Source organism: Chitinophaga niabensis (assembly GCF_039545795.1).
Taxonomy (GTDB): Bacteria; Bacteroidota; Bacteroidia; order Chitinophagales; family Chitinophagaceae; genus Chitinophaga; species Chitinophaga niabensis_B.
The window spans coordinates 6,690,677-6,748,347 of the sequence record NZ_CP154260.1 but is presented as its reverse complement, the minus strand read 5'-3'; the positions used below and the strand labels follow the sequence as shown (position 1 = coordinate 6,748,347).

Here is a 57,671-nt window from a genome sequence, read left to right as displayed (position 1 = left end):
ATCTCATAGAACGCCTGGAGCATAAGAACGACGATTATACACACCGTATTTTTGTTGAATTAGGTCAGAACTTCATTACTCCTTTTGACCGGGAGGATATCCACTACCTTGCTTCTACGCTTGATGACGTGGCAGATTACATCCATGGGTCCGCAAAAAGGATAGATATATACAAAGTAGGTGAGATCAACGACAGTGTAAGAAAACTGGCTGACCTCATTAACCAGGGCGTGCAGGAGCTGGCACGTGCTATCCCCGAACTGCGCAATATGAGCAATATGCGCGTTATCACTGATGCCTGTGTAAAGATCAACAGCCTGGAAAACCATGCAGATGATATCTATGACAGGGCTATTGCCGATCTGTTTGAGCAGGAAAGCAATGCTGTGGAGCTGATCAAGATGCGCGAGATCTATCAGGCTTTGGAAATCGCTACTGACAAGTGCGAAGACTCCGCCAATGTGATAGAAACCATCATCATCAAATACGCATAGTAGCGGTTAATTTTTTACTCCCATGGTCTTTCTGGTTATAATTATTATACTGGCTTTTATTTTCGATTATATCAATGGTTTTCACGATGCTGCCAACTCTATTGCCACTATCGTGTCCACCAAGGTGCTCACTCCTTTCCAGGCGGTATTATGGGCAGCTTTATTCAACTTCGCGGCATTCTTTATTTCCAAGTATGTTTATGGGGAGTTCAAGGTAGGTAACACCATTGCCAAATCCATTTTTGAACAATACATTACGCTCAAAGTGATCTTTTCCGGGCTGGTAGCGGCTATCGCCTGGAACCTGCTGACCTGGTGGTATGGTATCCCATCCAGTTCTTCCCATACGCTGATCGGTGGTTTCATTGGAGCTGCCGTAACAAACGCGGGCGGTTCCTTTGATGTGATCAACTATGCCAAAGTATTGCCCACCGTATATTTCATTGTGCTGGCGCCCTTTATTGGTATGGTGGTGGCCTTTATTATTACGGTGATCATTGTAAATATCTGTAAAAGGGCTAACCCTTACAGGGCGGATAACTGGTTCAAACGGTTGCAATTAGTATCCTCTGCAGCATTCAGCCTTGGCCACGGCGGTAACGATGCCCAGAAAGTGATGGGTATTATTGCTGCAGCCATGGTGGCTCACGGAGGTATTGAAGGTGTGCATACACTGAAGGATATCCCGGCCTGGGTACCATTTGCCTGTTTTACCTGCATAGCCCTGGGAACACTCAGCGGTGGCTGGAAGATCGTTAAAACAATGGGTACCCGCATTACAAAAGTAACGCCGCTTGAGGGTGTGAGTGCTGAAACGGCAGGCGCCCTTACGCTGTTCCTTTCTGAAAGCCTGGCTATTCCTGTAAGTACCACACATACCATCACAGGCTCCATCATTGGGGTAGGCGCTACCAAAAGGCTCTCTGCCGTTCGTTGGGGTGTTACCGTAAACCTGCTCTGGGCGTGGATATTGACTATCCCCATCAGTGCTTTGCTGGCTTCTTTGGTGTATTTTATCGTAAGTATCTTTATTTAAGCCTTATGTGCTTTATATACAGGAAAAGCCCCCGCAACCACGGGGGCTTTTCTTTTTTTACAAATCAAATTATGGCAAGTAAAGAAGACCGCCTATTTTTGTGCCTCCAAAAGATTGATTTTCCATGAAAGGAATTATTCTCGCAGGCGGTTCAGGGACCAGGCTGCACCCCATTACATATGCTATCAGTAAACAGATCATGCCGGTGTACGACAAACCGATGATCTATTACCCCCTTTCCACCCTGATGCTGGCTGGTATCCGGGAAATATTGATCATCAGTACCCCGCACGACCTTCCTTCTTTCCAACGCCTGTTTGGTGATGGCAAGCAGTTTGGCCTGCAATTGTCTTATGCAGAGCAAGCCGTTCCCAATGGACTGGCACAGGCTTTTGTGATAGGAAAGGAATTTATCGGAAAGGATAATGTAGCGCTGGTTTTGGGAGATAATATCTTTTACGGAGCCGGGTTGGGCACCCAACTGGCTAATAATGCCAATCCTGAAGGCGGAATCGTATATGCATACCAGGTATCAGACCCGGAACGTTATGGTGTAGTAGAATTTGATGCCAATATGCAGGCGGTATCCATTGAGGAAAAACCGGCAAAACCCAAGTCAAGCTACGCTGTACCGGGTTTATATTTTTATGATAATGATGTGGTGGACATTGCAGAAAAGCTGCAACCCAGCCCACGTGGGGAATATGAGATCACAGATGTGAACAGGGAATACCTGCGCAGGGGTAAATTAAAAGTATCCGTTCTGCCACGCGGCACCGCCTGGCTGGATACAGGAACTTTTGATTCACTGATGCAGGCCTCCCAGTTTGTACAGGTGATAGAACAAAGGCAGGGTATTAAAGTAGCCTGTATTGAAGAGATCGCTTATCGCAAAGGGTTCATTGATAAAGCACAACTGGAAACGCTCGCAAAACCTCTGGTGAAGAGCGGTTACGGGGAATATTTAATGAACCTGGTAAAATAAATCGGCTGTATTACTTTTATCTCATCTAACATCTAACCAATAAGCAATGCAAAAAGTCCTCGTCACAGGAGGTTGTGGATACATAGGATCCCATACCATCGTAGATCTGATCAATAATGGATTTGACGTTGTTTCCGTAGACAGTAATATCCGCAGTACACCGCAACTGCTGGACGGCGTGGAAAAGATCACCGGTAAAAAGGTACGCAATTATAAAGTGGACCTCTGCAACCTGGAAGATACCAATGCCGTGTTTCATGAAAACAGGGATATTGTAGGCGTTATTCATTTTGCCGCCCTGAAAAGTGTGGGTGAATCTGTTAATGATCCTTTGTTCTATTTTCAGAACAACCTCACTTCCCTTGTAAATGTGCTGAAATGCATCAAGGAATATAAGATCCCTAACTTTGTATTCTCTTCTTCCTGCTCCGTATATGGCAATACCACTGCCTTGCCGGTAGTGGAAGAAACTCCGTTGGGTGAAGCCCAGAGCCCATATGCGCGTACCAAACAAATGGGCGAGCAGATGATTGAGGACTTCAGCCGGGTGAACGATACACAGAACATCCTGCTCCGTTATTTTAATCCGGTAGGCGCACACGCTTCTGCACTGATCGGAGAACTGCCCCTGGGCAAACCGGATAACCTGGTACCCGTTATCACACAAACCGCTATCGGCAAACTGCCCAAGGTAACGGTTTTTGGTACCCAATACCCTACCCGCGATGGTTCCTGCATCCGCGATTACGTACATGTAAGCGATATTGCCAACGCGCACACAAAAGCGCTGCAGTATTTGATTGAAAAACGTAACAGCGAAAAATGCGAGGTGTTCAACCTGGGTACCGGAGATGGTGTAACTGTACTGGAAGCCATCAAGGCATTCGAAAAGATCTCCGGCGTGAAACTGAATTATGAGCTGGGTGCTGAAAGGCCCGGCGATGTAATAGCCATCTATGCTAATAATACAAAAGCAAAGGAAAAACTGGGATGGGCGCCCCAATTTGGTATCGACGACATGATGCGCACAGCCTGGCAGTGGGAGATAGCACTGCGCGACAGGGTTTTAAATAATTAATTCTTTATTTTGCTAGCTTTGCGGCACAAATCTCAGGCATAATGGTAAAAGATATACAAGTATTGAATGAAAAGGAAACCCGTGGAGGATTCGGTGAAGGTATCCTGGAAGCGGGAAAAAGGAACCCTAACGTGATAGCACTCACTGCGGACCTGTTAGGATCCATGAAATTGCAGGCCTTTATCAAAGAATTCCCGGACCGCTTTGTACAATGCGGTATTGCAGAAGCCAATATGATCGGGGTGGCTGCCGGCATGACCATCGGCGGTAAAATTCCCTACACTACCACTTTCGCGAACTTTTCCACTGGCCGTGTGTACGACCAGATCCGTCAGTCTGTTGCCTATTCCGGCAAAAACGTGAAGATCTGTGCTTCCCACGCTGGTTTAACTTTAGGTGAAGATGGTGCTACCCACCAGATCCTGGAAGACATTGGTATGATGAAAATGCTGCCGGGCATGACTGTGATCGTTCCATGTGATTTCAATCAGACCAAAGCAGCCACCATTGCTATTGCTGATTATGAAGGACCGGTTTATCTCCGTTTTGGCCGTCCAAAATGGCCCAATTTTACCCCTGAGAACCAGGAGTTCCAGATCGGAAAAGCCCAGGTGCTCAATGAAGGTACAGATATCACTCTCTTTGCCTGTGGCCACCTGGTATGGAAATGTATTGAAGCCGGCCGCATCCTCGAAGAAAAAGGATACAGCGTGGAACTGATCAATATCCACACCATTAAACCACTGGACGAAGCTGCTATCATCAAATCCATCAAAAAAACAGGTTGTGCTGTAACTGCAGAAGAACATAACGTGCTGGGTGGCCTGGGAGACAGTGTTGCACAGGTGGCAGCCCGTAATTTCCCTATCCCCATTGAATATATCGGCACCAACGATACTTTCGGGGAAAGTGGCAAACCCACAGAACTATTAACAAAGTATGGCCTGGACACACCGCATATTGTTGCGGCAGCTGAAAAGGCACTTGCCCGTAAAAAAGGCTAAAATATTCAGAGGAAGATTAAACTTCCATGTAAAAAAACCATCCTAAGGATGGTTTTTTTCGTTTTAGTGATATTGGTTATATTTATTTTACAGGAATATTTATACTGTTTAACCGCCTATGGCTGTAACGCAAGAAGATAAAGAGTTAATAGCGCTATATGGACAGCCGGATACAAAAGAGAAGGGATTTACCCTTATTGTGCGGAAGTACCAGGAACGATTGTATTGGCATATCCGGCGCCTGGTGATAGACCATGAGGATGCAAACGATGTATTGCAGAATGTGTTCATTAAGGTCTGGAAAAGCCTGGATTCCTTCCGGGAAGATGCCCGCCTGTATACCTGGTTGTACAAAATTGCCACTAACGAAAGCCTTACTTTCCTGGATCAGCAGAAACGTAAATCAGCCATTTCCCTGTCTGACGTAGAAACCGGACTAAGCAATAAACTCCAGGCAGATACTCAATATGATGCTAATAAGGTGGAATGGAAGCTGCAAAAAGCTATTCTCAGCCTGCCGGAAAAGCAGCGGGTGGTATTTAACCTACGGTATTATGAAGAAATGCCATACGAGGAAATGAGCAGGGTATTGGAAACATCTGAGGGAGCGCTGAAGGCATCTTATCATCATGCCGTGAAAAAAGTAGAAGAGTTCCTTAAAAATAACTGATTAAACCATAGCAGATAAATTTTGTCTTATTAATATGCACAAAGGGAAAGACATAGTGGATGAATTAAAGGAGGTAGCCCCTTCTTTGGATATTCCGGGAGATCCCCCGGGTTATTCAGTGCCTGCAGGGTATTTTGAATCATTCCCTGCAAACCTGATGGCGGCCATTCATGCAGCAGAAAATAAGCAGGAAGTAGCGGAGGAACTGAGCGAACTAAGCCCCCTCCTGGCTTCCATGTCAAAACAAACACCTTTTACTGCACCGGATAGTTATTTTGAGGGATTGGGCCATGAGGTGATCCTGCGCAGGAATGAATCACAGCCCGGCAGGATCGTGACCATGGGCCGCAGGGTGAAACTGTTCAAAAGATGCCTTGCCGCAGCAGCTATTGCAGGTGTGATCAGCATAGGCGCCGTGATGTTGTCCAAATCCTATAATGAGCATTCGCTGGACAGGCAGCTGGCACAGATCAGCGACCAGGAAATTATAGATTTCCTCCAGTCAAATACAGACGCATTCGATAATGAAAATATCTTTACAAATGTTTCTTTAGAAGAAGAAGCCCCCTCGGTATTACCGGAAGAACTTTCTGAAGCTGAAATAGAAAGTTACCTGGAGGATAATCTTTTAAAAGAACTACCGCTTAATCAATAATGAGCATGAAGAGAAGAAACCTGATATGGCTGATAATGGGATTTTTAAGCATGGTGATGGCACCTGCCAGGCATGCCATTGCCCAGGATGCTGCACAGGAAGATGCTGCCGCCAAACAGGATAAGATCAAAGCACTTGAACTCTTGTACATTTCCCGCGAGCTGGACCTCACTTCTGAAGAAGCGGAGAAGTTCTGGCCGGTGTATAAGAAATATTCGAAAGAAGTAAATGAGTTGCTGGCAGAACGTAAACATAAAGCCAAAGAACTCAAAGGCCAGCCGCGTACGGATGCCGTAGCGGAAGAAGCCCTGGATAAAGAGCTCGGATATGAACGCAAAATGCTGGAAATAAAAACCCGTTACAAGCAGGAGTTCATGAAAATATTACCTGCCCGTAAAGTGGGAAATATTTACAGGAGCGAAAGGGAGTTCCGCGCCATGATGATCCGCCAGCTGAAAGAAAGGAAAGATAACCGGATGCTGCGGAAGAGGCCGTAACAGGCCATCCCGACTTATAGCCGGGACGCTCTTATATTACCGGCCTTTGCTACTGCTCTTTATAATGCGCCCTTACCTCTAAAATCTTCCCTTCTTCATTCAGCGCCATCATTTCTGCCGCCAGCCTGTTGCCTACACTTTTGTAGTACAGTACCTGGGAATCCACTCCTTCCAATACATGGTATAATTCAAAGTGAAGATCTGTGTAAACAGACAGTGCGCGCTGGAAGTATTCGCGTAAAGCCTTTTTACCGGTGATGCGCCCGGTGACATCGTTATTTACTTTTTTGATAAAGGGAGAGTAGAAAACAATGTTCTCCGAATAATGTTCCATGATCCGGTCCAGATCATGCGAATTCCATGCCTGCAGCCATTCGTTGGCGAAATTACTCATATCAGAATTTTGTAGTGGGTTGCTTTGTATCGTGATAGAAAAGGAAGGTCCAATCCTCTTTCTGCCCTCTTTCCATATACTCCTGCCGCAATTCCATGGTACGTTTGCCATCGTAATCGTACTTGGCAATGAACCGGCTTTTCATTTGTGAGATCTGGGGAGCCACATCTCCGCCGAAGAACACTTTATCTTCTCCATCGTCTATCAGGAACACCTGGTGATAAGGGCAGTGCCCGCCTGTTACTTCATAATGGATATACCCGTCTATAGAGCCATTTCCTTCCGTGAGCACTACATTATCTCTTTTGGTAAGGAGGTCCACTTCTTCTTTTAAATAAGACTTTCCATCATTGGCAAATGCATAATCCAGCTCCTGGCGGTTCACGTAATAAGTGGCATGCGGAAAGCTCAGGCTGCGTTCTCCTGTAATGAGGTCCTGCACACTGATACCGCCGGCATGGTCTTTATGAAGATGGCTCATCAGCACCTTGGTTACTTCCATGGGGTTGATGCCTTCATCTATGAGGTTCTGATGTAATTGTAATACGCCGTTGGCATTGCGGAAACCGAGTCCGGAATCCAGTAAGAGGATGTCCCGGTCCGTGATCACCAGGAAAGGTTGGATCTCTACGAGCAAAGAGCCTGTAGATCTGTCTTTCATGGAATCTTTATGATCATCAAAAGGGAGGAATTTCTTGGTCCCGTCTACTGTAAAACTTCCTTCTGATAAAGGTATGATTCGTGCCATACAACAAAAGTAGGGCTTATCGTAATACCATTTGCCTGTCCGCGTCCAATCTTAACATAATAAATATGAGCATGGTAAAGGTCATCAGGGATGAACCACCATAACTCACAAGTGGCAGCGGAATCCCGATCACAGGGGCCAGGCCGATGGTCATGGAAATATTAATAGCAAGGTGGAAGAAGATAATACTGGCTACCCCATACGCATACACGCGGCTGAAAGTAGAGCGCTGCCGTTCTGCAATAAAGATGATCCGGAAGAGCAGGGCAACATATAATCCTATGAATACAAGGCTTCCTACAAAACCAAAATCTTCCCCGATGGTACAGAAGATAAAGTCAGTACTTTGTTCCGGCACAAAGTCGAAACGGGTTTGTGTGCCTTTCAGGTATCCTTTTCCCCAGAAACCACCGGAACCAATGGCAATCATACTCTGGCGGGTATTGTAAGTAGCTTTGGGATCATTCTCTTTACCCAGCATTACTTCAATACGGCGTACCTGGTAATCTTTCAGCACTTTGGTAAAAGCAAAAGGCACTACAAAGAGTACGAAGGCAGAACAGAAAGCCCAGATGGACAGGATCATGGCCAGCCGTGATTTCTTACGCCTGATCTCTCGCCTTGAAAAATAGATCACCAATGCGGCGATACCGGTAAAGATGTATAAGAGAACGTATTTGTCTACAAGTAAAGCTGATAATACCAGGATGATCCCTGAAAAAGCAATCACCAGCAGTGCAGCCGGTAAACCTTCGCGGAACATCACCAGGAAGAAACAGAAATATACCAGCGCCAGCCCTGTTTCATCCTGCAGGATGATGATGGCACACGGAACCAGTACCATGGCTGCTGCTATCAGGCGGGAACGCATTTTGGAGAAATCCGTTTCCATGGAAGAAAGGTATTTCGCCAGGGCCAGGTTGGTACATAGTTTTGTGAGCTCTGCCGGCTGAAAGCGGAAACCGCCTAGTTCCAGCCATGAATTGGAACCCTTCACCCCGGTACCGATCGCCAATACGATCAGGAGTAACAACATCCCGAATGCATACCAGAGATTAGCTGTGGCAGTGAAGAACTTACTATCCGTTAACCAGATGCCGGTGGCCAGGATCATGGACACACCCAGCCAGAGCACCTGGCGGGCCCAGTTTTTATTCTGGCCAAGCAGGTTGCGGATCACATCATCCCCTTCCCTGTACTCAGCAGCGAAAATAGCCATCAGGCCAATTGCTACCAATGCCAGGTACAGCCCAAAAATGGGCCAGTCAATTCCTGCAGTAAGTTTCGCTTGTGAGCGGTTCATTTTTATCGGTTAATTTGATAGGATCTTTTTGAGCAATTCTTCCCCGGCAGTAGCAGTATAACTTACGCTGTTGAGGGAATCCACTTTTGATTTTGCACGCATCGGGGCGGACATGGTAACGGTTTCCATCATCCTTTGCAGGATAGGCCTGCGTTTTACAGAAATAGTATCCGTCAGGTACTTCTCCATCAAAATGCTGGCAATAGGTACTGCATAAGTAGCACCAAAACCTGCATTCTCTACAATCACCGCTATGGCGATCTTAGGATTGTCCTTCGGCGCAAAACCTACAAAGAGCGAGTGGTTGGGTTGTTTGGTCATTACCCCGTTCACCCTGGCGTAGTTTTCTGCTGTACCTGTTTTTCCGCATACGGCAACCCCTTCTATCTGCGCACCTCTTGCTGTACCACTTGTTACCACATCTTCCATACCTAAAATTACCTGGGAGAAAGCATCTGCGCTGATATGTGTGGCCACATCACGTTTCTCTTTGTATTTTTTGAGCAGGTCAGACTTATCGTTATCTATACTTTCCACGAAATGCGGTACATAATAAGAACCCCTGTTGGCAATGATGCACATCGCATTCGCCAATTGCAGTGGCGTAAGGTCTAACAGCCCCTGCCCCATTCCCACATATACTTCAGAGCAGGAATTCCAGCGGCCGGTATAACGCCTGTTCATTCTTGCCGTATCTGGTATAACGCCTGATTTTTCGTTCGGGATATCAATTCCCAGCCTGTGGCCAAAGCCCATGTTGCTGAGGTATTCCGTCCATTTAACCTGTCCTTTTGTAGTACCGCCCCATTTGTTGTTGTCTACAGACAAACGGTAGAGGTGCATGAAATAAGAGTTACAGGAATTGGCCATGGCCACCCGGAGGTTGGCAGCGTGACCCGGATTTTTGTGGGTACAGGCAATGAACCTTCCGCATTGCACATATCCGCCATGGCAGGGATATCCAAAAGAAGGGGTGATCACACCTTCATCCAAAGCGATCAATCCGGTTACAGGTTTGAATGTGGAGCCCGGTGCATAGGAAGCCTGGATAGCCCTGTTCAGCATCGGGGAGGTGGTATCTACCATGAGCCTTCCGAGGTTGAGGGCTTTATAGGAACCGGATAATAAGTTCGGGTCAAAAGTAGGACCACTAACCATTGCCAGGATACCTCCTGTTGCAGGATCTATCGCTACAATGCTGCCCACCTTGCCTTTCATCATCTGCTCACCCAGGATCTGCAATTCAATATCCAAAGCCAGGCGCAGGTTTTTACCTGCAATGGCCACGGTATCAAACTCTCCATTCTCCAATGGGCCCTGTGGCCTGTTGAGGTTATCTTTCACGAGGTACTGGATACCACGCTGGCCCATAAGTGTACTCTCATATGTGTTCTCCAATCCTGTAAGGCCCAGGTAATCTCCCTGCTGGTAAGCACTGTAATTAGCATTCTTCAGCTGGCTTGGAGAAATTTCACCGATGTATCCAAGGAAGTTGGCGCCTGCACCGTAAGGGTAAGAACGTACGGGGCGAAGTAATAATTCAAAGCCGGGTTGAAAGAGGTACATGCTTTCCTGCAGCTTACCGTAGGTTTCCGGTGGCAGCAAACTGGCAAATACAGACTGGCGTACACGCCCCTCTCTTCTGATAGCATTGGCGATCCGCTTGCGGAACTCTTCCATATCTATCTTCAGTATCTCACATAAATAAGCGGTATCTATTTTTTTAACACTGGCGGGGGTTACCATCAGGTCGTACAAAGCCTCGTTGCGCAGAATACTTCTCCCTTTGCGGTCGTAAATGATCCCCCGGCTGGGATAGATCACTTTTTTCAATACCGCATTGGCATCCGCAAGTTTGGAGTATTTAGTTTCCACTACCTGCAAAAAGAACAACCTTACCACGATGAGTGACACCATGCCAAGGATGATCAACTGAATAACTCTTTTTCTGGGCTGATTATAAACAGACATGCAGGTAACTAAATTAAATAATTATATGCTTATTTCCTGCTAAAGAACAACAGCTCGTATATCAATACCAAAAACAGACTGACCACTGTGGACAACAGGATCTTCAGCAACAGGTATAAGGGATCGGCAAAGCTGAAAACGGACAGGCAGAAATATACGATGTTGTGTAGCAGTACTAAAACGGAAACATAGATAGCGTATTGCGAGGCACCCATACTTGTTACAGAAGGTGTTCGCTGGGTTACTTCAAAACCTCCCTGCGGGGACAGGATGTTGAGAATAAAAGGGCGCAGATACGCAATGAACACACAGGCCGCGGCATGCAGGCCAAAGGTATCTGAAAACATATCGAGGGTAATACCCAGTAAAAAACCCAGGAGCTGTAAGGCAGGCCGGGGAAGGTTAAAGGGCAATAACAAAATGAAGAGCATGTACAGGTAAGGATTTACATGCTGCTCGATCAGGATATGATCTAACACCACTACCTGGAACAGTATCAGTAGTATAAAACGGATAATATTTCTTAACAGTACGCTCATTTTAGCAGGTTGCGTGTAGAATCTTCCAACCGGGTTTGCTCATCGCGCAGCAGGTTTTCGATCACATACACATATTGCAGGTTGTAAAAGTTGGTAGCAAATTTCATCCGGATGCTGTAAGAGGTGCTGGACTTGTCTGACAGCCGGAAGGTATCAATATAGCCTACTGCTATATTTTCAGGGAATACGGCGGAGAATCCGCTGGTGATAATGGTATCGCCTTTATGCAGTTTGGCACTGCGGGGCACATCTTTCATATAACCATAACCACCGCTGGCGCCATCCCAGTAAACCGTTCCAATTTCCCCGGAGCTTTTCAGTTTGGCACTGAAGCCGAAGTTGGAGTTATTGGCGGCCCCGGAAGACTTATATAACAGGGAGATCACCACGGCGTAGTTTTCACTTACACTCCTTACCACGCCTACGGCTCCATCAGGCCCGATCACTCCCATGTTCGGACGGATACCATCTTTACTGCCGCGGCGGATAGTGATGGTATTGATCTCCCGGTTCACGGAGTTGTTGATCACTTTGGCTTCCCGGTAAAGGAACTTCCGCATTTCGGTGCTCAGCAGTTTGCGGGCGGTGTCATTACTGTATTTCCTTAATGTATCGAACTTAACAAAGGATCCGGTATCGCGGGTATCAAAGCTGGAAGCCGCCTCGTTGTGCAAACGGAGGTTTTCCTTTACAAGGCTGTCGTTAGTAGATTGAAGATGGAAGTAGTATTGTACACTATTGTATTTAGTGTACAGCTTGCCGCTGATGCTACTGGCGGAGTTGAGGTATACAGTACGCTGGAAGTTGTTGTTCCTGAATACGAATATAAAACAAATCACCTCCAGCAGCAGAAACAGAAAGAAGTTGAAATACCGCCTTAAGAAAATGATCAGATTTCGCACTTGGTTCCGGATTTTTCAATCCCGGCAGGTTAGGGCTACCGGGATCGTACTAAGTTTATTGCATCAGGAATGGATACTTGCCAATATGTTTCAGGGCAATACCTGTACCTCTTACTACGGCGCGCAGCGGATCGTCTGCAACATGCACAGGCAGTTTGATCTTTTGGCTCAAACGTTTATCCAGGCCACGTAATAACGCACCACCACCGGTGAGGTATAAACCACGGCGGTAGATATCTGATGCCAGCTCCGGCGGCGTTGTTTCCAGCGCTTTCAGGATAGCTTCTTCTATTTTAAAGATTGATTTGTCCAGCGCTTCCGCGATCTCCTGATAAGATACCATGATCTGCTTGGGGATACCGGTTACAAGGTCACGGCCATTTACGGGGATATCATCCGGCGGGTTATCCAGTTCTTTGAGGGCAGAACCGATGCCGATCTTGATCTGCTCGGCGGTTCTTTCACCGATCAGTAAACTATGATAGCGGCGGAGGGCTTCCATGATATCTGCGGTGAACTCATCACCTGCAATACGGATACTCTGGTCGCACACGATACCAGCCAGGGCAATTACAGAAATACCGGTGGTACCACCTCCGATATCAATGATCATGTTACCTACGGGTTCTTCTACGTCTATACCTATACCAAGGGCGGCAGCCATTGGTTCATGGATCAGATATACTTCTTTTGCACCTGCCTGCTCAGCAGAGTCGCGCACCGCACGTTTTTCCACCTCTGTGATGCTGGAAGGGATACATATCACCATCCGCCAGCTTGGCGCAAACAATGGCTTTTTAGGGTATATCATTTTGATAAGCTCACGGATCATGCCCTCGGCCGCATTGAAGTCTGCAATCACACCGTCTTTCAAAGGACGGATCGTACGCAGGTATTCATGCGTTTTCTCGTGCATCATCATCGCTTTTTTGCCTACAGCAACGATCTTGCCACTGGCTCTTTCTATAGCAACAATGGAAGGCTCGTCTACTACAACTGAGTCATTGTGAATGATCAGTGTATTGGCAGTTCCAAGGTCGATTGCAATCTCCTGAGTTAAAAAGTTAAAGAAGCCCATTGTTTGATACGGTCAAAAATATTTGAATGCAAAAATGAATAATTCTAACGAATATACGATGCAATTATTGGATTTTCTTATCTATACAGAATACAACACGAAGATGTTAACTAACAAATTCATATCCAATATCTCTCCTGTAATACTTACCATCGAATTGAATGCGCTCTGCAGTTTGCCTCGAGTGAGTCAACGCTAACTGCAAATCGCTTGCCAAAGATGTTATAGCTATCACACGGCCACCGTTTGTAAGTACCTGATCTCCATCTGCTTTAGTGCCTGCATGGAACACCAGCTGGTCTTTTGCAGGGGCTGGTATCTCTGTGATCACCTTTCCTTTTTCATAGGATTCAGGGTATCCTTTGCTTACCAGCATAACGGTAGCTGCTGCACGGGGATCTTCATACACCGTCATCTGATCCAGGGCCTGCTTTTGTACGGCTGTAAACAGTTCCAGCAGATCATTCTGCAGACGCGGGATCACTACCTCTGTTTCCGGATCGCCCATCCTGCAATTGTATTCAATTACAAAGGGTTCTCCTTCCACATTGATCAAACCAAAGAATATAAAGCCCTGGTAAGTAATGTTCTCTTTAGCCAAACCTTCTACTGTAGGGCGTATGATACGGTCTTCCACCATTTCCATAAAAGCCCCCTGTGCAAACGGAACAGGTGAAACAGCTCCCATGCCGCCGGTATTCAAACCGGTATCTCCTTCTCCGATCCGCTTGTAATCCTTTGCAGTAGGCAGGATCTTATAGTTCTTACCATCCGTAAGTACGAACACGGAAAGTTCTATACCCGTCAGGAACTGCTCTATCACTACTTTTTTACCTGCTTCTCCAAACTTGGCAGAGCGGATCATTTCCTCAAACTCCTGTACCGCTTCATCATGAGAAGAAGTGATCACTACCCCTTTACCGGCTGCCAGGCCATCTGCCTTTAATACAATAGGTACGGCATGCTGGCGGATGTAAGCTACACCTTCTTCAAAATTGGCTTCACTGAACTCCCTGTAAGCAGCGGTAGGGATGTTATGCCTTTGCATGAATAACTTCGCAAAAGCTTTACTGCCCTCCATTTGCGCGCCTTCTTCAGAAGGGCCGATCACCGGAATATGCTGTAATGCTGCATCTGCTTTGAAGAAATCATAAACGCCCTTCACCAGCGGTTCTTCAGAACCGGGCACCAGCATATCTATCTTATTGTTCAGGCAAAAGTCTTTTATCTTCTCAAAATCACTTACGCCTATGTTCACATTGGTGCCATAAGCAGCTGTTCCTGCATTTCCAGGGGCAATGTACAAGTGTGTACATGCAGTGCTTTGTGCTATCTTCCAGGCCAGCGCGTGCTCCCGGCCACCACTTCCTAACAGTAAAATATTCATAATGGATTGAAACGTAATGTTATGAGGGGAATCCCAGTTGTTATACCCGTTGTTTAACCAGCGGAAAATTTTTGCAAAGTACGGTCAAAAAAGCCACTTTTTTCATGCAGATGTCTGATTTTCTTTATCTTTCAGCGCAAAATTTATATTGATACTGCTTATCGTCAACTTATCGTCACAGAAAAACAGCAAAATTTAACTGACCATTTATGAATTCACCAGCTACTCCAAAGGGGCACCCGAAAGGGCTTTACGTGTTATTTGCCACTGAAATGTGGGAGCGTTTTAACTACTATGGAATGAGGGCCATCCTGGTATTATTCCTTACCAAAGCCCTGGCTTTTGACAAAGTATTTGCTTCCAGCCTCTATGGAAGTTACACCAGCCTTAGTTATCTGACACCTCTGATCGGAGGTTTTGTTGCAGACCGTTACTGGGGTAACAGGAGATCTATCATCCTCGGAGGCTTGCTCATGGCCCTGGGAGAGTTCATACTCTTTGGTTGTGCCTCTGTTTACCAAAGCTCGCCAGATCTTTCCACCTTCTTATTCTTTACAGGTTTAGGGTTTATGATCACCGGTAACGGTTTCTTCAAGCCCAATATCTCTTCTATGGTAGGTCAGCTATATCCGGAAGGCGACCGCAGGGTGGATGCTGCTTACACCATTTTCTATATGGGTATTAACGTAGGTGGTGCGCTGGGCCCCGCTGTTTGCGGTTTTGTGGGAGACACAGGAGATCCGACCGACTTTAAATGGTCTTTCCTGGCGGCTGGTATTGCCATGCTGCTGAGTGTGATTGTTTTCCAATGGCTGAAAAATTATTATATCCGCAAGGCCGATGGCTCTCCATTAGGCATTCCGCCGGAAGGTGCAAAATATACTAAAGGCATAGTAACCTATTTGGGGCTCTTCATTATGTCCATTGTTATGATAGGCATGCTGTATGTGGATGCCAAAATATTCGGGTACCTTGTTTACCTGCTGCCACTGTCTATGCTTGCCATCCTGGTAATGATCTTATCTGATAAAAAACTCACGTCTACAGAGAAGAAAAAGATAGGAGTGATCTTTATCGTGGCTTTCTTTGTGATCTTCTTCTGGGCTGCCTTTGAACAGGCAGGCGCATCCCTCACTTTCTTTGCAGATGAGCAAACAAACAGGGAATTGAACTGGAATATTCCTGTTTGGCTGATCAGCCTGATCTCTGCCGGTTTAATATACCTGCTCTTCAAAGCCTTTGTGAATGCAAAACGTGGCCTGCAAAATGATCCACGTGGCGTAAGGGTGATCATTTACATTTTATTAGCTGCAGTGGTAGGCTTCCTGATCTACCTCAACATTGCCCTCTTCATTAGCGGAAAGGGAGCAGTAACTTTAAAAGAACTGCCGGCCAGTACCTTCCAGTCTTTAAACTCCATTTTTGTGGTAGTGTTTGCACCGGCATTTGCATGGTTATGGCTGAAGCTGGGTAAATATGAACCTTCTTCCCCTACCAAAATGGCCATTGGCCTTATGCTGCTGGCTATCGGCTATATTGTGATAGCATTTGGTGTGAAGGATGTGGCGCCTGGTGTCAAAGTGACCATGATGTACCTGATTGGTATGTATGCTTTACATACCTGGGGCGAGCTTTGCCTTTCCCCCATAGGCCTGGCCCTTGTAAACAAGCTGTCTCCTGTGAAGTTTGCCTCTCTGCTTATGGCCGTTTGGTTCCTGGCCAATGCCAATGCCAATAAACTGGCCGGCACGCTCAGCGCACTGTACCCTGAACCAGGCAAAAGCACTCAGTTCCTGGGATACACCATGACTAATATGTATGAGTTCTTTATGCTGTTTGTAGGCATGGCCGGTGTGGCCTCCCTCATCCTGTTTGGCATCACCAAACAACTGCAAAAAATGATGAACGCACAGTAATATCATGATAAATAAAGAATGCGGGGCCCTGGTCCCGCATTCTTTATTTATACACACACCATTAAAAATCACTATATTTAATAATTATCAATCTCTGATCATTAACCACTCTTATGTCAGACAACAAATTCAAACCCTTCGTTGCGCCTGAAGTGAAGATGAAAGAATTGACCCTCAAGTCCATCCTCCTCGGATGCCTTGCCGGTGTGATCTTTGGCGCCGCAACTGTATACCTGGCCCTTAAAGCAGGTTTAACTGTTTCTGCTTCTATCCCTATCGCTGTGATCGCTATCACGCTGGGGCGCAAGTTCTTCAAAACCACCATTCTCGAAAACAACATTATTCAAACAACAGGTTCTGCGGGAGAATCCATCGCCGCAGGTGTGGTATTCACTTTGCCGGGATTCCTCTTCCTTTCCGCCAATGAAATGGGCGTGAGCGGCGGGGAGTCTTATTTCGATTATGTGACCATCCTGATACTGGCCATTTTTGGAGGTATCCTGGGTACCCTCATGATGATACCGCTCCGGCGTTCCCTCATTGTGAAAGAGCATGATACCCTTCCCTATCCTGAAGGAACAGCCTGCGGTTCTGTGTTGAAAGCAGGTGAAAAAGGCGGGGAGTTTGCCAGAACGGCCTTCATGGGCCTGGGGTTTGCACTGGTTTATGCTATCCTGCAAAGAGTACTCCACATCATCGTAGAAACGCCTACATTCCTTACCAAACAAGCTAATAAAGTATTCCCTTCCGCCAGGCTGAGCGGGGATATTACCCCGGAATATTTAGGTGTGGGTTATATCATCGGACCCAGGATTGCAGGGGTATTGGTAGCAGGTGGTGTACTTTCCTGGCTCTGCCTCATTCCCTTACTGGCATCTGTGGTGCCCGGTGAAGTGATTGCTTCACAATTGGTGAAACTAGGGCTCCTGGCCAGTTTGGATACTCCCGGCGGCAGTGGTAACTGGGATCCCCTTACCCGTACTTTCGGTAATTACTCCGGTGCCATTTACCAGGCTTATGTGAAACAGATCGGCGCCGGCGCTGTAGCTGCAGGTGGTATCATTACCCTCATCAAAACCATTCCTACCATTATATCTTCTTTTAAAGACAGCATCGGCTCCCTGAAAGAAAAACAGGAAGGCGGCGCAGAAGTGCCAAGAACGGAAAGGGATATCTCTTTCAAGTTTGTGATCTTCGGCAGTCTTGCCCTTATTGTACTGATGGCATTATTACCACAGATCCCGGGAGAATCCATCTGGAACAAACTCCTGATAGGTCTGCTGGTTGTGATCTTCGGCGCTTTCTTCGTAACTGTGAGCAGCCGCATTGTAGGGTTGATCGGCAGCAGCAATAACCCTATTTCCGGGATGACCATTGCCACCATTATGGGTACCTGCCTGATCTTCATGGCAGTAGGATGGACCGGAAAGGTGTATGAGCCCATGGCCCTGGTGGTAGGAGGTATGATCTGTATCGCTGCAGCTAATGCAGGGGCTACTTCGCAGGATTTAAAATCAGGATATATTGTGGGCGCCACACCAAAGAACCAGCAAATTGCGTTATTTATCGGCGCAATCGTTTCCTCCCTGGTGATCGGCTGGACAGTGCATATATTGGATACCCCCACTACGGAAATGGTGCAAAACGGCATCCACCATGCTATCGGAACAGAAAAGCTGGCGGCCCCACAAGCTACTTTGATGGCCACCCTTATTAAAGGTATCCAGGGTAATAACCTGGATTGGCAGTTTGTGCTGGTGGGTGTGTTCATTGCCATTACACTGGAACTCTGCGGCATAAAATCTTTGTCTTTTGCCGTAGGAGTATATCTTCCACTGGCCACTACTTTACCTATCTTTGTAGGAGGTGCCATCCGTGGACTGGTAGAATGGAAACAGAAACGCTCGGGCATTAAACAAACCGCTGAAGAAGAGGAACTGGGTAAAGGTAATCTCTTTGCCACAGGGCTGGTAGCAGGAGGCGCAGTGGCAGGAGTGCTGGTTGCTGTGTTATCTGTAAATGAAAACGTAGCGGCATCATTGCAATCTATCAGTGCGGAACATGGCCTTTCCCATGTGTTAGGCGATGGCGGTTACCAGGTACTGGGTGTACTCTTTTTTGCCGTAATGGGTTATGTGCTGTACCGGATAGGCAGGCAAAAACAAGCGCCAATAGACAATATTTAAAATATCTTTCCTATGCCAAAGAAATTAACCCTGTTAGCCGTAGCCGCATTTGCTTTACTGCTGGCAGCTTGTAAAGACGACACGGATGTTACGCCACAGCGTAAGTTCATCTCTTTCAAGATGGATAATAAGGTGATGCTCTCCGAACAGATCCACCGGGCGTTTTATTCCCCCGGCGACCTCACGGATGCTGATCCTAACAATGATCATTCAGAAATGCTGATCACGGGTTACAGTTATAACAGAGATGTTATCAATATCCGTATCACTTCTCCCAATCCTCAAATAACGCCCGGCGTTTACACCAATGCTACATTCGGTACGGAAATGATCATGGAAATGAATCCCTCGCTGGAACTGGTTGGCGCAGATTATAACTTTGGCGATCTCTCGATCACGATCCATAACATGAAGGACTCTGTAGTAGTGGGGCAGTTCAATGGTACCCTGGTGAGTATGGATGACGGATCGCTGAAAACGATCACGGATGGATACTTTAGAGTGATCTACAGAAATTACCCATAAAAAATAAAGCGGTCATCCCTGGTTCGTCAGGGATGGCCGCTCTGCTTTAAGCCGCTTTTTTCTCTGTGGGTGTTACCCTCAGTTCCAGTAAACGGTTTTGCCGGATCACGCGGATGTACTGGAATTGCCCGATCTTCTCTCTGTCCAGCTGACGGAATAATGCATCAGATGTTTCTACCGGCAGATCATTGAAAGACACAATGATGTCCCCATCTATAATCCCTGCTTTCCCAGCCGGACTTCCAGCCTCTACTCCTGCGACAAAAAGTGCGCTTTTGTTCCTCAACTCTAACCCACTGCGCAGTTTCGGTACCAGGTTGATCTGCTGCAACATCATGCCCAGGTAAGCTCTTCTCACTTTGCCGGACTTCATCAGTTCTGCTGCTATCACCCGGGCTGTGTTAATACTGATCGCAAAACACAATCCCTGTGCACCACGGATCATAGCTGTGTTCACACCTATCACTTCTCCTTTATAATTGATCAGCGGCCCGCCGGAGTTTCCGGGATTCAAAGCCGCATCCGTTTGCACAAGGTCATCCATCAATCTGCCGGTTTCGCTTAATAAGGAACGCCCCAGGGCACTTACCACGCCTGCTGTAACAGTATGCTGAAAGCCCATGGGATTACCAATGGCAATCACCAGCTGGCCGATCTGCAATTCGTTGGTATCGCCAAGCTGCGCTGCCTGGAAATCGTATGCGGTAGATTTAAGGATGGCAATGTCTGTATCCGGATCTTCTCCCGCCAGTGTAGCGGGATAAATTGTGCCATCGTGCAGCATTACATTAAAGAAGCTGCCGTTGTGCACCACATGAGAGTTTGTAAATAAATACCCATCAGAAGAAAAGAAGAACCCCGAACCGGTTCCGGTCACTTTCCTTTGCGCATCCAGCCGTTCTATTTTAACAACTGATCTGCTGGCAGCTTCCACTGCATGATGGATGATCTCAGAATACGCATCCATATAACCTCCTTCTTTATTCCCCTGCTATCACATAAAACAAGCCACATGAAAAACTTGCCAAAATGACAGCAAAACGAATGAATGTTATCGTTTAACTTTCCTTTTCAAATACTACATCCATGAAATTCACCGTATTATCTGCTGCTGCCCTACTAATACTGGCTGCATGCCAAACGCCTGTAAGCCAGTCTTCTACCTCCGAATCCAAACTCCGTCAGCAGATCGCTGAAATCGCCGCTACCATAGATGGACAAGTTGGCGTATCCATCCGTAACCTCGATACCCGGGATACGGTCACTTGTAATGACAGCACTCATTATGTGATGCACAGTGTTTTCAAATTCCCCATTGCCATGACGATCCTGCACCAGGTAGATCAGGGAAAACTGCAACTGGAACAAAAGATCTATATCGATAAAAAATGGATGGTGCCAAATACGCATAGCCCGCTACGAGACTCCTTTCCTGCCGGTAATATGGACATTCCCTTATCCAGGTTACTGGGTCTGATGGTTTCGCAAAGTGATAACATTGCCTGTGATGTACTGATAGATCTTGCCGGAGGAGAAAGTGCCATCAATGAATATATTCACTCCCTGGGTGTAAAGGATATTGCCATTGTAGCCAGTGAGGCCAAAATGGCTTCTTCCTGGGATGTACAATTCACCAACTGGAGCACCCCTACTGCTATGATTGAACTGCTGGAGATATTAAACAAAGGCACTGCTTTGTCTAAAACTACAAATGCATTCCTTTGGAAAGTAATGACGGAAACCACTACAGGGCCGAACAGGCTCAAAGCCCTACTGCCGAAGGATGTGGTAGTAGCGCATAAAACAGGAACTTCCGGAAGCAAAGATGGTGTGCATCCTGCAACGAATGATGTGGGGATCATTTTCCTGCCGAATGGGCAAAAGCTGGCCATTGCGGTGTTTGTGTTTATGAGCAAAGCAGATGAGGCAGCAAGGGAAGGAGTGATCGCAAAAATTGCAAAGGCGGCGTATGATGATGCAGTGGCTAAGAAGCCGTAACCAAAAAGCTAACAAAGAAAGAGCCCTTCCGTACGAAGTCCTTAAATTTTGCACTGCGCTTCTTTTAACAATAAACTACGAAGCCGTCCGGATATCTCCGGACGGCTTCTTTTTCATAAGCATTATTCAAGGTTTTTCAACAAACTATATGAATGACAAATGTTCGTATTGTTTCCTGAGGATAGCCTGATCGTCTGCTCCCAGCCACTTTTTCAGCAGTGTAGCATACACGTTCTTAAAATCCACTTTATACTGCAGGTCCCCTTCCTGCAGATTACCCAGGTCCGGCCCCTCATTCAGTACACCTTTCTGCTGCAATCCGCCACCTATCAGGAACATATTATTAGCTGTTCCATGATCTGTTCCACCACTCGCATTCTGCCCCACACGGCGGCCAAATTCAGAGAAGGTCATCACCAGCACATCTTTGAAACGATCGTTCTTTTTCAAATCTGTAGTGAACACCTGCAAAGCATCGCTCAACTGCTCAAACAATCTTTGCTGCTGTTGCTGCTGCCCTACGTGCGTATCAAAACTACCATGTGAAACATAGTAAACACTGGTATTAATATCCGTCATGATCAGCTCCGCGATAGTTTTCATATTGCGGCCTAATTCTGTTGTCGGATAGGATTCCTTGCTTTTATATGTTTTGAACTGTTGCTGGATATAGGCTGCAGAGGAAATAGTTTCTGCCATTGTTTTGTAGAGATAGCCCACATTCTGATGTTCATCATCATGTTTCTGCTTATCCAGCAGTTCTTTGAAATAGCGGTCGTTACTGGCGCCGAACAAACGTTGCGGATCAGTGAGCGCCAGGCCTTTTACAGCATCTCCTTTTAAAGCCATGCTGAGCGTATCATCTATTTCCAGTGCCTGCGTGGGTTTATCACATCCTTTACATTGCGCATCCAGGTAACGGCCCAGCCAGCCCGTGCCCCAGTAATCCTTGGAATCGCTGGCGCTTTGCCAGATGTCCATAGAACGGAAATGTGAACGGTCAGGATTAGGATATCCTACGCTGTTGAGGATGCCTAATGCACCATCGTCATACAGGGCTTTGAAACTTTTCAGTGCGGGATGGATGCCCAGTTCATCATTGAGCGCCAGTGCCTGTTCTCTTTTGATGCCAAGGGTGGGCCGCATCTTATAGTAAATATCGTTGCGGTATGGGATCACGGTATTGAGGCCATCATTGCCGCCGGACAGCTGCACAACTACCAATACTTTGTTGCCGGGAGGGACAAGGTTGCCCTGCTCCATAGCCTTCAGGAATTTAGGCAGCATCAGACTGGCTGAAGCGAGTGAGCCTACTTGTAAGAACCTGCGTCTGTTAACTTGCATAGTACTATGGATTTCGTTTAACACAATTGGTATTCCGGTGTGCTCATTACATCAATCGTAACTGTTTTGATGTAATTCTCACGGGTGGAACTATCCGAATATTTTTCCAGTAATTGTTTATTGATCGAACTATTCTTTAGCAGCAGGGACTGCGCGATCTGATCTGCGAGTTGTTCGCGTGGTGTATCCTTAAAATCTTTCAGGTAAGGGTCCCAGTCTACTTTTGCATTCACCTTGCGTGCATATTGTTTCTTCAGGAACTCATTCACCTGCATCGTCATTTTATAGTTCGAACCCTCTCCCATTTCCGGTGTGATCTCTTTAGGGCGGATATTAAATTCCTGCGAATACAAAATGATCTGCGGCACCCGCATGCGGAACATGAGGCTGGAACTGTCTATCCAGCTGCGTCCGCCAGGCCAGCCGGCTACGTTGGGAGGATAGAATAATACCTGGCCCATCACGCGTTGAAATACCAGCATCGCTTCTTCCTGTTCAAACTGCATGGGAATGGATTTACGCAATCCTACCAGTAATTCAACAGGCGATTTGATCTTACAGCCAATGTTCTTTTCTTCGTAGAACCAGTCCGCTAAAAAAATCTCCTGCATTAAAGCACGCAGATCGTAATTGGACTGATAGAATTTATCGGCGAGTTTATTTACATGCGCTTCATTCACTTCTTCGTTTACGAAGTAGCGATAGATCTTGGCGGTGATGTATTTGGCCGTTTGTTTTTGTTCCAGCAGAATAGCAATCACATCATCTCCATCAAACTTACCGGTTTTACCCAGCAGCGTTTTATTCCCTTCATCATGAAAATTCTTTCTGAACTTAAACTGCCCTACTTCATCAAATCCCCATCCCGTAAAAGCCCTGGCTGCTTCTTTCACATCTGTTTCCGTATAATTGCCACGGCCCATAGTGAATAATTCCATTACCTCACGGGCGAAATTCTCATTGGGTTTTTGCTTACGGTTCTGCTGGTTATTGAGGAAGGCCAGCATGGCAGGTGTTTTGGATACTTCCCGCAGCAGGTCTCCGAAATTGGACAGCCCATGCTGGCGGATCACCTGCAGCAACTGTTGGTTGTACAATACATTCTGGGTACGGCAGGCAAAATGCCCATGCCAGAAGAGCGCCATTTTTTCCCGCAGGGGGTGTGGGTTATTGATCATGGAATGCGTCCACATCACATTCAGATCCTTGATACCATCCGTATTCATACGCTGTACCGCCCTGCGTTCTTCCGCACCCATATTACGCTGGCGCTGGTAATCCGGCAGGTCTGTTTCATCAATCACTTTTACGGGATCAAGTGCAGCAGCTTCAGGGCCAAGGATCAGTTTTCGTACTACTTCCTTCCTTCTCTTTTTTGCCCAGGAATTGATCACGGGGAGGCTTTCGCCAAATCCCGCTCTCCAGGCAAGGTGCTGCAATTGTGTTTGTTCTGAAACAGCCATATGCAAAAGAATTTATAGATAGTGAGACGTACTAATGCATGCAAAGTTTAACCGGGAGTGTCCCGATTACACTAAAAAGTACAAAATTCGTTCCAGAGGGGGTGAAAAATTTAATAAACGTTCATGTTCTTGTCGATCTCCAGCGCCCAGGCGTGGATACCGCCGGTTACATTAAACACCTCGTTAAAGCCGGATTGCACTAACTGCTGTGCCACTGCTTTGCTGCGCATTCCATGATGGCAGATCACGGCAACAGGTTTCTTTTTTGCCAGGCCGGCAATGGAAGCTTCGATACGGCGCATAGGGATATGGAGCGCTCCATCTATGTGGCAGATCTCCCATTCTTCTTTTTCGCGTACATCTACCAGCTGAAAATCAATGCCCTGCTCCAGCCATTGTTGTAATTCTTCCACAGAAAGGTGCTGCATATGCTGCGGATCGCAAACACTATCCCCATAACTTTCCTGCAGTTCGCTGATCTTATGGTTGGCGGGAATATTCTGAAAAGTAAAGATCTGATGGGTATTATCGAGGATATTGATCGTTAACAGCTGATTGGCCAGCGGCTCCCCGATATGGCAGATCACTTTTACGGCTTCGTTGGCCTGGTAGCAACCAATAATTCCGGGTAATATGCCTAATACACCCACAGCGTTACAATCAGGTGCAATACCTGGTTCAGGGAAAAGGCAACGGTAAGTGGCACTGCCCTGGTAATTGAATACGCTCACCTGCCCTTCGAATTCGTAAATAGCCCCGGATACAAATGGGCGGCCCAATATCACGCAGGTATCGTTCACGAGGTAACGTGTGCCGAAATTATCGGAACAATCTATCACCAGGTCGTATTGCGCTACAATATCCAATGCATTGGCAGTAGTCAGAAAAGTATTGTGTGGGACTAAATTCACCTCAGGGTTGAGTTCTTTCAACCTGTTTATGGCGGTTTGCAACTTTGGCTTCCCATCATCTTCCGTACGGTATAAAACCTGGCGGTGAAGATTAGTGAGAGAGATGGCATCCTGCTCAATGATCCCTAATTTTCCTACGCCCATTGCCGTAAGATATTGCAGCACCGGCACTCCCAGCCCTCCTGCTCCCACTACTAAAACAGCAGCTTCCCGGAGTAAATCCTGTTTATCAGGCCCAAAACCATTAAGGCGAATTTGTCGGTCGTATCGGTTCATATGATGTATTCTCTACTCTAATTTCGGCATTTTTTTAACAGCTGTCAATAGTCTGCTTTTAATTGCTTCCAAATATTCTGAATAGGGCCGGAAACCGGTATGGTAGCCACTCCAACAAGTTTGCTTTTTACGTATTTCATCCGGTTATCCAGGTCGGGATGACTGCTTAACCATTCTGAAGTAACACCGCCTGTACCGGTATCTTTTTTCAGGGTATTGAATAACCAGATATATCCTTCCCCGTTAATATGCCTTTGTTGCAGCAATTGCAATCCATTCAGGTCCGCTTCCTTTTCCAGTTTGCGGGAATACTCCAGGCTTTTGAGTGTATGGGCATTTTCCACCAATACAGCCCCCAGCCCGGTAACATCACCAAACACCATGGAGATCATGGCATAAGTGCCTACACTTTGTACAAGGGAACGGGTGGTATGCCGCAATTGAACATGCGAATATTCATGTGCCAGCAATGCCGCCAGTTCTTCCGGATGTTGCATTTGTTGCAGTAGTCCGCTAAACACTACAATGTGCCCTCCCGGTATGGCGAATGCATTCGTTTCGGCTTTATCCACCACGGTTATTTTCACCGGGTAAACAGAAGATATATTCAGTTCTTTATAGAACTGGTTAGCCAGTTCCGTTTGTTGGGGTAATACCTTAAAATCTTTGATGATCGCTTTGTAAGACTGCTCACCGAATTTCACTTCATACTCAATGGGTAATGCATTGGCTACACGGCCGGCAGCATACGGTAATAGCCAGAACCAGGCTGCGGCGATCAGTGCAATGATAAAAAGAACGATACCGGCGACGGCCATTAATGGGTTAGAGGGCCTGCGTTTAATGCGTTGCTGTACTATCGAAGCGAACTCATCAGAAGGGACATACAGGGTTTGCAAGGGAAGGCCTGTATGATGTAAAGTATGCTGTTTTCCCAGCACTACATTATACCAATACCAGAAAACAGTGCGCGGGTTACCATCTGCATCTTTCAAATGGATCTCAATTCGTTTGTTAGTCACCGTTACTTCCGCGGGTTTTATATTATCCGGAGAATCGTAAGAATATGTTCCCTGGTAGGTTTGCATAGGTATTAATGTTTGATCCGTTTACTCATCACCACCAGGTCCACCCAGTTTCCATTCGTTTGCTGAAGCCCCTGTGGTATGCGGCCGTGTTCAATAAAATTAAAATTGCGATATAACTGAATGGCCCTTTCGTTAGTGGCCAATACTTCAAAATGTATAGTGGTAATGTGCCGATGTTCTTCCACCCAACGGATGGCGGCTGTTAACAACCGGCGCCCGATGCCCATGTTCCAGTATTTATGTAATACGGCAATGCCCAGCAGGGCCATGTGTTTTTGTTTCTGAAAACGGGCCTGGTTCAGGCTTAAAGTACCTACCACTGCTCCGTCCACTTCCGCTATCAGGAAAAGATTATCAGGATGCTCCTTGTAAGAACGGATGAAAGCTTCTTCTGCAGCAAGGTCAAACCGTTTTGCTTCTTCATGGGTATACAGCAAAAAATCTGTTTCCTGCGTCAATTGCAGGAAGCAGTCCAGGCAGGCCTGCGCATCCGAAACTTCCGGCGCGCGGATCACCAGTTTTTTGCCATTGGGAAGAAAGTGCTGCATGTTACAAATATAATAGAAAAGGCGACCCCGGGGCCGCCTTTCAGATTCATTTTAGTTACAACTCAGGATGCTTTCGCATGTTTGGTCACAAAAGCGAGTACAGCAGATTTTTGATCATCGGTGAGTTTTGCTTTACGCGCCATTCTGTCCATAATCCCAGGCCACTGACTAGCGGTTTTTGTTTCAGGGATCCTGTAACCGTGGCATTTTGCGCATTTCTCGCGGAAGATGGATTTACCGTCTGAATCTTCATACTTTGAAAAAGCTGCTTCTACTTTAGCGGTATCATTAGGATTGATGCCTTTGGCGCATCCCCATAACACCACTGCAATCAGAAAGAGTTGACCGAGTGTTTTCTTCATAATTTGCATTTTTGGACCTGTTAACAAAATAAAATAAAAAGCGCATAAGAAAACCTATGCGCTTTAAAATTTAATCTAACCGTTGCTTATACGGTCGCTTCCAAAATATCGTTGTAGCGCTTCCGGTATGTTAATACCTTCAGGTGTTTGATTATTCTCCAATAAACAGGCCAGAATTCTCGGGAGTGCCAGGGAGCTACCGTTCAATGAATGCAACAGCTGGTTCTTCCCGTTCTCATCTTTATAACGGATCTTCATCCGGTTGGTCTGGTAGTTTTCAAAGTTAGATACAGAGCTTACTTCCAGCCATTTTTCCTGTGCTGCGGAATACACTTCAAAATCATAGGTCTGTGCAGATGTAAAGCCCATATCTCCCCCGCAAAGGTTTAAAATACGGTATGGCAGCCCCAGGGATTGTATGAGCTTTTCCACATGTACCACCATCTCTTCCAGTACGGTATAAGATTGATCAGGCTTTACCAGTTGTACCAGCTCTACTTTTTCAAACTGGTGTAAACGGTTCAGACCGCGTACATCTTTACCATATGAACCAGCCTCTCTGCGGAAACAGGGTGTATAAGCCGTCATCTTTACCGGCAGGTCTGATTCTTTCAGGATCTCATCCCGGTAAATATTGGTAACAGGTACTTCCGCCGTAGGGATCAGGTAGAAGTTATCTTCTGTTACAAAATACATCTGCCCTTCTTTATCGGGTAACTGGCCGGTTCCATAAGCAGAGGCTTCATTCACCATATAAGGCGGCAGCATTTCTATATAGCCTGCTGCGGTATTGAAGTCGAGGAAATAACTGATCAGGGCACGTTGCAAACGGGCGCCTTTGTTTTTATATACAGGAAATCCGCTGCCGGTGATCTTATTACCCAGTTCAAAATCTATGAGGTCGTATTTCTTAGCCAGGTCCCAGTGTGGCACGGAACCTTCCGCCAATACAGGCTTTTGACCACCGCCACGTACTTCCACATTATCTTCCGGCGTTTTACCCACAGGTACATTAGCACCCGGCAGGTTAGGCAGTTTTACCAGTGTATCCTGTAATGTTTTTTCTACAGATGCCAGCGATTCGCTGATAGGGCCGAGGGCTTGTTTGAAAGCAGCCACTTCCTGCTTACGTGCTTCCGCTGCAGTTTTATCGCCGGATGCCATCAGCTTTCCTATCTCTTTGGAGGCCGAATTTACTTTCGCCTGTGTGTCATCATATTCCAGCGTCAGCTTCTTACGCTGATCATCTAATGCCAGTATCTCTTCTACCAGTCCGGGTTCTTTAAAATTCTTCACACCCAGTCTTTCCAGTACCAGCTCTTTGTTTTGACGAATAAATTGTACCTGTAACATCTGTATTTTCCTGTTGGATTTGGACAAAGATAACTTTAACTCAAATATTTCCCTACGATCGGTACACGGCGCCCTACACCAAAGGCTTTGGAAGACACGCGGATAATGGGGCAGAATTGGTTGCGTTTGTATTCATTGGTATTCACCATCTTCAGGGTACGGGCCACCAGTGCAGCATCGAAGCCCTGTTCAATGATCTCCCGGGGTCCCTGGCGGCGTTCTATATACTGGTACAGGATCTTGTCCAGCACCGCATAATCCGGCAGGCTGTCGCTATCTTTCTGATTGGGCCTGAGCTCTGCGGAAGGGGCTTTGTGAATAATGTTATGGGGGATGATCTCCTTATCCCGGTTGATGTATGTTGCGAGGGCATATACCTGCATCTTGTAGACATCGCCGAGTACGGAAAGGCCTCCTGCCATATCTCCGTACAGTGTACCATAACCTGTGCTCAGTTCACTTTTATTGGAAGTGTTCAACAGGATATAGCCGAACTTGTTAGACAAAGCCATCAGCAGGTTTCCGCGGATGCGGGACTGGGTATTCTCTTCCGCCACATTAAAAGGCAGGCCATGGAAGAAGGGGTCCAGCGTATCCAGGAAGGTTTCGTAAATATTGTTGATGCGGATGATGTCAAAAGGGTTCTCCAGGTTTTTGGAGAGCGCAACGGCATCATCTACGGAATGTTCTGTTGAATAGGGAGAAGGCATAGCAACAGCCCTTACATTGTCTTTACCCAAAGCAGTGACTGCCAGGGCTAATGTTACAGCGCTGTCTATTCCTCCGGAAGAACCCAGGATAGCTTGTTTGAAGCCCATCTTCCCGAAATAATCCTTTATACCTAACACAATCGCATCATGGATGCGGTGGATATTATGATCAAATTCCAGTGCGGTGATATCTGAAGTTCCATGGAAAGGCACAGCTGTGGCCAGGTCTGCTTTTGCCAGTGTATCCAGGTCCACACCTGCCATCGCTTCTTCAAAATAAGGCAGCTCTTTTACGATATTACCCTGCCCGTCAAAGATCAGCGATCCTCCGTCAAACACAATCTCCGTCTGCGAACCCACAGTATTACAATAGTACATGGGCAAACGGTACTTGCGCACATTCTCGCGGATGATCTCTTTCCGGCTTTCATCATGATCATAATCGAAGGGAGAGGCAGAGAGGTTCAGCATTACATCGGGCGACTGTTCCATCAGCCGGTCCATAGGGCAAACACGGTATAATGGGTTGTTGCCGAGGTTCCAGATATCTTCACAAACAGTAACCGCCAGTCTCTTTCCTTTGAAAGGCACTACATTCCATTCATATGCAGGTTCAAAATAGCGGTGTTCATCAAATACATCGTAGGTAGGCAGTAAAGTTTTGTGAATGATCTGTTTCACTTCTCCTTCATAAAGGAACCATGCTGCATTGAAGAGGTCTTTTCCTTCCCGCACTGGGTTTCTGTGTGGTGCCCCTACCAATACGGCGGTTTTGGTAGTATGTGCTTTGATCTCGTCTATAGCGGCATAACTCTTTGCAATGAAATCCTCAAACTCCAGGAAATCCCTCGGCGGATAACCACATACACACAATTCAGAGAACACTACAAGGTCTGCCCCCTGCTGCTCTGCCGCTTTAATGGCAGTAATGATCTTTGCTGTATTCGCTTCAAAATTCCCGATGTGGTAGTTCTGCTGGGCTAAAAAGATATTCATCCGTTCATTTTTACACTGCAAAGGTACGGTTAAAAATAAACCCCTAAACGTAATATGAAACTGTTGATGTTTACTTTACCATCGTCCCATTTGCCATTCTTTGTGGCATCCACAAAGCCGTTCTGGAAGTTGAAGCCAACAATACCCGTGAGTGTTTCCGTGAGCGGATATTCAATACCAGCGCCTAAAAGCAGGCCGGCATTTATTGGGGTGATATCACGTAGTACATTTTCTTTATCAAATTTCTGCAGGCCGCTGATCACATTGGCCCTTGCTCTTACAGGGAAACCGGCAAAACCACCGAACTGGCCCCAGATGCCTATACCTGAACTGGTGTTGGTTTTAAGTTTCAGGGCAAAAGGCACTTCCACATATTGTAAACGAAGGTCGTATTCAGTAGGGGCTGTTTTGAATTTATCAAGTCCTTTGCCGGCATCGTACATCAATACACTCCCCATGTGGCTGATCTGCAGACCGGAAGCGATTGCATAATTGCCTGATTCATCCAGGAAGAAGTCTGCCATTACTCCATAGCTGAAATAAAATTTACCCCCGTTGCGTTCTATACCGTTTTCCTGCGGGCGCATGATAGAAACGCCCGGATCGATCTTAAAGCCAAAACGTACCTTGCGGCCGATATCCCCGGAAACACGGTCACTGAATGTTTGTGCATTTGCCTGCATGCCAGGGGCTAAACAGGTAAATACGAAGATCAAAGATTTCAATAATACGTTCTTATTCAATATTTTTACCATTTCTAAAGATTTAACAGGCGATGCAAAATTACTCGAATAATAATATCCTGCGTAGCATTTTAGTGGTGTTGCTGTTATCCGGTTGCAGTACAGGCGTGAAAGTTCCCGATGTCAGTCATATTCCCATCAATGTTACTATAGATAGATTCGACAAGCAGCTTTTCCGCATTGATACCAATAACGTTTTGGCCGGTATAAAATTGCTGGATAGCACCTATCCTGATTTCATGCCTGTTTATATCAAAGAGATCATGAACTTCGGGGCACTGGCAGATACCAATCTGCTGCTGGAGCCGCAGATGCATCAATTCCTTACCAACAAAGACTTCCGGGGGCTGCAGGATTCCGTGGAAGCACATTTTGCAGATATCAAACCACTGGAAAAAGACCTCACACAGGCTTTCCGCCTTACTAAATATTATCTCCCTGCTTTTCATGCACCAAAGGTGATCAGCTTTATTTCAGCCATCGGCAATTATGCAGCCTTTACAGTGGATTCAATATTGGCCATTGGGCTGGATATGCACATGGGCGCAGATTTCCCGGTTTACCGTATGTTGCCAGATTATCCTGATTATGTGATCAGAAAGTTCACGCCGGAGTATATCACCACCAATGTAATGAAGGTATTACAGCAGAACTATTACCCCCTGCGCGATGAAAATGTAAAACTTATAGAGCGTTTCATAGACCTTGGCAAGCAGCAGTATTTTCTGGAGAAAGTATTACCGGAGGTACCGGAATATATCAGGCTGGGCTACACGAAAGAGCAGCTGAAATACTGTAAAGAGAATGAACAGATGATCTGGCAGCATTTTGTGCAGAATAAATTATTGTATTCAGGTGACTGGCAGGATGTGGTGCGTTATACCGCAGAAGGGCCATCTACACAGGGATTGCCAGGAGAAGTTCCGGGTCAGATCGGAGCATTCACAGGATACCGCATTGTAAAAAAGTTCATGGAAAAACATCCTGATGTAACGCTGGAGAAGCTATTAGGTACGAAGGATGTGATACAAATATTCAATGAGGCGAAATACAGGCCTTAGTTCATTTTGAAGGGAACTACCATCTGGAATTCCGGGATCTTTACTTCGAATAATTTCTTATTCAGCTGGTTTTCCATTTGATAGGTACCATACATTTTGCCGATCTCTGTACGCAGGTTGGAACCTGAAACATACTGATAGCTTTCTGATGGTGCAAGCAGCGGTTGAACCCCTACAACACCTTCTCCCTCCACTTCCCGGTGGGAGCCATTTGAGTCGATGATATACCAGTGGCGTCTCAACAGCTTGATCGGAAACGTATTGTTATTCTCTATAGTGATCCGGTAAGCAAACATAAACTCGCTGCCTATAGGATTGGAATAATCAGGTTGGTAAAACGTTTCCACGCTGATGGTAATGCCTTCGGTGACTTTCTTTACCATAATGATCAACCTTTAACGTAAAAATAAGGAAAATAACCGCGTTGTAACTTTTTTTTCCACTAAGGGTTTCGTTTTAACGAATCTTTAGGTTATTTCTACGCCGTCCAGTTCCTGAACATTGCTCTCCGCAAGCCTGGCGGCCTTTTCAAAGCGATTGGCATGATATCCTACCCTCATCCAGTCCAGCACATACTGCCATAAAAAGCCCCAAAAGCCATTTTCCCTGTATTGTTTTACATGGCAAACCTCATGCCGTACCCATCCGGTATGGGCCAGGAATTGTTCCCGGCTTACGCCGTATAAATGGATCACATGCCCAAAAACGATAGCCATCCTGGGGCTTTTCATCCTCCAGGCGGCTATCCGGGCTATAGTTGAATTTTCTTTGATCCGGCAGCGAATGGTATCCATTCCTGCAATTTACTTCCCACCCAGAGAAAAACGGCGGGAAATATTGAATCCCCATCTGAACTGACCTTCCAGCCAGGTAGAGGTGGTTTCCGGGATGAATTGATTCTCCAGGATGGCGGTAGAATTGGTGAAATTCACGCTGAACACGTGTCCGCCGGTTTCGATCTCCAATCCTACACCCAATGGGTTATAGAATTTAACCCCTCGGCCCTCAAAGTAATCTTTGCTGGCCTGCTCGCGGAACGGCAGGAAGTAATCTACCACCAGCGCCATTCGTTTGGAAAAGCGTAAACGCCCTCCCACACCTACTGCAAACATATCATTCACATCCATATGCACTACCCGGTTACGGTGAATATAAGTAGGCAGCACTGCGAGAGACAGGATGTTGCCGAATTTGCGGGAAAGGATCACCTGCCCTGTATAGCTCATACGGCTGCTGAAATTATCAAAATAAGCGGCATCGGATTCTACCGTACTGCTCTTCATAGAGGTCACTACGGCATTTCCGAAAACGGTGATGCCCAATGGAATACGGTTATCCAGGGTTTGCTGTAAAATTTTGAACTTGGCCAGCCCTTCATATAGCTGGGAAAAATTACCACTTCCCTTGGCACGGCTAAGCCCAACCATGAGACGATCGGTAATTCCATACTCAAAAGCAATGCGGATGTCCGTAGAATTATCTATTCCAAAGAAGGTTTTGGAACCTCCCGCATCCCCGCCCAGATCACCAAAACGGTGTGCCACGCGGAAATCCAGTTCTCCTTTTTTAAGGGTTTCGTTGGACTGGCCATTGATAATACGGGTGCTCTTGAATGTAGCTATCACGGGGCCTTTGCTAACGGAATCTTTTCCGAACATCTTACTAAGATCGTCCTGCGCCATAACTGCCGGCGCTACGAGCAAAAGGGCTGTGAGCATGCGGATCTGCAACATATTGTTGGTTTGAATTTATTTAGTAACTGGTTGATAATCGGCATTCACCGTAACTTCTACTACCTCGGCAATGTTCTTCACTACCAGGCTGGGGATCTTGATCTTATGATCAGCCACCGTAACATTGAATTTGGAGTTCACATTGAACTTTCCATCCCTTACGGTGATGGTGCCCTTTCCTTTATAGGATTTTTCCACACCATGCAGGCTCAGCACGCCTTCCACGGTTACTGGATAAGTGCCGTTCTTTGAAAAATCCACGTCTTCTGCAAACTTGCCTTTGTATTCAGCGAAAGGGTACTTTTCACTTTCTACATAGTTCTCATTGAAGTGTTCCTGCATAAGGGCTTTCTTAAATTGAAAAGTATTCATGGGTACTTTAAAATAGATCGCCTTTGTTTTAATATTAATGGCAGAAACACCCCGTTCGCTGGAAGCGCTGATATTTTCCAGCGGTGCGCTGGAAAAGAAGCTGAGCTTGGGTGCTTTGCAGGAATAGACCTCCTGCCCTATGCCCGCCAGGCAGCTCAGCAAAAAGGTGCTCAGGAATAATAATTGTTTCATACAGCTTGGTTTGGTTCATCAATCGGGCATGCCTTTTCCTATCCAGCAGGCAATGGAATCCCTGGTAGCACGCGAAAGTGCAGGATAGGCCATCACTTGTGGCATATCCGCATTGGGACCAGTTACCCGCAGACGGAACATGGCCTCATTACCGTTGACGTAAGTTTTTAATTTGGCAAGGGTAGAAAAATCAGCTACCACAGGTGATCCGGATCCGGGATGGCAGGCACGGTTGGTACAGTTCTCCTGTATGATGGCATACATACGGGCACTGGTGATCACCGCGGTATTGCAGTCCACTGAAGTGCTCGCAGGAGCAGGCCCCTTTTCTGAAGTACAACCGATGCAGAAAATAAAAACCAGGCCGGTCAATAATTGTTTCATAGACTGTTGAGTTGGTGAATTACAGGTTTTCATGGATTTAAATACGCAACTATATAGGGAACGGTTGCCTTTCACGAAAGATAATAATTATTTTTGCTGTCAAACATACCGGCCGTGAATATTGAACAGTTATACCAGGTTTACTTAAAGCACCCCAACGTGCAAACAGATACCCGTAAATTACAACCGGGCGATCTTTTCTTTGCATTACGCGGACCTAACTTCAATGGTAACCAATATGCAGCAGCGGCATTGGCTGCCGGGGCTGCTTATGCAGTAATAGATGATCCGGCCTTTCATACAGACCCGGAGAAGATGCTGCTGGTAAATGATGTACTGCAAACCCTGCAGGAACTGGCCCTGCATCACCGGCAACAATTTAATATTCCTTTTATTGCCATTACCGGCACTAACGGTAAAACCACTACGAAAGAAATGGTGCGTACCGTTCTGGGAGCACAATACCGTACCTGTGCCACCGTAGGCAATCTCAATAATCATATAGGCGTGCCCTTAACCATCCTCAGCATCCCCCAGGATGCAGAAATGGCCGTTATTGAAATGGGCGCCAACCACCAACGGGAAATTGCAGGGTATTGCACCGTTGCACTTCCGACCTTCGGCCTTATCACCAATGTTGGGAAAGCCCACCTGGAAGGCTTTGGTGGAGAAGCGGGTGTGCGCATTGCCAAAGGGGAATTATATGATCACCTGAGAGAAACCGGTGGTACTGCTTTTGTTTGCAGCGATTATGATTATTTGCTGGACATGAGTAAAGGCATCGGCAATATTATCACCTATGGCCAGGGGAAAGCGGATTATACCGGCAAACCCATTCCAGGAAAAGCTTTCCTGGAACTGGAAACAACGGAAACAGGGCATATCAGCACCCACCTGGTGGGAGATTATAACTTCCCGAATGTAATGGCAGCTATTGCCATTGGCTTATATTTCAAGGTGCCCGCAGAGAAGATCAAAACAGTGATTGAAGGGTATATCCCCTCCAATAACCGCTCACAGGTGGTGCATCGCGGCAGTAATGTATTTATCATGGATGCTTACAATGCAAACCCATCCAGCATGAAAGCTGCCATTGAAAACTTTGCAGGCATCCATGCTGAGCAGAAAGTACTTCTGCTGGGCGCTATGAAAGAATTGGGAGAAGATAGCCTGAAAGAACACCAGGCACTGGTAGATCAGTTACAACGTACGCACTGGAAAGCTGTGATATTAGTAGATGGTGATTTTGCCAAAGTGAACCATCCCTATATCTTCCTGCAAAATGCAGAAGAGGCCAAAAAATGGGTGCGCCAACAGGGTCTTGAGAACACTTATTTCTTAGTGAAAGGGTCCCGAAGTGTAGGAATGGAAAAGGTTTTACCGGAATCTTAAAGGGGCTGAAAAAATAAACCTGCGAGTTAAAAAACCCACAGGTTTTCATAACCTATGCCAACTTTAGAGTATTTTAAAAGCCCTGAGGCCTTGCATTCTTTTCTCTAAATGAAGTAAGTTTCCCTACTTACTCTAATACAACATGTACCAAAGTAAAAAGGTTTAAACAGAAAGCGATTTTTTAGGAATTAAAGTTCAACTGCCTGATTATCACAGCTGAATTTCCTGTGTAAGTTCTACCAGTACACCATTTGTGTTCTTTGGGTGTAAGAAGCAAACCAGTTTGTTGTCTGCCCCCTGTTTGGGTACTTTATGGATCAGCTCAAAACCTTCTCCTTCCAGCCTTTTCATTTCCGCATGAATATCAGCTACTTCAAAAGCAATGTGATGAATGCCCTCTCCTTTCTTCTCCAGGAATTTTGCAATAGCACTGTCCTCCTTCATTGATTCCAGCAATTCTATCTTGGTTTCTCCCTGCTGAAAAAAGGCTGTGGTCACGCCTTCTGAACTTACTTCTTCTTTTTTATAACAAGGGGTGTTCAGCAGTTTTTCGAAGAGCGGGATGGAAGCAGTAAGCGATTTTACAGCAATCCCGATGTGTTCCACTTTTAACATAGCTATTATTGATGGGCTTATAGAGAGCCCCAAAAGTAGAACTTATATCGTAATTTTGCAGTATGCTGAAATTGCCTGTATACCTGGATTATAACGCTACCACTCCTTGCGACCCAAGGGTACTGGAAGCTATGATCCCTTACTTTACAGCACATTTTGGCAATGCGGCGAGTCGCAATCATAGCTTTGGCTGGTCTGCGGAAGAAGCAGTGGATGTAGCCCGGGAACAGGTAGCCACGCTGATCGGAGCAGATAAAACAGAGATCGTTTTCACCTCCGGTGCCACGGAATCTGTGAATCTGGCCATCAAAGGGGTATTTGAGACATATGGCAGCAAGGGCAACCATATTATCACAACAGAAACCGAGCACAAAGCTGTGCTGGATACCTGCAAACACCTTGAAAAGCAAGGCGCTGCGGTAACTTACCTCCCGGTAGATCATCAGGGCATGCCTGACCTGCAAGCCCTGGAAGCTGCCATCACAGAACAAACCATCCTCATTGCCGTGATGTATGCTAATAACGAAACAGGGGTGATCCATCCCATTCGTGAAATTGGCGCCATTGCTAAAAAACGGGATGTGCTGTTCCTGACGGATGCTACACAGGCTATTGGCAAGATCCCCGTAAATGTGCTGGAGGACTATATTGATCTGTTAGCATTATCTGCCCACAAACTCTATGGTCCCAAAGGAGTGGGTGCTTTATATGTTCGCCGGAAACAGCCCAGGGTGAAATTAATCGCCCAGCAGGATGGCGGAGGTCACGAAAGAGGCATGCGCTCCGGCACTTTGAATGTTCCGGGGATTGTAGGGCTTGGCAAAGCCTGTGAACTGGCAGGTGCCGAAATGGCAGCCGAAAGGAAAAGGCTTTCTGCCCTGCGGGACAAACTGGAAAAAGCCCTGCTGGCGCTCGAAGAAACCCATACAAACGGGTCCATCACCCACAGATTGCCACATGTCTGCAATATTTCATTCAAATATGCAGATGCCAACGGCCTGATGATGGGTTTTAACAGGCAAATTGCCGTATCTTCAGGCTCAGCTTGCACTTCAGCTACTGCAGAACCCAGTTATGTGCTGAAAGCAATGGGGCTGAGCGATGATCTGGCACACTCTTCGCTACGTTTTGCTGTAGGCAGGTTCACTACGGAAGAAGAAGTGGATTTTGCCATCCGGGTAGTGACAGACACCGTACATACTTTAAGAGAATTGAGTTCGTTAAATAGTTAAATGGAGAAGACATGATTTTCATAAGCGATAAAGCAAAGGAAAAAGTAGAAGCGCTCAGGGCAGAAGGTACACTGGCATCAGATTCCTTCCTGCGTGTTTCCGTAGTAGGCGGAGGTTGCTCCGGCCTTAGCTATAAACTGGATTTCGATAGTGAAACCAAGCCTAAAGACCAGGTTTTTGAAGATAAAGGCATTAAAGTGGTAACAGACCTGAAAAGCTTCCTGTACCTCTGCAACACCACCCTGGAATTCTCTGATGGCCTCAATGGTAAAGGGTTTTATTTCAATAACCCTAACGCCAGCCGCACCTGTGGATGCGGAGAGAGCTTCGCAGTATAGTTTTTGTAGCATACATTTTATTTAAATAAAGCCGCCTGGATACTTTCCGGGCGGCTTTTCCATTGAATATATTTTTTCTTTAACATAATTTTCTCCCTGACGGCCATTATATTTGCTGCATTGACCGCCTTATGTTAGCAATATTTAAAAAAGAGATACATCAGTTTTTCAGCAGTATCACCGGCTACCTGGCCGTTATCCTGTTCCTGCTCGCCAATGGCCTCTTCCTCTTCGTATTCCCGGAAACCAGTTTGCTGGATGCCGGTTATGCCAATCTGGACGGCCTTTTTGAGCTGGCCCCCATGATATTCCTCTTGCTGATACCCGCTATTACCATGCGGAGCCTGGCGGACGAGTTCAAAACCGGCACCATGGAACTGCTCAGCACCAAACCCATTACCTGGTGGCAGATCGTTTGGGGTAAATTCTGGGCCGCCGTGCTGATCGTACTCATTGCATTATTGCCCACCCTGGTTTACTATGTAGCCATGGCGCAACTTTCCGTTTCCAATACCGGTTTGGATAATGGCAGCATTATCGGTTCTTACATAGGGCTGTTCCTGCTCGGCAGCACTTTTACTGCCATCGGCATCTGGGCGTCCTCCATTACCAGCAATGCCGTGATCGCTTTCCTTGTAGCTATTTTCACCTGTTATATATTCTATAATGGTTTTGACGCGTTAAGCAAAGTACCCGTCTTCAGCGGCGGAGCAGATTATTATCTGCAAATGGCCGGTATCCGCTATCATTATAACTCCATCAGCCGTGGGGTAATAGATAGCAGAGACATCATTTACTTCTTAAGCGTAACGGGGCTGATGCTCTATCTGACTAAAATTTCGCTGGAACGCAAAATATGGCAGGGATAATTATGGAAGCAACAAGAACGGATAAACGAAAGAAATACCTGCAACGTACCCTGGGTATCGTGGCATTACTGATAGCAGTGAATATTGCGGCTTCTTATTTTCATGGCCGCTGGGACCTTACAGCTGAAAAACGTTACACCCTTGCCCCTTCCACCCGCGCACTGCTGAAAAACCTGGATGCACCGGTTACCATAGAAGTATATCTCAAAGGAAATTATCCCGCCGGTTTTCGCCAGCTGGCAGATGCTACCCGCGAATTGCTGGAGGAATTTCAGCAGTACGGTGGTAATAATATCCGCTTTTCTTTCGTGAACCCCGGAACGGAACTGCCGGACTCTATGCGCATGCGTTACCAGGATACATTGATGTCCAAAGGCATACTCCCTTTCAATTTACAGGTACAGGAAGATAGCAAGGATGCTTATGCAGAGCGGCTTATTTTTCCCGGAGCACTGTTAACTTATAAAGGCCAGGAAAATGGCATCAACCTGCTCAAAAGCCAGGGCGGCCTGGATCCCATGCAGGCGCTCAATAGCTCTGAAGCATTACTGGAATATAAATTCGCACATGCCATTTACCAGTTGCAACAGCCGGAACGCCCGCTGGTAGGCTATATGCTGGGGCATGGAGAACCGGAAGGCAGTAATGTGTACGATGCTCTCAAAACCCTCCACGAGATCTACCAGGTAGATACCATCAACCTGAAAACTACTCCCTTTATCACCCGGGAATTTGCCGCCATCCTTTTTGCCCGCCCCCTGGAAAGTTTTACAGATCAGGATAAACTGAAAATAGACCAGTATGTTATGAACGGCGGCAAAGTGATCTGGTTCCTCGATAACCTTACTGCTGCCACAGATAGTTTAAGGGGCAGAAGTTTTATGGCTTTACCCCGTGACCTGAAGCTGGAAGACCTTCTCTTCAAATACGGTGTACGTGTAAACCTGGACCTGGTAATGGATCTGCAGAGCGACATGATTCCGCTGGTTGTTGGTAATATTGGTGACAAACCACAGATCCAGCCCATTCCCTTCCCGTATTTTCCGCTGCTGGCTTCCACTAACGCACATCCCATCGTCAAAAACCTCGACCTGGTGATGAGCCGTTTTGCGAACTCAATAGATCTTATTAAAGACGAGAACATCAAAAAAACCGTACTGCTGACTTCTTCTGCACACAGCAAAACAGTGAACGCACCGGTAGAGATCAGCCTCGAAAGTGTACAGCAGCAGCCCAATCCAAGGGAATACCGCATGCGGAACATCCCTACAGCCGTTCTGCTGGAAGGCCGTTTCCCCTCTCTTTTCAATCACCGTTTGAGCATTGGAGAACAACAAGCGATACGAGGCTTATCCGGCGTGCCTTTCAAAGGAATAGCCGATACTGTTAACCGGATGATCGTAGTGAGTGATGCAGATGTTATTTTCAATGCTTTCTCCCAGAAGAATGGTCCCATGCAGATGGGTGTTAATGAGTTTAATCCGCAATATGTGTTTGCCAATAAAGAGTTTTTCCTCAACAGTATGGAGTACCTCACCAGCAAAACACCCATTATGGATACCCGGAATAAAGAACTGACGCTCCGGTTGTTGGATACGGAGAAGATTAAAAAGGACAGGACCAAATGGCAACTGATTGCCTTTATAGTGCCCATAGGGGCTATATTGCTCTTTGCTATGGTGTTCCAATTCATCCGCCAACGCCGTTACGCAGCATAAACACCCGTTTTCCCCGGAAAAGGACGTTATAATATATTATCTTTGCAGTTCAATAAATTTTCCTCCTTTCATGACATCGCAACAATGGACGTACATCGTTTTTGGTATTGTTATCGTCTTGGCCCTTATTTTCGACCTTGGATTGCTGAGTAAAAAAGGAGAAATAATCTCCATTAAAAAGGCATTAATCCAAACTTCATTCTGGGTTGCCCTGTCACTTGGCTTCTTCGCATTTATATGGTATGAAGATGGCAGCCGCTTAGCGGTTGAATATCTCAGCGCCTACTTAATGGAATGGTCGTTGTCTATCGACAACATCTTTGTGTTCATCCTCATTTTCGGTTTCTTCAAGATCAAGGAAACAAGTTATGCCCGGGTACTGCTGATCGGTATCCTCATGGCCATTGTTTTCCGCGCCATCTTTATTACCGTAGGTGTGGCCCTGATCGCACAGTTCGGCTGGATACTCTATGTATTCGGTGCCATCCTGATCTACACAGGTGTTAAAATGTTCATCGTAGACCAACACGAAGAATTCAAACCGGAAGAAAACTTTGCCTACCGCTTCATGCAGAAGTACATGCGTATCTCTCACCAGGAACCGAATGGCAGATTCACCATTAAACATAGCGGCAAAGTATACCTCACCACACTTTCAGTAGTGGTAGTAATGCTGGCCGTAACAGATATCATCTTTGCACTGGATTCCATCCCCGCGGTTTTTGCGATCTCAAAAGAACCACTGGTGGTGTATACTTCCAACATCTTTGCCGTACTGGGTTTACGCTCATTGTTCTTCCTGCTGCGTGGTGCAGTGGATAAGTTCGATTACCTGCAACAAGGTATCGCCATCGTACTGGTGTTCATCGGTTTAAAGATGCTCGCAGAGATCTGGCATTTCAAATTGCCCGTATGGGTATCGTTGGTAGTGATCATAGCCTGCCTGACAGGTTCCATCATCTACTCTATTTACAACGACAAAAAATTACCTGTTAAGCCTGAGGGCGAGTTCGAAAAATAGTTGATCCGAAAGCGTTCAGGAGTAGAGTCCCTGAACGCTTTCCTTTTATATAAAAAACCATATAAAGTTGTATACAGCAGAAAGTATCAGCAAGATCCTTAAGGGGGAATTGCTGCAACAGACCGGGAATGCGGAGATAGAACAAATTTTGCTGGACAGTCGCAAATTGCTTATTCCAGAAACCTCATTGTTCATCCCCCTTGTTAGCGAAAGACGAAATGCCCATCAGTACATAGAAGAAATGTACCAGAAAGGTGTCAGTAATTTCGTGGTCAGTGAACCTATGTCCACTGCCCAATTTCCAAAAGCCAACATCATCCTGGTGAAGAATTCTCTCCAGGCACTGCATACGTTGGTAGCTTATCACCGCCATCAATTCCAGATACCGGTAATAGGTATCACAGGCAGTAACGGTAAAACCATCGTAAAAGAATGGCTGTTCCAGTTACTGGAAAAAGATTATAACATCGTACGCAGCCCTAAAAGTTATAACTCGCAGATCGGCGTACCACTCTCCGTGTGGCAAATGAAACCGGAGAACCAGATGGCCATTTTTGAAGCAGGCATTTCCCAACCCGGTGAAATGGTGAACCTCGAAAAGATCATCCGTCCCACCATTGGTATTTTCACCAATATCGGCGAAGCACATAATGAAGGCTTCCTCAACATCCGGCAAAAGGTGAATGAAAAACTCATCCTCTTTATGAAGAGTGATGTGCTCATTTACTGCAAAGATTACCTGGCCCTGAATGAATGCGTGAACAATTTCCATAACCTCGTTGGGAAAAGGGAAATTGATAATGATCTGCAGCTCCTTACCTGGAGCCGCAAAACAGATGCAGATCTCCGGATCATTGGTGTCGACAAAAATGATAATCATACCCGCATAGATGCATTGTACAAACAGGAGCCACTCTTCATCCGCATCCCTTTTGTAGATGAAGGCTCTATTGAAAATGCCATTCATTGCTGGGCACTCATGCTCTACCTGGGTAAATCACAGGCAGTGATCCAGGAACGCATGAACCTCCTGGGCAATATTGCTATGCGCCTGGAAATGAAACAGGGCATCAACAACAGCACCATCATTAACGACAGTTACAATTCTGACCTTGGCTCCCTGGCCATTGCCCTCGAATTCCTGCAACAGCAACGTCAGCATCCGCAACGCACCGTGATCCTCAGTGATATTTTGCAAAGCGGAAAAAGCGAAGGCTCCCTGTATGAGGAAGTAGCCGGCATGCTGGAAAAGAAAGGCATTCAGAAACTGATCGGCATTGGCAAAAATATTTCCCGGGAAAAACAAAGCTTCTCTAAAATAAAGAGCAACTTCTATCCTACCACGGAAGATTTCCTGAAAGAAGTGAACCCTGCAGATTTCCAGAATGAATCCATTCTCGTGAAAGGCGCACGGGTGTTCAAGTTTGAGCGCATCGGTAAATTACTGGAACAAAAAGCACATCAAACCATCCTCGAAATAAATCTGAGTGCTATTGCCCATAACGTGAAACAATACCAGGCTTTATTAAAACCCGGTATTAAGTTAATGGCTATGGTAAAAGCATTCTCCTATGGCAGCGGAAGTTTTGAGATTGCAAGCCTGCTGCAGTTCCACGGCGTAGATTACCTCGCAGTGGCGTATGCAGACGAAGGTGTGGAACTCCGCCGGGCAGGAATTACCCTGCCTATTATGGTAATGAATCCGGAGCCCAGCACTTTTGATGCTATCCTGCAATGGAACCTGGAACCTGAATTATATTCCATGCACATCCTCGAACAATTTGAGGAAGTAGTTCGGTATGCGAATAAAACAGATTATCCGGTACACATTAAACTGGATACAGGCATGCACCGCCTTGGATTTGAACAGGCAGACCTGGATCAGCTGGCCATCCGGTTGAAGGAAGACGGCTTATTCAAAGTACAATCCATTTTCAGTCACCTTGCAGGAAGTGAAGACCCTGCCATGGATGCCTTTACGCGTAAGCAGGCACAGCTTTTCACGCAAATGAGCGCATTATTGCAGCAGCAGCTGGGCTATGCCGTGATCCGCCATATTGCCAACAGCGCGGCTATCCATCGCCACCCGGATCTGCAGCTGGATATGGTGAGGCTGGGTATTGGCATGTATGGTGTAGATAGCACAGCTTTCCAGGATAAACTGCGGAATGTCAGCACCCTCAAAACCACCGTGGCACAGCTCAAACGTATACCGGCAGGGGATACTGTGGGATATGGCGGAAAATGGAAAGCAAAAGTTCCTTCCCTGATCGCCACCGTTCGTATAGGCTATGCAGATGGGTACGACAGGAAGCTGGGTAACGGAAACGGTAAAATGATGATCCGCACAAAGTTAGCCCCTGTTATTGGCGTGGTGGCCATGGATATGTTAATGCTGGATGTTACACATATCGCTGATGTTCAGGAAGGTGATGAAGTGATCGTGTTTGGTGAAGAACTCACCGTACAGCAATTGGCCAAATGGGCTGATACTATTCCTTACGAAATACTTACCGGAATTTCACAAAGGGTGAAAAGAGTGTATTTCCAGGAATAAAAAATCATAACATGTTACTGTTATCATCTTTCAAATAATACATTATTTTTGAGAAAACGAAAAATTTTGAAATACCGTCACGTTGTCTTTATCGTAGTACTGATCCTTCTGGTAGACCAGGTGTTGAAGTTTTGGATCAAAACCAATATGACCATTGCGGAGCAATTCGCTGTTATACCCAATTTTTTCTACATTCATTTCATCGAAAATGAAGGAATGGCCTATGGCCTGAAGTTTGGTGGAGAATTTGGCAAAATTGCGCTTACCCTCTTCCGCCTGGTAGCTGTGGTACTGGGTTTCATCTACATGAAAAAATTGGTGAAAGAGCAATATCACAAAGGTCTGCTGATCTGTGGTGCGCTGATCCTCGCCGGAGCTGCCGGAAACCTGATAGATAGTATGTTCTACGGCCTGATATTTTCAGAAAGTACCCGTTACGAATTAGCTCAATTCCTGCCTGCCGGTGGTGGTTATGGCACTTTCCTCCATGGTAATGTGGTAGATATGCTCTATTTCCCCATTTTTGACGGTACTTTCCCTAAATGGGTACCCTTCTGGGGGGGTGAACATTTCATCTTTTTCCGCCCGGTATTTAATATAGCAGATGCTGCCATCTCCGTAGGAGTGATCACCATCCTGCTCTTCCAGAAAAGATTCCTGCATAAAAAAGCAGATGACACCGCGCCTTCCATTGAAACCGGCGCCGTAGTAGACGATCGGCAACAGGTAATGTAATTATACAGAGAGGCGCTTTAACGAGCGCCTTTTTTTGTGGTATCGGGTATTTCTTATCAAAGGCTTTCATTTCCTTATTTAGCAACAGTTCCCCTTTTACACTGCCTGTTTCTGCTGACGGTTTTCCGCCCCTGATTTTTGAAAGGATCATTTGGTAGCCGTCATTTGTTCTTTCTTCAGCCGCCGTTGTGTCACTCCCTGCATCTTTAACTCGCTATTCAGCTTATCAAGCACCTCCGCTGCTAAAATCCCGCACCGCAAAACAAGCCACCAATCTACGTTTTAACATCTTGTATAGAAAAACTTGCAAATTTCGTATTCTCATTTTACATTTGTCCACTAATTCTATAGACTAATAGTATTATTGTATATAATATCATCAATATAAGTTTCATGAAAATGAGTAGTTATACCCTTAGATCTACCTTACTATTATCCCTCTTACTCTTCACTGCAGCAGCTTTTGCGCAGGAAAGCAGCATCGTACAGATCACCGGCCAGGTAAAAGACCAGAATACCGGAGAAACCCTTCCTGGTGTAAGCATCCAGATCAAAGGCACCATTTCCGGCACCACAACAGACAGTAAGGGTGTTTTCACCCTTAAAACCAGGCTGAAATTCCCATTCACCCTGGTGTTCTCCAGCCTGGGTTTCTCTTCCCAGGAGTTTGAAGTCAAAAACACCACTTCCCGTTTAGATATCTCCCTGGCTACACAAACCCTTCTTGGTAAAGAGGTGGTAGTAACCGCTTCCCGCGTGGAAGAACAGGCACTCAGATCACCAGTAGCCATTGAGAAACTGGACATCCGCACCATCAAAGAATCACCCGCTCCCAGCTTCTATGATGCATTGGAAAATGTGAAAGGTGTGCAGATGACCACTTCCAGCCTCACCTTCAAAGTACCCAATACACGTGGTTTCAACATCCCCAACAACTTCCGGTTCATGCAACTGGTAGATGGTGTGGATATGCAGGCTGCTACTTTAGGCGTTCCATTAGGTAATGCCATCGGGCCCACAGAACTGGATATTGCCAGCGTGGAAATTACACCCGGCGCAGCTTCTGCTTTGTATGGTATGAACGCCATCAATGGTATGGCCAACCTTCAGACTAAAAGTCCTTTCCTCTATAAAGGCCTCAGCGTATATCAGAAAATAGGTGTGAACCATGTGGATGGTATTGATGCAGATCCCAGTGTACTAACTGAAACGGCTATCCGTTATGCACAATCTTTCCGCGATCGCTTTGCATTCAAAGTGAATGTAAGTTACCTCCGCGGAACTGACTGGCGTGCCAGTACAGCAACAGACCAGAATGCTGCAGCCAACTCCCGCTTCCCTGCATTGAATGGTGCCGCTAATAATCCTGCATACGATGCATGGAATAAATATGGCGATGAAAATAACAACAACGTTTCTGTAGCTGTACAACTGAATGGCAAAACAGAAACCTTCAATGTACGCCGTACCGGTTACTGGGAAAAAGATCTCGCAAACCCCATCGTTGAAAACATCAAATTTGATGCGGGCTTATATTGGAGATTAGGTTCTAAAGCAGAACTCTCCTACACTTACCGCCGTGGCCAGATGGATGGCCTTTTCCAACGCGGTAACAAGATCCAGCTGAACGATGTGGTAGTACAGAATCACAAACTGGAATTAAAAGGCGCTGATTATTTCATCCGTGGATATATCTCCCTTGAAAATACAGGCAACTCTTATAACCTGAAACCACTCACGGATAATCTTGATCTCACCAATAAATCCAACAATGCCTGGAGAGATGCTTTCAGGGCTAAACTGCAAACAGAGATCAATGCAGGAACAGAACTCGCAGAAGCTATGCGCCTCGCCCGTGGTGTAGCAGATCAGGGAAGGGTACAACCCGGCACCCCTGAATTCAATGCGCTGAAAAACACTATCATCGGCATCAATAACTGGGACCACGCAAGTGCTGTAGCAGGAGCTCCTGCAACCGGCGGCGCCTGGCTGGATCAGCATAGCCGCGTATATCATGTGGATGCACAATGGGACCTCAGCAAGAGAGTGAACATCTTCAACCTGCTCGTAGGTTTGGATGGCCGCATCTATGAAGTAATTCCTGATGGTAACAACTTCGTGGATTTCAGCAAACCACCGGATAAACGTACAGAACCAGGTGGCAAAAATGTATACTATAAAAAATATGGCGGCTTTGCACAGGTCAGCAAAACCTTCTTTAATGAAAAACTGAAGCTGGTGGGATCCATCCGCCTGGATCATAATACGGAGTTCGATCCCAAGATCAATCCAAGGATCGCTGTGGTATATACCGCTGCAGAGAAATATAATTTCCGTGCATCCTGGCAGAATGGTTTCCGCTTCCCTGCATTGTTTGAAGCATTGTCTTTCGTAAATAACGGAAACGTTAGAAGGGTGGGCGGTCTTGCTTATATCAATGAAGGCCTGGGTTACCTGGAAAATTCCTACACCCTCGCCTCCATCAATACCTTCAACAATGCGGTGAATAAAGATGTGGCAGATGGTTTAACTGCTAATAATGCAGCCATCAAAAACAAAGCGTTACTGGAAGTTACCAATCTCTCCCCTACCCGCCCTGAAAGGATCAACTCCTTTGAAGTAGGCTACCGTAGTGTATTGCTCGGCCACAAAATTGTGGTAGATGCGGATGCATACTACAACCGCTATGATGGTTTCCTGGGCCAGGTGGAAGTAGCAGTGCCCTCTACCGGAAGGGTAGGATCTGATGAAGCAGTGATGGATATGCTGGCAGCAAACCGTACCAAACAAACCCGCTATCGCGTATATACCAACGCCAAACAAACATATGATAACTATGGCGCCTCCCTTGGTCTAACCTATAACTTCTATAAAAAATGGACAGTGGCAGGTAACCTGAATTATAACGCCATTGTAGAGAATAAACAAAAAGACGTATTCGCTACCGGCTTTAATACCCCCGATTGGGTATCCAACATTTCCATCGGCAACCGCGAGTTGCTCAAAAACTTCGGTTTCAATGTGGTATGGAGATGGCAAAATACCTTCTATTGGGAAAGCCCCCTGGCAAATGGAGATGTACCGGCATACAGTACAGTGGATGCACAGGTGAATTACCGCTTTCCCAAACTTAAATCAACTGTCAAACTGGGCGGATCTAACCTCCTCAATAACAGGTACATTCAATATGCAGCCGGGCCAAACATTGGTGCATTGTACTATGCAGCCATCACCGTGGAAGGTTTGCTCACAAAATAATTGCCCTGCTGCTATCCAATAGCAATGGCGGCCAGCGGGATCCTAACCATGGAAACCCAGATCAAAGACCACCATTATCAACCAGACGGAGGCCCTTTCAGCAGGCCTCCGTCATTTTTAAAAAGGGCTGCAAGATATTTGGATATACCAGGGATTAAACCTATTTTTAGTCCACAATTCCCGTAGACTATATTACTTTTATAATTTATGTCGCATAACGAGGTGATCGATAAGGTTGAGCAACGGGTAGCTACCGTTGAAACACAGAAGGTGCTGATTGACCTCGTAAATGAGGACAATAAAAAGCAGCACTGGATCTGGGCAGTCATTGGTATTTCTATAGTGGTGGTGGCCGTTGGTCTCTACTTCACTTATAATTATGGTATCTCCCAGGATGCGCAAACACGCATTGCCCGTTTCACACAAAGCGTATTTACGGAAAAGCTCCTCTTCTTTATGGGAGTGGGCCTTATGGCACAGATGATAGATGGTGCGCTGGGCATGGCTTACGGAGCTACTTCTTCTTCTCTCTTATTAGGTTTGGGTGTATCACCCGCTATGACGAGTACCAGTGTACACGTAGCAGAGGTTTTTACAACCGGCGCTTCAGGTATTGCACACTTCAAACTGGGTAACGTCAACAAGAAATTATTCCTGCATTTACTCATCCCGGGTATGATCGGAGCCATAATAGGTGCCTATCTCCTGTCGGAAAAAATAGATGGTAATGTCATCAAACCCTTTATGAGTGCTTATCTCATGATCCTGGGTGTATTGATCTTACGTAAAGCTTTACAGCGCAACAGACCCAAAAGCAAAACCCGCAGACTGGGGCCCCTGGCTTTCTTCGGCGGATTCATGGATGCAATTGGCGGTGGCGGCTGGGGCCCTATTGTTACTTCTACCCTTTTGAGTAAAGGCCGCACGGTGAACTACACCATCGGTTCTGTGAATGCTGCTGAGTTTTTTATCTCTGTTTCCAGCGCAGGTACTTTCCTTTTATTCAATGGTGTCGATAGCTGGCAGGTGATCATTGGATTGATACTGGGTGGTGTGATCGCGTCTCCTTTTGCCGCAGTGCTGGTAAAGAAAATGAAGCGGAAGCCCCTCATGATCATGGTGGGTGTGCTGGTGATAGCCATGAGCATCAGAACAATTGTACTGGTGTTCTGGAAATGATAAAGCCCATTACCGCACAGAGATAGCAGTACATGCCATCACCGATTAACGCATAACTGTTTTAGAATTGCTTGCATAAAAAAAGCGTCCATCATGATGATGGACGCTTTTAATTTTATAAGATATCAATTTCAGATCTTTCCTACCATCTTGCTGGGATCTACCCATGCATCAAACTCTTCCGCTGTCACATAACCTAACTTCACTGCCATTTCTTTTAAGGTAGTACCTTCCTTATGCGCTGTCTGTGCAATTTCAGCAGCTTTGTAATAACCGATCTTTGTATTCAGAGAAGTTACCAGCATCAGGGAATTATCCACATGTTTTTTGATGTTTGCTTCGATAGGCGCCAGTCCTTCTGCGCATTTATCATTGAAACTCACACAACCATCACCCAGCAAACGTGCAGAATGCAGGAAGTTGTAGATCATCATGGGTTTGAAAACGTTCAGTTCAAAATGGCCGGTAGCACCACCTACACTGATGGCCACGTCATTACCCATCACCTGTGCAGCAATCATGGTTAAAGCTTCACACTGTGTTGGATTCACTTTACCTGGCATGATGGAAGAACCGGGTTCATTATCAGGGATGTGCAGTTCACCAATACCGGAACGCGGGCCGGAGCTCAGCATCCTGATATCATTGGCAATCTTCATCAGGCTCACGGCCACTGTTTTCAAAGCCCCATGTGCTTCCACAATTGCATCGTGCGCAGCCAGTGATTCAAATTTATTCTCTGCGGTGATGAAAGGCAGGCCTGTTAATTCCGCGATCTTCTTTGCTACATTTTCAGAATAACCTTCCGGTGTATTGATACCTGTACCCACAGCAGTACCACCCAATGCCAGTTCGCTCAGGTGAGCCAGGGTATTATTGATAGCACGTAAACCATGGTCCAGCTGAGACACATAACCACTGATCTCCTGACCCAGGGTGAGCGGGGTAGCATCCATAAAGTGGGTGCGGCCGATCTTCACCACATGCATGAACTCCTTTGACTTCTTAGCCAAAGTGTCACGCAGTTTTTTAATGCCGGGGATCGTTACTTCCATCAACATCTTATACGCTGCAATGTGCATAGCAGTAGGGAAGGTATCGTTGGAAGACTGGGATTTATTTACATCATCGTTCGGATGAACGGCTTTTTCTTTATCTGTGAGCTGGCCGCCATTGATCACATGTGCGCGATAGGCTACCACTTCATTTACATTCATATTGGATTGGGTACCTGAACCGGTCTGCCAAACCACCAATGGGAATTCCGCGTCCAGTTTACCTTCCAGTATCTCATCGCAGGCTTTGCCTATCAGTTCTGCCTTTTCTTTCGCCAGCACACCTGCTTCCAGGTTAGTGAGGGCAGCCGCTTTTTTCAGGTATGCAAAAGCTTTTATGATCTCTTTAGGCATCTTGTTGATGTCCTGTGCGATCTTGAAATTGTCGATGGAGCGTTGGGTCTGAGCACCGAAATATGCATTCGCGGGTACTTTCACCTCTCCCATCGTGTCTTTCTCTATCCGATAGTCCATGTTTTAATTTTAAGGCCACAAAAATAGTCAATTATTCTCCTTTGAAAACCGGTTTCCTTTTCTCAATGAAAGCAGCGGCTCCTTCCTGCAGGTCCTGCGTGGCAAAACAGCCTGCAAACTCAGCGATCTCGGTTTTAAAGCCATCCACATCAAATTTGAAATTCGCATTCACACACTTGATCACTTTCGCAATGGCCAACGGTGCTTTTTCATGGATCTTCAGCAGGATGGAACGGGTTTTAGGCAACAACTCTTCAGGTGTGGTCACATGATTGGCCAATCCCAACTGTCTGGCCTCTTCCGCTCCGATCAGGTCCGCCGTCATCATTAATTCCATCGCTTTGCCTTTCCCGATCAGTTGTACCAGTCTTTGTGTGCCACCATAACCAGGAATAATACCCAGGTTCACTTCCGGCTGCCCGAATTTTGCATTATCGCTTGCCACTCGGAAATGACAGGCCATGGCTAGTTCACATCCTCCCCCTAATGCAAAACCGTTTACTGCGGCGGCTATGGGCTTAGGGCTTTCTTCTATCCGCTGAAACACCATATGCCCAAGTTTGGCCAGATCGGCGCCCTGGTCTGTAGACAGGCTCAGGAATTCACTGATATCCGCCCCGGCTACAAAAGCTTTGGGACCAGTTCCCGTAATAATGGCACTGCGTACCGCTTCATTTTTATACACTTCGTCAACGGCCAGGGCCAGTTCCTTCATTACCTCCTGGTTGAGGGCATTCAGCTTGTCCGGGCGATTGATGGCAATCTCCATGATACCATCCTTGATATTTGTGGTCAGCGTCTTATACATATAATGAGTCGTTTTTATCTCCATCTAAATTAACGCATAATCCCAAGGTGCCGAAATGAAAAAGGGGCCGCATTTGCATGCCGCCCCTGAGATCATAAATATAGAAACATTATTTATTTGTCAGTCACCGTTCTCTTTTCGATGATCACCCTGGTTCCTTTTCTGTCTTTATTATCCCTGCGGTGATGATTGCCGAAATCACATTTGAAACCGCCAAAGTTGTAACTCAGCGTTACAAACAGCATATTGGCCTTCATATCTTTATACGGCTGTTCTTTCACCCCGTTCACTGTTTCTGTATAATCTTTATTGAAGAAGTCGTTCAGGTAATACTGCACTTTCACGCCAAACCCCGGGTTAAAACGAACACCTGCAAAAACAGAGGGCATCAGCAGGTCCGTACGGTCGCTGAACCATTCATTAAACTTGCTTTTCTTATCTCCGCGCAGGAAGTATTTCTCTTTATAGTTAAAGGCTAGGTCATACTCACCACCGGCAAAGAAGAAAAAGCCGTTCCGCAGATCACCTACTTTAAAACCTAATGGCACACCCAGGGTATATACCCTTTGTTTCAGCTTCACGGAATCGTTGGGTTTGCTGATCAGCCCGATATTCTTAATGTTCACCCCGGAGAAAACCCCAAAGCTCCTGGAAAAATCATAGTTATAGTTCTGCCCGATATTGAAGAACAGGGTAAAACGGGGGATGTTGCGAACATGCTCTCCGTTATTCTTCATATTAGCGAAGGAAAGCAGCGCCCCGTTACCACCTGTGGTCACATATCCTTTACCAGGTTTGGGCGGTGCTGAATAAAAATGGAAATGGTAAGATATTTTCTTCTTGGGTTCGGCCTCAGTGGAATCCTGGGCACGGAGACCTGTAGTCATAGCTAACAGGAGGAGGAGCATAGTGTAGCGGATAACCTTCATAAATTTCAACTTTTGCGTGGTTAAGAATGGAATAGGCGGGCAATACCCCATTTGAGCATGCTGCCGTTCTTAGTAAGACGACCAGGTTTTGAAAATGTTTCAAAAAAGTTAAAATTCCCTGTGTTCCTTTGTCCAGCCTGTGATGTAGCTGGCAATTTCCTGGGTATTGGTACCTGGAGGGAAGAGTTTCCCCACACCCATTTCGTATAATTCCTGCATATCCTGGTCGGGAATGATCCCCCCGCCCGTCAATAATACATCGTCCATCCCCTTTTCTTTCATGAGGTGGATGATCTTTGGAAAAACTGTCATATGTGCTCCGGAAAGGATGCTGATGCCAATGGCATCCACATCTTCCTGTAAGGCTGCGCTTACCACCATTTCCGGGGTTTGGCGCAGGCCGGTATAAATTACTTCCATCCCTGCATCCCTGAGAGCTGCTGCTATCACTTTGGCGCCGCGGTCGTGGCCATCCAGACCTACTTTGGCTACCAATACACGGATGGGGCGTTGATTCGGGTTGACCATATTACCTGATTGGATCGTAAATGTAAGAATTTCCGGCTGGATGCGGTCAAGGGGCTCCCGGTAGACAACAAAAGCCCATTTATCTTACATTTGCAATTCGGCAAAAGCTATCAAGCTAGCTTGATAGCAAACTAACGACACTAGGAATATAAGAAAGCTACAACATATGAGCGAAGAAAGATCCCTGAATTTTATAGAACAGATCATAGAAGATGATATTGCGAATGGCGTTAACGATGGCAGGGTACATACCCGTTTCCCTCCTGAACCAAATGGATACCTCCATATTGGCCACGCCAAGAGCATCTGCCTGAACTTCGGGCTGGCGAATAAATATAATGGTAAGACCAATCTCCGTTTTGATGATACCAACCCGGTAACAGAAGAAACGGAGTATGTAGAGTCTATTAAAGCGGATATCAAATGGCTCGGATACCAGTGGGCCAATGAACTATATGCCTCTGATTATTTTGAACAGTTGCACGATTTTGCAGTAGCGCTAATAAAAAAAGGCCTGGCCTATGTGGATGATCTGAGCGCGGCAGAGATTGCTGCTCTTAAAGGCACCCCCACGGAACCAGGAAAGAACAGCCCTCACAGGGACAGAAGCGTGGAAGAGAACCTGCAATTGTTTGCAGACATGCGTGCCGGTAAATATCCTGACGGTGCAAAAGTATTAAGGGCAAAAGTAGACATGGCCCATGTGAACATGCACATGCGCGATCCTCTGATGTACCGCATCAAACATGCGCATCATCACCGTACAGGAGATGCCTGGTGCATCTACCCCATGTATGATTTCGCTCATGGGCAAAGTGACAGCATCGAAAAGATCACGCATTCCATCTGCACGCTGGAATTTATACCCCACCGTGAGTTGTATAACTGGTTCATTGAACAACTGAATATATTTCCTTCGCACCAATACGAGTTTGCGCGCCTGAACCTGAGTTATACGGTAATGAGCAAACGCAAACTGCTGCAACTGGTGAATGAAGAACATGTAACAGGATGGGATGATCCCCGCATGCCAACATTGAGTGCATACCGCCGTCGTGGTTATACCCCTTCCAGCATCCGCACTTTTGCAGAAAGAGTAGGTGTGGCTAAAAGGGATAACCTGATAGAAATAGGTTTACTGGAATTCTGTATCCGCGAGGAACTGAATAAAACAGCCAACCGCGTGATGGCTGTACTGGACCCGGTGAAACTCGTGATCAGCAATTATCCGGAAGGGCAAACAGAAGAACTGCCGGCTGAAAACAATCCGGAAGATCCAAATGCCGGGCACCATAATCTTACTTTCAGTAACACCCTGTATATTGAAAGAGAAGATTTCATGGAAGAACCACCCAAGAAATTCTTCCGTCTTGGCCCTGGCCTGATGGTGCGGTTGAAACATGCTTACATCGTGAAATGCGACAGCTTTGAAAAAGATGCTAACGGCAATGTGTCTACGATCTTCTGCTCCTACATCCCGGAAAGCAAAAGCGGATCAGATACCAGCGGCATCAATGTGAAAGGAACCATTCACTGGGTAAGTGCAGCACATGCTGCCACAGCGGAAGTTCGTTTATACGACCGGCTTTTTTCTGTAGAAAACCCTGCCGCCGAAGAAGGTGATTTCAAATCATTCATCAACCCGTCTTCGCTGGAGGTAATACCACAGGCATACATAGAACCATTCCTGCTGGATGCTAAAGTGGGTGATAAATTCCAATTCCTCCGCAAAGGTTATTTCTGCGTGGATCCGGATTCAACACCCGGCAAACTGGTATTTAACCGTACCGTTACTCTCAAGGATACCTGGGCTAAAGAAGTGAAAAAAGCATAGGTACTGATAGGTTTTTAACCGTCCTCCTGTAAAGGCAGTGTTTATCACTCCTTCATCATAGGTTCGTTCATCCTTCGTTCAGTTGCAACAGCTAAAATAATATCAAAAAAAGGGGCTGACTAATGATATTTAGTCAGCCCCTTGTATGTTGGTTATATGGAAGTTACGCAAAAATTGCCAAAGCCAGCTTAATTCTTTCGATCGTCTCTTCTTTCCCCAATGTTTCCGCAATTACAAATACCGGCGGGCCAAATTTCCCTCCGCATAACATGATGCGGAAAGGTAATTGCAACTCTCCCGGTTTGATGTTCTTTGCAGTAGCCAGTTGTTTGAAGTTATCTTCCAGGGCCGCAAATGTAAAGTCCGGCAATGCACTGATCTCCGTGATCCAGGATTCGAAGAATGCCTGTTTTTCCGGCGTCCACTTAGGTTTTACGGCATCTACATCATACTTGTCCGGCCGCACGAAAAAGAAGAAACCATGGTCCCATATCTCATTGATAAAGTGGCAGCGTTCTTTCACCAGTCCGGTTACCTTAGCTACATATGTTTCTTCAGGTGCCAGTCCTTTTTCAGCTAACACAGGCTGGAAAAGCTTTGCCAGCGTAACATCATCCTTCTTCACGATATACTGATGGTTGAACCATTTCGCCTTATCATAATCGAATTTAGCGCCGCCTTTATGCACTCTTTCAATAGAGAACTGCTGTATCAGTTCATCGATGGAAAATATTTCCTGTTCAGAACCCGCATTCCAGCCCAGCATCGCCAGCATATTCACGAAAGCTTCCGGAAGAAATCCCTTTTCACGGAAACCCTGTGTGAGTTCATTCGTTTTAGGATCCAGCCAGTTCATCGCATAAACGGGGAAGCCTAAACGATCTCCATCCCTTTTGCTCAGTTTACCATTACCATCCGGTTTCAGGATCAGTGGCAGATGCGCCCATTGTGGCATCTCCGCTTCCCAGCCCAGGTATTTCCATAACAGGATGTGTACTGGTGCGGAAGGCAGCCATTCCTCACCCCGGAAAGCATGAGAGATCTTCATGAGATAATCGTCCACCACTACGGCAAGATGGTAAGTGGGCATGCCATCTGCTTTCAGCAATACTTTATCATCCACTGTGCTGGTCTGGAAACTAACTTCTCCCCGGATCATATCCGTAAAGGTTACCGTTTCGTTCTCCGGCATTTTAATGCGGATCACATGAGGTGTGCCTTTATCCAGCAAAGTTTTTACTTCCCCAGCATCCAGCGTGAGGGAGTTACGCATGGTTTTGCGTACGGAATGGTTGTACTGCGGAGAGTGATTGCCCCGTGCTTTTTCCACTTCCCGCATAGCTTCCAGCTCTTCAGGCGTATCAAAAGCATAATAGGCAAAACCGGCGTTCACCAGTTGTTCTCCATATTGCCGGTAAAGCGCTTTCCGCTCACTTTGACGGTAAGGGGCAAAAGGTCCTCCTTTATGAGGTCCTTCATCCGCTTCCAGGCCACACCAGCGGAGACATTCCAAAATATATTCTTCCGCCCCTGGCACAAAGCGGGTTTGGTCTGTATCTTCTATCCTTAATACAAAATCTCCGCCATGGTGGCGGGCGAACAGGTAATTGAACAGCACCGTTCTAACACCTCCAAGGTGAAGACCGCCAGTAGGGCTGGGTGCAAAGCGTACTCTTACTTTTTTCTGACTCATACGGCGCAAAAATAATAATTTCGGGCTTGGGAACGAGATTTCAAATCCTATAATGTATGTTCTATTTTACGAAAACACCCGCTTTCCTCAAATCACTGTACAAAAGCTGTATCTGGAACTTCTCTCCGGACGTGCCCACAGTCTATCTCACTTTTGATGACGGCCCGCATCCCAAAGCCACACCTTTTGTATTGGAGCAGTTGAAAAAGTACAATGCAAAAGCTACTTTCTTCTGTATCGGGAAAAATGTGGTGGAACATCCGGGGATCTATCAGCAGATCCTGCTGGATGGGCATGCCGTAGGAAACCATACACATAATCATGTGAACGGCTGGAAAACAGGTACGGAAACCTATCTCGCCAATATCAAAGAAGCCGCGAAATACATTCGTTCCAATCTTTTCCGTCCTCCATATGGACGGATCTCCCCTTTTCAGATCAAACAACTGAAAGATGATTACAAGATCATTATGTGGGATATCCTGAGTGCGGATTTTGACACTTCTATCAACGGGGAAGCTTGCCTGCAGAATG

54 protein-coding genes (2 of these 54 running past the window's edge) are annotated in these 57,671 nt (G+C 46.2%); 25 read left to right on the top strand and 29 right to left on the bottom strand.

The window, feature by feature from the left end:
- From AAHN97_RS27220 to AAHN97_RS27185, 8 genes are all read left to right on the top strand, one after another.
- Window positions 1–494 carry the 3' portion of a DUF47 domain-containing protein gene (locus tag AAHN97_RS27220; protein WP_074240958.1) on the top strand. It extends 157 nt beyond the left edge of the window, so the window shows 494 of its 651 coding nt (coding positions 158–651); the start codon falls outside the window, past its left edge; it ends in the stop codon at window positions 492–494.
- 22 nt (window positions 495–516) lie between these two features.
- On the top strand, window positions 517–1,530 hold the full coding sequence (locus AAHN97_RS27215) for an inorganic phosphate transporter (RefSeq protein ID WP_343305224.1): 1,014 nt from the start codon (window positions 517–519) through the stop codon (window positions 1,528–1,530).
- 124 nt (window positions 1,531–1,654) lie between these two features.
- Window positions 1,655–2,515 (top strand): glucose-1-phosphate thymidylyltransferase RfbA, encoded by an 861-nt coding sequence (gene rfbA, locus AAHN97_RS27210; RefSeq protein ID WP_343305223.1) that lies wholly within the window; start codon window positions 1,655–1,657, stop codon window positions 2,513–2,515.
- 46 nt (window positions 2,516–2,561) lie between these two features.
- Window positions 2,562–3,593, top strand: a complete 1,032-nt coding sequence (gene galE / locus AAHN97_RS27205) for a UDP-glucose 4-epimerase GalE (protein ID WP_343305222.1) — start codon at window positions 2,562–2,564, stop codon at window positions 3,591–3,593.
- 41 nt (window positions 3,594–3,634) lie between these two features.
- Window positions 3,635–4,597 carry a transketolase family protein gene (locus AAHN97_RS27200; RefSeq protein ID WP_343305221.1) on the top strand — a complete coding sequence of 321 codons (963 nt, stop codon included), beginning with the start codon at window positions 3,635–3,637 and terminating at the stop codon, window positions 4,595–4,597.
- Window positions 4,598–4,715: 118 nt separating this feature from the next.
- On the top strand, window positions 4,716–5,267 hold the full coding sequence (locus AAHN97_RS27195; RefSeq protein ID WP_343305220.1) for an RNA polymerase sigma factor: 552 nt from the start codon (window positions 4,716–4,718) through the stop codon (window positions 5,265–5,267).
- Between the two features lie 34 nt (window positions 5,268–5,301).
- Complete coding sequence (locus tag AAHN97_RS27190) at window positions 5,302–5,922, top strand: hypothetical protein (protein WP_343305219.1); 621 nt, start codon at window positions 5,302–5,304, stop codon at window positions 5,920–5,922.
- A 5-nt stretch (window positions 5,923–5,927) separates the two neighbouring features.
- On the top strand, window positions 5,928–6,419 hold the full coding sequence (locus tag AAHN97_RS27185; RefSeq protein ID WP_343305218.1) for a hypothetical protein: 492 nt from the start codon (window positions 5,928–5,930) through the stop codon (window positions 6,417–6,419).
- A gap of 49 nt (window positions 6,420–6,468) precedes the next feature.
- On the opposite strand, the gene AAHN97_RS27180 is transcribed toward AAHN97_RS27185, so the two are convergent.
- The 8 genes from AAHN97_RS27180 to purD form a co-directional block, all read right to left on the bottom strand.
- A complete protein-coding gene (locus tag AAHN97_RS27180; RefSeq protein ID WP_343305217.1) occupies window positions 6,469–6,813 on the bottom strand; it encodes a nuclear transport factor 2 family protein in 345 nt (114 codons plus the stop codon).
- Window position 6,814: 1 nt separating this feature from the next.
- Window positions 6,815–7,561, bottom strand: a complete 747-nt coding sequence (locus tag AAHN97_RS27175) for an MBL fold metallo-hydrolase (protein WP_343305216.1) — start codon at window positions 7,559–7,561, stop codon at window positions 6,815–6,817.
- A gap of 16 nt (window positions 7,562–7,577) precedes the next feature.
- Window positions 7,578–8,864 carry a rod shape-determining protein RodA gene (gene rodA, locus AAHN97_RS27170; RefSeq protein ID WP_343305215.1) on the bottom strand — a complete coding sequence of 429 codons (1,287 nt, stop codon included), beginning with the start codon at window positions 8,862–8,864 and terminating at the stop codon, window positions 7,578–7,580.
- A gap of 9 nt (window positions 8,865–8,873) precedes the next feature.
- Window positions 8,874–10,835 carry a penicillin-binding protein 2 gene (gene mrdA / locus AAHN97_RS27165; protein ID WP_343305214.1) on the bottom strand — a complete coding sequence of 654 codons (1,962 nt, stop codon included), beginning with the start codon at window positions 10,833–10,835 and terminating at the stop codon, window positions 8,874–8,876.
- 29 nt (window positions 10,836–10,864) lie between these two features.
- On the bottom strand, window positions 10,865–11,374 hold the full coding sequence (locus AAHN97_RS27160) for a hypothetical protein (RefSeq protein ID WP_074240970.1): 510 nt from the start codon (window positions 11,372–11,374) through the stop codon (window positions 10,865–10,867).
- Entirely contained in the window at window positions 11,371–12,276 is a 906-nt protein-coding gene (gene mreC / locus AAHN97_RS27155; RefSeq protein ID WP_343305213.1) for a rod shape-determining protein MreC, read from the bottom strand. The genes AAHN97_RS27160 and mreC overlap by 4 nt, the downstream gene beginning before the upstream one ends.
- A 55-nt stretch (window positions 12,277–12,331) precedes the next feature.
- Complete coding sequence (locus tag AAHN97_RS27150; protein ID WP_074240972.1) at window positions 12,332–13,354, bottom strand: rod shape-determining protein; 1,023 nt, start codon at window positions 13,352–13,354, stop codon at window positions 12,332–12,334.
- Between the two features lie 106 nt (window positions 13,355–13,460).
- Window positions 13,461–14,741, bottom strand: a complete 1,281-nt coding sequence (gene purD / locus AAHN97_RS27145) for a phosphoribosylamine--glycine ligase (RefSeq protein ID WP_343305212.1) — start codon at window positions 14,739–14,741, stop codon at window positions 13,461–13,463.
- Window positions 14,742–14,950: 209 nt separating this feature from the next.
- Between purD and AAHN97_RS27140 the strand changes: the two genes are divergently transcribed.
- The 3 genes from AAHN97_RS27140 to AAHN97_RS27130 all read left to right on the top strand — a co-directional run bounded on the left by AAHN97_RS27140 (window position 14,951) and on the right by AAHN97_RS27130 (window position 19,368).
- Window positions 14,951–16,657: a peptide MFS transporter gene (locus tag AAHN97_RS27140; protein WP_343305211.1), complete on the top strand. Its 1,707-nt coding sequence runs from the start codon at window positions 14,951–14,953 to the stop codon at window positions 16,655–16,657.
- 113 nt (window positions 16,658–16,770) lie between these two features.
- The gene (locus AAHN97_RS27135) at window positions 16,771–18,843 is read left to right on the top strand and encodes an OPT family oligopeptide transporter (protein ID WP_343305210.1); all 2,073 of its coding nucleotides are present in this window, start codon (window positions 16,771–16,773) and stop codon (window positions 18,841–18,843) included.
- A 12-nt stretch (window positions 18,844–18,855) separates the two neighbouring features.
- Window positions 18,856–19,368 (top strand): hypothetical protein, encoded by a 513-nt coding sequence (locus AAHN97_RS27130; RefSeq protein ID WP_343305209.1) that lies wholly within the window; start codon window positions 18,856–18,858, stop codon window positions 19,366–19,368.
- Window positions 19,369–19,414: 46 nt separating this feature from the next.
- On the opposite strand, the gene AAHN97_RS27125 is transcribed toward AAHN97_RS27130, so the two are convergent.
- Entirely contained in the window at window positions 19,415–20,335 is a 921-nt protein-coding gene (locus AAHN97_RS27125; protein WP_074240977.1) for a S1C family serine protease, read from the bottom strand.
- Window positions 20,336–20,454: 119 nt separating this feature from the next.
- Between AAHN97_RS27125 and bla the strand changes: the two genes are divergently transcribed.
- Window positions 20,455–21,366, top strand: a complete 912-nt coding sequence (gene bla, locus AAHN97_RS27120; protein WP_343305208.1) for a class A beta-lactamase, subclass A2 — start codon at window positions 20,455–20,457, stop codon at window positions 21,364–21,366.
- A 144-nt stretch (window positions 21,367–21,510) separates the two neighbouring features.
- On the opposite strand, the gene AAHN97_RS27115 is transcribed toward bla, so the two are convergent.
- The 9 genes from AAHN97_RS27115 to AAHN97_RS27075 form a co-directional block, all read right to left on the bottom strand.
- Window positions 21,511–22,710 (bottom strand): DUF1501 domain-containing protein, encoded by a 1,200-nt coding sequence (locus AAHN97_RS27115; protein WP_343305207.1) that lies wholly within the window; start codon window positions 22,708–22,710, stop codon window positions 21,511–21,513.
- A gap of 17 nt (window positions 22,711–22,727) precedes the next feature.
- Window positions 22,728–24,173 carry a DUF1800 domain-containing protein gene (locus tag AAHN97_RS27110; protein ID WP_343305206.1) on the bottom strand — a complete coding sequence of 482 codons (1,446 nt, stop codon included), beginning with the start codon at window positions 24,171–24,173 and terminating at the stop codon, window positions 22,728–22,730.
- 110 nt (window positions 24,174–24,283) lie between these two features.
- Entirely contained in the window at window positions 24,284–25,360 is a 1,077-nt protein-coding gene (locus tag AAHN97_RS27105; protein ID WP_343305204.1) for a ThiF family adenylyltransferase, read from the bottom strand.
- Window positions 25,361–25,404: 44 nt separating this feature from the next.
- Window positions 25,405–26,448, bottom strand: coding sequence for a M48 family metallopeptidase (locus AAHN97_RS27100; RefSeq protein ID WP_343305203.1), 1,044 nt, complete (start codon window positions 26,446–26,448; stop codon window positions 25,405–25,407).
- A gap of 5 nt (window positions 26,449–26,453) precedes the next feature.
- Entirely contained in the window at window positions 26,454–26,996 is a 543-nt protein-coding gene (locus AAHN97_RS27095; protein WP_343305202.1) for a GNAT family N-acetyltransferase, read from the bottom strand.
- A gap of 62 nt (window positions 26,997–27,058) precedes the next feature.
- Window positions 27,059–27,358, bottom strand: a complete 300-nt coding sequence (locus AAHN97_RS27090; protein WP_343305201.1) for a hypothetical protein — start codon at window positions 27,356–27,358, stop codon at window positions 27,059–27,061.
- A 75-nt stretch (window positions 27,359–27,433) separates the two neighbouring features.
- Complete coding sequence (gene serS, locus AAHN97_RS27085; protein WP_343305200.1) at window positions 27,434–28,711, bottom strand: serine--tRNA ligase; 1,278 nt, start codon at window positions 28,709–28,711, stop codon at window positions 27,434–27,436.
- Between the two features lie 35 nt (window positions 28,712–28,746).
- Window positions 28,747–30,417 carry an NAD+ synthase gene (locus AAHN97_RS27080; protein ID WP_343305199.1) on the bottom strand — a complete coding sequence of 557 codons (1,671 nt, stop codon included), beginning with the start codon at window positions 30,415–30,417 and terminating at the stop codon, window positions 28,747–28,749.
- Window positions 30,418–30,446: 29 nt separating this feature from the next.
- The gene (locus tag AAHN97_RS27075) at window positions 30,447–31,172 is read right to left on the bottom strand and encodes a porin family protein (protein WP_343305198.1); all 726 of its coding nucleotides are present in this window, start codon (window positions 31,170–31,172) and stop codon (window positions 30,447–30,449) included.
- A 20-nt stretch (window positions 31,173–31,192) separates the two neighbouring features.
- Here AAHN97_RS27075 and AAHN97_RS27070 point away from each other — a divergent pair, with 20 nt between their 5' ends.
- Window positions 31,193–32,221: a hypothetical protein gene (locus tag AAHN97_RS27070; RefSeq protein WP_343305197.1), complete on the top strand. Its 1,029-nt coding sequence runs from the start codon at window positions 31,193–31,195 to the stop codon at window positions 32,219–32,221.
- On the opposite strand, the gene apaG is transcribed toward AAHN97_RS27070, so the two are convergent.
- From apaG to AAHN97_RS27045, 5 genes are all read right to left on the bottom strand, one after another.
- Complete coding sequence (gene apaG / locus AAHN97_RS27065; protein ID WP_146859995.1) at window positions 32,218–32,604, bottom strand: Co2+/Mg2+ efflux protein ApaG; 387 nt, start codon at window positions 32,602–32,604, stop codon at window positions 32,218–32,220. The genes AAHN97_RS27070 and apaG overlap by 4 nt on opposite strands.
- Before the next feature lie 84 nt (window positions 32,605–32,688).
- The gene (locus AAHN97_RS27060; protein WP_343305196.1) at window positions 32,689–33,015 is read right to left on the bottom strand and encodes a DUF4157 domain-containing protein; all 327 of its coding nucleotides are present in this window, start codon (window positions 33,013–33,015) and stop codon (window positions 32,689–32,691) included.
- Between the two features lie 9 nt (window positions 33,016–33,024).
- Window positions 33,025–33,954, bottom strand: coding sequence for a DUF5777 family beta-barrel protein (locus AAHN97_RS27055; RefSeq protein ID WP_343305195.1), 930 nt, complete (start codon window positions 33,952–33,954; stop codon window positions 33,025–33,027).
- Window positions 33,955–33,969: 15 nt separating this feature from the next.
- Window positions 33,970–34,518, bottom strand: a complete 549-nt coding sequence (locus tag AAHN97_RS27050) for a YceI family protein (RefSeq protein WP_343305194.1) — start codon at window positions 34,516–34,518, stop codon at window positions 33,970–33,972.
- A gap of 18 nt (window positions 34,519–34,536) precedes the next feature.
- Complete coding sequence (locus AAHN97_RS27045; protein WP_343305193.1) at window positions 34,537–34,902, bottom strand: hypothetical protein; 366 nt, start codon at window positions 34,900–34,902, stop codon at window positions 34,537–34,539.
- A 93-nt stretch (window positions 34,903–34,995) separates the two neighbouring features.
- Between AAHN97_RS27045 and AAHN97_RS27040 the strand changes: the two genes are divergently transcribed.
- Window positions 34,996–36,294 (top strand): UDP-N-acetylmuramoyl-tripeptide--D-alanyl-D-alanine ligase, encoded by a 1,299-nt coding sequence (locus tag AAHN97_RS27040; RefSeq protein WP_343305192.1) that lies wholly within the window; start codon window positions 34,996–34,998, stop codon window positions 36,292–36,294.
- Window positions 36,295–36,504: 210 nt separating this feature from the next.
- On the opposite strand, the gene mce is transcribed toward AAHN97_RS27040, so the two are convergent.
- Complete coding sequence (mce, locus tag AAHN97_RS27035) at window positions 36,505–36,909, bottom strand: methylmalonyl-CoA epimerase (protein WP_343305191.1); 405 nt, start codon at window positions 36,907–36,909, stop codon at window positions 36,505–36,507.
- Between the two features lie 62 nt (window positions 36,910–36,971).
- On the opposite strand from mce, the gene AAHN97_RS27030 reads away from it, so the two are divergent.
- The 9 genes from AAHN97_RS27030 to AAHN97_RS26990 all read left to right on the top strand — a co-directional run bounded on the left by AAHN97_RS27030 (window position 36,972) and on the right by AAHN97_RS26990 (window position 49,816).
- Window positions 36,972–38,141: an IscS subfamily cysteine desulfurase gene (locus tag AAHN97_RS27030; RefSeq protein ID WP_343305190.1), complete on the top strand. Its 1,170-nt coding sequence runs from the start codon at window positions 36,972–36,974 to the stop codon at window positions 38,139–38,141.
- A gap of 11 nt (window positions 38,142–38,152) precedes the next feature.
- The gene (locus AAHN97_RS27025; RefSeq protein WP_343305189.1) at window positions 38,153–38,479 is read left to right on the top strand and encodes a HesB/IscA family protein; all 327 of its coding nucleotides are present in this window, start codon (window positions 38,153–38,155) and stop codon (window positions 38,477–38,479) included.
- A 131-nt stretch (window positions 38,480–38,610) separates the two neighbouring features.
- A complete protein-coding gene (gene gldF / locus AAHN97_RS27020) occupies window positions 38,611–39,348 on the top strand; it encodes a gliding motility-associated ABC transporter permease subunit GldF (RefSeq protein ID WP_343305188.1) in 738 nt (245 codons plus the stop codon).
- Window positions 39,349–39,350: 2 nt separating this feature from the next.
- Window positions 39,351–41,066 (top strand): gliding motility-associated ABC transporter substrate-binding protein GldG, encoded by a 1,716-nt coding sequence (gene gldG / locus AAHN97_RS27015; RefSeq protein WP_343305187.1) that lies wholly within the window; start codon window positions 39,351–39,353, stop codon window positions 41,064–41,066.
- Window positions 41,067–41,136: 70 nt separating this feature from the next.
- Complete coding sequence (locus tag AAHN97_RS27010; RefSeq protein WP_343305186.1) at window positions 41,137–42,087, top strand: TerC/Alx family metal homeostasis membrane protein; 951 nt, start codon at window positions 41,137–41,139, stop codon at window positions 42,085–42,087.
- Between the two features lie 67 nt (window positions 42,088–42,154).
- Window positions 42,155–44,644, top strand: a complete 2,490-nt coding sequence (locus AAHN97_RS27005) for a bifunctional UDP-N-acetylmuramoyl-tripeptide:D-alanyl-D-alanine ligase/alanine racemase (protein WP_343305185.1) — start codon at window positions 42,155–42,157, stop codon at window positions 44,642–44,644.
- A 66-nt stretch (window positions 44,645–44,710) separates the two neighbouring features.
- The gene (locus tag AAHN97_RS27000) at window positions 44,711–45,379 is read left to right on the top strand and encodes a lipoprotein signal peptidase (RefSeq protein WP_343305184.1); all 669 of its coding nucleotides are present in this window, start codon (window positions 44,711–44,713) and stop codon (window positions 45,377–45,379) included.
- A gap of 393 nt (window positions 45,380–45,772) precedes the next feature.
- Entirely contained in the window at window positions 45,773–48,637 is a 2,865-nt protein-coding gene (locus tag AAHN97_RS26995; protein WP_343305183.1) for a TonB-dependent receptor, read from the top strand.
- A 207-nt stretch (window positions 48,638–48,844) separates the two neighbouring features.
- A complete protein-coding gene (locus tag AAHN97_RS26990) occupies window positions 48,845–49,816 on the top strand; it encodes a sulfite exporter TauE/SafE family protein (RefSeq protein WP_343305182.1) in 972 nt (323 codons plus the stop codon).
- 131 nt (window positions 49,817–49,947) lie between these two features.
- Here the strand turns inward: AAHN97_RS26990 and fumC are convergent, their stop codons facing one another.
- From fumC to AAHN97_RS26970, 4 genes are all read right to left on the bottom strand, one after another.
- Window positions 49,948–51,345 carry a class II fumarate hydratase gene (fumC, locus tag AAHN97_RS26985; protein ID WP_343305181.1) on the bottom strand — a complete coding sequence of 466 codons (1,398 nt, stop codon included), beginning with the start codon at window positions 51,343–51,345 and terminating at the stop codon, window positions 49,948–49,950.
- Between the two features lie 31 nt (window positions 51,346–51,376).
- Window positions 51,377–52,153 carry an enoyl-CoA hydratase/isomerase family protein gene (locus tag AAHN97_RS26980; protein WP_343305180.1) on the bottom strand — a complete coding sequence of 259 codons (777 nt, stop codon included), beginning with the start codon at window positions 52,151–52,153 and terminating at the stop codon, window positions 51,377–51,379.
- A 113-nt stretch (window positions 52,154–52,266) separates the two neighbouring features.
- Window positions 52,267–53,082 (bottom strand): hypothetical protein, encoded by an 816-nt coding sequence (locus AAHN97_RS26975; RefSeq protein ID WP_343305179.1) that lies wholly within the window; start codon window positions 53,080–53,082, stop codon window positions 52,267–52,269.
- A 108-nt stretch (window positions 53,083–53,190) separates the two neighbouring features.
- Complete coding sequence (locus AAHN97_RS26970) at window positions 53,191–53,610, bottom strand: cobalamin B12-binding domain-containing protein (RefSeq protein ID WP_343305178.1); 420 nt, start codon at window positions 53,608–53,610, stop codon at window positions 53,191–53,193.
- Between the two features lie 166 nt (window positions 53,611–53,776).
- Here AAHN97_RS26970 and AAHN97_RS26965 point away from each other — a divergent pair, with 166 nt between their 5' ends.
- Window positions 53,777–55,444, top strand: coding sequence for a glutamine--tRNA ligase/YqeY domain fusion protein (locus tag AAHN97_RS26965; RefSeq protein WP_343305177.1), 1,668 nt, complete (start codon window positions 53,777–53,779; stop codon window positions 55,442–55,444).
- A gap of 163 nt (window positions 55,445–55,607) precedes the next feature.
- On the opposite strand, the gene gltX is transcribed toward AAHN97_RS26965, so the two are convergent.
- Complete coding sequence (gene gltX, locus AAHN97_RS26960; RefSeq protein WP_343305176.1) at window positions 55,608–57,137, bottom strand: glutamate--tRNA ligase; 1,530 nt, start codon at window positions 57,135–57,137, stop codon at window positions 55,608–55,610.
- 56 nt (window positions 57,138–57,193) lie between these two features.
- On the opposite strand from gltX, the gene AAHN97_RS26955 reads away from it, so the two are divergent.
- On the top strand, window positions 57,194–57,671 hold the 5' portion of the coding sequence (locus AAHN97_RS26955) for a polysaccharide deacetylase family protein (RefSeq protein WP_343305175.1). It continues 137 nt past the right edge of the window; 478 of the gene's 615 nt are visible here — the first part of the coding sequence; the start codon lies at window positions 57,194–57,196; its stop codon lies off the right edge, out of view.

Bases quoted from the DNA above. Each gene is read 5' to 3' on its own strand.
- AAHN97_RS27215 (WP_343305224.1), top strand. From the start codon at position 517: ATGGTCTTTCTGGTTATAATTATTATACTGGCTTTTATTTTCGATTAT.
- rfbA (WP_343305223.1), top strand. From the start codon at position 1,655: ATGAAAGGAATTATTCTCGCAGGCGGTTCAGGGACCAGGCTGCACCCC.
- galE (WP_343305222.1), top strand. From the start codon at position 2,562: ATGCAAAAAGTCCTCGTCACAGGAGGTTGTGGATACATAGGATCCCAT.
- AAHN97_RS27200 (WP_343305221.1), top strand. From the start codon at position 3,635: ATGGTAAAAGATATACAAGTATTGAATGAAAAGGAAACCCGTGGAGGA.
- AAHN97_RS27195 (WP_343305220.1), top strand. From the start codon at position 4,716: ATGGCTGTAACGCAAGAAGATAAAGAGTTAATAGCGCTATATGGACAG.
- AAHN97_RS27190 (WP_343305219.1), top strand. From the start codon at position 5,302: ATGCACAAAGGGAAAGACATAGTGGATGAATTAAAGGAGGTAGCCCCT.
- AAHN97_RS27185 (WP_343305218.1), top strand. From the start codon at position 5,928: ATGAAGAGAAGAAACCTGATATGGCTGATAATGGGATTTTTAAGCATG.
- AAHN97_RS27180 (WP_343305217.1), bottom strand. From the start codon at position 6,813: ATGAGTAATTTCGCCAACGAATGGCTGCAGGCATGGAATTCGCATGAT.
- AAHN97_RS27175 (WP_343305216.1), bottom strand. From the start codon at position 7,561: ATGGCACGAATCATACCTTTATCAGAAGGAAGTTTTACAGTAGACGGG.
- rodA (WP_343305215.1), bottom strand. From the start codon at position 8,864: ATGAACCGCTCACAAGCGAAACTTACTGCAGGAATTGACTGGCCCATT.
- mrdA (WP_343305214.1), bottom strand. From the start codon at position 10,835: ATGTCTGTTTATAATCAGCCCAGAAAAAGAGTTATTCAGTTGATCATC.
- AAHN97_RS27160 (WP_074240970.1), bottom strand. From the start codon at position 11,374: ATGAGCGTACTGTTAAGAAATATTATCCGTTTTATACTACTGATACTG.
- AAHN97_RS27150 (WP_074240972.1), bottom strand. From the start codon at position 13,354: ATGGGCTTCTTTAACTTTTTAACTCAGGAGATTGCAATCGACCTTGGA.
- purD (WP_343305212.1), bottom strand. From the start codon at position 14,741: ATGAATATTTTACTGTTAGGAAGTGGTGGCCGGGAGCACGCGCTGGCC.
- AAHN97_RS27140 (WP_343305211.1), top strand. From the start codon at position 14,951: ATGAATTCACCAGCTACTCCAAAGGGGCACCCGAAAGGGCTTTACGTG.
- AAHN97_RS27135 (WP_343305210.1), top strand. From the start codon at position 16,771: ATGTCAGACAACAAATTCAAACCCTTCGTTGCGCCTGAAGTGAAGATG.
- AAHN97_RS27130 (WP_343305209.1), top strand. From the start codon at position 18,856: ATGCCAAAGAAATTAACCCTGTTAGCCGTAGCCGCATTTGCTTTACTG.
- AAHN97_RS27125 (WP_074240977.1), bottom strand. From the start codon at position 20,335: ATGGATGCGTATTCTGAGATCATCCATCATGCAGTGGAAGCTGCCAGC.
- bla (WP_343305208.1), top strand. From the start codon at position 20,455: ATGAAATTCACCGTATTATCTGCTGCTGCCCTACTAATACTGGCTGCA.
- AAHN97_RS27115 (WP_343305207.1), bottom strand. From the start codon at position 22,710: ATGCAAGTTAACAGACGCAGGTTCTTACAAGTAGGCTCACTCGCTTCA.
- AAHN97_RS27110 (WP_343305206.1), bottom strand. From the start codon at position 24,173: ATGGCTGTTTCAGAACAAACACAATTGCAGCACCTTGCCTGGAGAGCG.
- AAHN97_RS27105 (WP_343305204.1), bottom strand. From the start codon at position 25,360: ATGAACCGATACGACCGACAAATTCGCCTTAATGGTTTTGGGCCTGAT.
- AAHN97_RS27100 (WP_343305203.1), bottom strand. From the start codon at position 26,448: ATGCAAACCTACCAGGGAACATATTCTTACGATTCTCCGGATAATATA.
- AAHN97_RS27095 (WP_343305202.1), bottom strand. From the start codon at position 26,996: ATGCAGCACTTTCTTCCCAATGGCAAAAAACTGGTGATCCGCGCGCCG.
- AAHN97_RS27090 (WP_343305201.1), bottom strand. From the start codon at position 27,358: ATGAAGAAAACACTCGGTCAACTCTTTCTGATTGCAGTGGTGTTATGG.
- serS (WP_343305200.1), bottom strand. From the start codon at position 28,711: ATGTTACAGGTACAATTTATTCGTCAAAACAAAGAGCTGGTACTGGAA.
- AAHN97_RS27080 (WP_343305199.1), bottom strand. From the start codon at position 30,417: ATGAATATCTTTTTAGCCCAGCAGAACTACCACATCGGGAATTTTGAA.
- AAHN97_RS27075 (WP_343305198.1), bottom strand. From the start codon at position 31,172: ATGGTAAAAATATTGAATAAGAACGTATTATTGAAATCTTTGATCTTC.
- AAHN97_RS27070 (WP_343305197.1), top strand. From the start codon at position 31,193: ATGCAAAATTACTCGAATAATAATATCCTGCGTAGCATTTTAGTGGTG.
- apaG (WP_146859995.1), bottom strand. From the start codon at position 32,604: ATGGTAAAGAAAGTCACCGAAGGCATTACCATCAGCGTGGAAACGTTT.
- AAHN97_RS27060 (WP_343305196.1), bottom strand. From the start codon at position 33,015: ATGGATACCATTCGCTGCCGGATCAAAGAAAATTCAACTATAGCCCGG.
- AAHN97_RS27055 (WP_343305195.1), bottom strand. From the start codon at position 33,954: ATGTTGCAGATCCGCATGCTCACAGCCCTTTTGCTCGTAGCGCCGGCA.
- AAHN97_RS27050 (WP_343305194.1), bottom strand. From the start codon at position 34,518: ATGAAACAATTATTATTCCTGAGCACCTTTTTGCTGAGCTGCCTGGCG.
- AAHN97_RS27045 (WP_343305193.1), bottom strand. From the start codon at position 34,902: ATGAAACAATTATTGACCGGCCTGGTTTTTATTTTCTGCATCGGTTGT.
- mce (WP_343305191.1), bottom strand. From the start codon at position 36,909: ATGTTAAAAGTGGAACACATCGGGATTGCTGTAAAATCGCTTACTGCT.
- AAHN97_RS27030 (WP_343305190.1), top strand. From the start codon at position 36,972: ATGCTGAAATTGCCTGTATACCTGGATTATAACGCTACCACTCCTTGC.
- AAHN97_RS27025 (WP_343305189.1), top strand. From the start codon at position 38,153: ATGATTTTCATAAGCGATAAAGCAAAGGAAAAAGTAGAAGCGCTCAGG.
- gldF (WP_343305188.1), top strand. From the start codon at position 38,611: ATGTTAGCAATATTTAAAAAAGAGATACATCAGTTTTTCAGCAGTATC.
- gldG (WP_343305187.1), top strand. From the start codon at position 39,351: ATGGAAGCAACAAGAACGGATAAACGAAAGAAATACCTGCAACGTACC.
- AAHN97_RS27010 (WP_343305186.1), top strand. From the start codon at position 41,137: ATGACATCGCAACAATGGACGTACATCGTTTTTGGTATTGTTATCGTC.
- AAHN97_RS26995 (WP_343305183.1), top strand. From the start codon at position 45,773: ATGAAAATGAGTAGTTATACCCTTAGATCTACCTTACTATTATCCCTC.
- AAHN97_RS26990 (WP_343305182.1), top strand. From the start codon at position 48,845: ATGTCGCATAACGAGGTGATCGATAAGGTTGAGCAACGGGTAGCTACC.
- fumC (WP_343305181.1), bottom strand. From the start codon at position 51,345: ATGGACTATCGGATAGAGAAAGACACGATGGGAGAGGTGAAAGTACCC.
- AAHN97_RS26980 (WP_343305180.1), bottom strand. From the start codon at position 52,153: ATGTATAAGACGCTGACCACAAATATCAAGGATGGTATCATGGAGATT.
- AAHN97_RS26975 (WP_343305179.1), bottom strand. From the start codon at position 53,082: ATGAAGGTTATCCGCTACACTATGCTCCTCCTCCTGTTAGCTATGACT.
- AAHN97_RS26970 (WP_343305178.1), bottom strand. From the start codon at position 53,610: ATGGTCAACCCGAATCAACGCCCCATCCGTGTATTGGTAGCCAAAGTA.
- AAHN97_RS26965 (WP_343305177.1), top strand. From the start codon at position 53,777: ATGAGCGAAGAAAGATCCCTGAATTTTATAGAACAGATCATAGAAGAT.
- gltX (WP_343305176.1), bottom strand. From the start codon at position 57,137: ATGAGTCAGAAAAAAGTAAGAGTACGCTTTGCACCCAGCCCTACTGGC.